General features: G+C 61.6%; 51 protein-coding genes (1 of these 51 running past the window's edge). 27 read left to right on the top strand and 24 right to left on the bottom strand.

What is annotated here, in order from left to right; all coding sequences use genetic code 11:
- Positions 1-1,007 carry the 5' portion of a carboxylesterase family protein gene (locus CH256_RS25265; RefSeq protein WP_231893773.1) on the bottom strand. 298 nt of this gene lie to the left of the window's left edge, so the window shows 1,007 of its 1,305 coding nt (coding positions 1-1,007); its start codon is at positions 1,005-1,007; its stop codon lies off the left edge, out of view.
- Between the two features lie 64 nt (positions 1,008-1,071).
- Here CH256_RS25265 and CH256_RS25260 point away from each other — a divergent pair, with 64 nt between their 5' ends.
- The 4 genes from CH256_RS25260 to CH256_RS25245 all read left to right on the top strand — a co-directional run bounded on the left by CH256_RS25260 (position 1,072) and on the right by CH256_RS25245 (position 4,364).
- The gene (locus tag CH256_RS25260; RefSeq protein WP_094671148.1) at positions 1,072-1,644 is read left to right on the top strand and encodes a TetR/AcrR family transcriptional regulator; all 573 of its coding nucleotides are present in this window, start codon (positions 1,072-1,074) and stop codon (positions 1,642-1,644) included.
- A gap of 78 nt (positions 1,645-1,722) precedes the next feature.
- Positions 1,723-3,306, top strand: coding sequence for a GMC oxidoreductase (locus tag CH256_RS25255; protein ID WP_094671146.1), 1,584 nt, complete (start codon positions 1,723-1,725; stop codon positions 3,304-3,306).
- A 19-nt stretch (positions 3,307-3,325) separates the two neighbouring features.
- Positions 3,326-3,631: a hypothetical protein gene (locus CH256_RS25250; RefSeq protein ID WP_094671144.1), complete on the top strand. Its 306-nt coding sequence runs from the start codon at positions 3,326-3,328 to the stop codon at positions 3,629-3,631.
- On the top strand, positions 3,618-4,364 hold the full coding sequence (locus CH256_RS25245) for an EAL domain-containing protein (protein WP_094671142.1): 747 nt from the start codon (positions 3,618-3,620) through the stop codon (positions 4,362-4,364). The genes CH256_RS25250 and CH256_RS25245 overlap by 14 nt, the downstream gene beginning before the upstream one ends.
- On the opposite strand, the gene CH256_RS25240 is transcribed toward CH256_RS25245, so the two are convergent.
- From CH256_RS25240 to CH256_RS25190, 11 genes are all read right to left on the bottom strand, one after another.
- Positions 4,354-6,237, bottom strand: coding sequence for a S9 family peptidase (locus CH256_RS25240; protein WP_094671140.1), 1,884 nt, complete (start codon positions 6,235-6,237; stop codon positions 4,354-4,356). The two genes, CH256_RS25245 and CH256_RS25240, sit on opposite strands and share 11 nt — an antisense overlap.
- Positions 6,238-6,259: 22 nt before the next feature.
- Positions 6,260-7,828: an alpha/beta hydrolase gene (locus CH256_RS25235; protein WP_068049353.1), complete on the bottom strand. Its 1,569-nt coding sequence runs from the start codon at positions 7,826-7,828 to the stop codon at positions 6,260-6,262.
- Positions 7,829-7,867: 39 nt separating this feature from the next.
- Complete coding sequence (locus CH256_RS25230; RefSeq protein ID WP_068049355.1) at positions 7,868-8,584, bottom strand: MerR family transcriptional regulator; 717 nt, start codon at positions 8,582-8,584, stop codon at positions 7,868-7,870.
- Between the two features lie 77 nt (positions 8,585-8,661).
- The gene (locus CH256_RS25225) at positions 8,662-9,348 is read right to left on the bottom strand and encodes a DUF3159 domain-containing protein (protein WP_094640642.1); all 687 of its coding nucleotides are present in this window, start codon (positions 9,346-9,348) and stop codon (positions 8,662-8,664) included.
- A gap of 258 nt (positions 9,349-9,606) precedes the next feature.
- Positions 9,607-10,038, bottom strand: a complete 432-nt coding sequence (locus tag CH256_RS25220) for a GNAT family N-acetyltransferase (protein WP_094671138.1) — start codon at positions 10,036-10,038, stop codon at positions 9,607-9,609.
- Positions 10,039-10,092: 54 nt separating this feature from the next.
- Positions 10,093-11,145 (bottom strand): YihY/virulence factor BrkB family protein, encoded by a 1,053-nt coding sequence (locus CH256_RS25215; protein WP_094671136.1) that lies wholly within the window; start codon positions 11,143-11,145, stop codon positions 10,093-10,095.
- A 42-nt stretch (positions 11,146-11,187) separates the two neighbouring features.
- Complete coding sequence (locus tag CH256_RS25210; RefSeq protein WP_094671134.1) at positions 11,188-12,603, bottom strand: phytoene desaturase family protein; 1,416 nt, start codon at positions 12,601-12,603, stop codon at positions 11,188-11,190.
- A 67-nt stretch (positions 12,604-12,670) separates the two neighbouring features.
- Complete coding sequence (locus CH256_RS25205; RefSeq protein WP_094640646.1) at positions 12,671-13,387, bottom strand: TetR family transcriptional regulator; 717 nt, start codon at positions 13,385-13,387, stop codon at positions 12,671-12,673.
- 57 nt (positions 13,388-13,444) lie between these two features.
- Positions 13,445-14,230, bottom strand: coding sequence for an SDR family NAD(P)-dependent oxidoreductase (locus CH256_RS25200; protein WP_094671132.1), 786 nt, complete (start codon positions 14,228-14,230; stop codon positions 13,445-13,447).
- Complete coding sequence (locus CH256_RS25195) at positions 14,227-15,219, bottom strand: SDR family oxidoreductase (RefSeq protein WP_094671130.1); 993 nt, start codon at positions 15,217-15,219, stop codon at positions 14,227-14,229. The genes CH256_RS25200 and CH256_RS25195 overlap by 4 nt, the downstream gene beginning before the upstream one ends.
- Positions 15,220-15,391: 172 nt before the next feature.
- Positions 15,392-16,363: a bile acid:sodium symporter family protein gene (locus tag CH256_RS25190; protein ID WP_094640649.1), complete on the bottom strand. Its 972-nt coding sequence runs from the start codon at positions 16,361-16,363 to the stop codon at positions 15,392-15,394.
- 165 nt (positions 16,364-16,528) lie between these two features.
- On the opposite strand from CH256_RS25190, the gene CH256_RS25185 reads away from it, so the two are divergent.
- Both CH256_RS25185 and CH256_RS25175 read left to right on the top strand, forming a co-directional pair.
- Positions 16,529-16,936, top strand: a complete 408-nt coding sequence (locus tag CH256_RS25185; RefSeq protein ID WP_094671128.1) for a hypothetical protein — start codon at positions 16,529-16,531, stop codon at positions 16,934-16,936.
- Positions 16,937-17,318: 382 nt separating this feature from the next.
- Positions 17,319-17,513, top strand: coding sequence for a CGNR zinc finger domain-containing protein (locus CH256_RS25175; protein WP_256989544.1), 195 nt, complete (start codon positions 17,319-17,321; stop codon positions 17,511-17,513).
- Here CH256_RS25175 and CH256_RS25170 read toward each other — a convergent pair whose 3' ends face one another.
- From CH256_RS25170 to CH256_RS25115, 12 genes are all read right to left on the bottom strand, one after another.
- Positions 17,514-18,647 carry an FAD-dependent oxidoreductase gene (locus CH256_RS25170; protein ID WP_094671126.1) on the bottom strand — a complete coding sequence of 378 codons (1,134 nt, stop codon included), beginning with the start codon at positions 18,645-18,647 and terminating at the stop codon, positions 17,514-17,516.
- Positions 18,648-18,750: 103 nt separating this feature from the next.
- Positions 18,751-19,413 carry a TetR/AcrR family transcriptional regulator gene (locus tag CH256_RS25165; RefSeq protein WP_094671124.1) on the bottom strand — a complete coding sequence of 221 codons (663 nt, stop codon included), beginning with the start codon at positions 19,411-19,413 and terminating at the stop codon, positions 18,751-18,753.
- A gap of 53 nt (positions 19,414-19,466) precedes the next feature.
- Positions 19,467-20,492, bottom strand: a complete 1,026-nt coding sequence (locus CH256_RS25160; protein ID WP_068049386.1) for a hypothetical protein — start codon at positions 20,490-20,492, stop codon at positions 19,467-19,469.
- Between the two features lie 5 nt (positions 20,493-20,497).
- Positions 20,498-21,613 carry a glycosyltransferase gene (locus CH256_RS25155; protein ID WP_094671122.1) on the bottom strand — a complete coding sequence of 372 codons (1,116 nt, stop codon included), beginning with the start codon at positions 21,611-21,613 and terminating at the stop codon, positions 20,498-20,500.
- Positions 21,610-22,755 (bottom strand): polysaccharide biosynthesis C-terminal domain-containing protein, encoded by a 1,146-nt coding sequence (locus CH256_RS25150; protein ID WP_094671120.1) that lies wholly within the window; start codon positions 22,753-22,755, stop codon positions 21,610-21,612. Before CH256_RS25150 ends, CH256_RS25155 begins: the two co-directional genes overlap by 4 nt.
- Complete coding sequence (locus tag CH256_RS25145) at positions 22,752-23,822, bottom strand: glycosyltransferase (protein WP_256989543.1); 1,071 nt, start codon at positions 23,820-23,822, stop codon at positions 22,752-22,754. The genes CH256_RS25150 and CH256_RS25145 overlap by 4 nt, the downstream gene beginning before the upstream one ends.
- Positions 23,822-24,427 carry an acyltransferase gene (locus CH256_RS25140; RefSeq protein WP_094671118.1) on the bottom strand — a complete coding sequence of 202 codons (606 nt, stop codon included), beginning with the start codon at positions 24,425-24,427 and terminating at the stop codon, positions 23,822-23,824. Before CH256_RS25140 ends, CH256_RS25145 begins: the two co-directional genes overlap by 1 nt.
- Positions 24,424-25,398, bottom strand: a complete 975-nt coding sequence (locus tag CH256_RS25135) for a GDP-mannose 4,6-dehydratase (RefSeq protein ID WP_179272223.1) — start codon at positions 25,396-25,398, stop codon at positions 24,424-24,426. Before CH256_RS25135 ends, CH256_RS25140 begins: the two co-directional genes overlap by 4 nt.
- Positions 25,395-26,390 (bottom strand): GDP-mannose 4,6-dehydratase, encoded by a 996-nt coding sequence (locus CH256_RS25130; protein ID WP_068049395.1) that lies wholly within the window; start codon positions 26,388-26,390, stop codon positions 25,395-25,397. The genes CH256_RS25135 and CH256_RS25130 overlap by 4 nt, the downstream gene beginning before the upstream one ends.
- The gene (locus CH256_RS25125) at positions 26,387-27,520 is read right to left on the bottom strand and encodes a glycosyltransferase (RefSeq protein WP_094671114.1); all 1,134 of its coding nucleotides are present in this window, start codon (positions 27,518-27,520) and stop codon (positions 26,387-26,389) included. The genes CH256_RS25130 and CH256_RS25125 overlap by 4 nt, the downstream gene beginning before the upstream one ends.
- A gap of 432 nt (positions 27,521-27,952) precedes the next feature.
- The gene (locus CH256_RS25120; RefSeq protein WP_256989542.1) at positions 27,953-29,443 is read right to left on the bottom strand and encodes a glycoside hydrolase family 5 protein; all 1,491 of its coding nucleotides are present in this window, start codon (positions 29,441-29,443) and stop codon (positions 27,953-27,955) included.
- Between the two features lie 141 nt (positions 29,444-29,584).
- Positions 29,585-31,006 (bottom strand): O-antigen ligase family protein, encoded by a 1,422-nt coding sequence (locus CH256_RS25115; RefSeq protein ID WP_256989541.1) that lies wholly within the window; start codon positions 31,004-31,006, stop codon positions 29,585-29,587.
- Between the two features lie 111 nt (positions 31,007-31,117).
- Between CH256_RS25115 and CH256_RS25110 the strand changes: the two genes are divergently transcribed.
- The 21 genes from CH256_RS25110 to CH256_RS25010 all read left to right on the top strand — a co-directional run bounded on the left by CH256_RS25110 (position 31,118) and on the right by CH256_RS25010 (position 56,626).
- Positions 31,118-32,587: a polysaccharide biosynthesis tyrosine autokinase gene (locus CH256_RS25110; protein WP_094671112.1), complete on the top strand. Its 1,470-nt coding sequence runs from the start codon at positions 31,118-31,120 to the stop codon at positions 32,585-32,587.
- Between the two features lie 5 nt (positions 32,588-32,592).
- Positions 32,593-33,837: an alpha/beta hydrolase family protein gene (locus tag CH256_RS25105; RefSeq protein ID WP_094671110.1), complete on the top strand. Its 1,245-nt coding sequence runs from the start codon at positions 32,593-32,595 to the stop codon at positions 33,835-33,837.
- Positions 33,834-34,535 (top strand): YveK family protein, encoded by a 702-nt coding sequence (locus CH256_RS25100; protein ID WP_094671108.1) that lies wholly within the window; start codon positions 33,834-33,836, stop codon positions 34,533-34,535. Before CH256_RS25105 ends, CH256_RS25100 begins: the two co-directional genes overlap by 4 nt.
- Positions 34,532-35,776 (top strand): lipase family protein, encoded by a 1,245-nt coding sequence (locus CH256_RS25095; protein ID WP_094671106.1) that lies wholly within the window; start codon positions 34,532-34,534, stop codon positions 35,774-35,776. The genes CH256_RS25100 and CH256_RS25095 overlap by 4 nt, the downstream gene beginning before the upstream one ends.
- A gap of 16 nt (positions 35,777-35,792) precedes the next feature.
- The gene (locus tag CH256_RS25090) at positions 35,793-37,058 is read left to right on the top strand and encodes an acyltransferase family protein (protein ID WP_094671180.1); all 1,266 of its coding nucleotides are present in this window, start codon (positions 35,793-35,795) and stop codon (positions 37,056-37,058) included.
- Positions 37,059-37,062: 4 nt separating this feature from the next.
- A complete protein-coding gene (locus tag CH256_RS25085; RefSeq protein WP_094671104.1) occupies positions 37,063-38,280 on the top strand; it encodes a lipase family protein in 1,218 nt (405 codons plus the stop codon).
- Positions 38,277-39,146, top strand: a complete 870-nt coding sequence (locus tag CH256_RS25080) for a sialate O-acetylesterase (RefSeq protein WP_256989540.1) — start codon at positions 38,277-38,279, stop codon at positions 39,144-39,146. Before CH256_RS25085 ends, CH256_RS25080 begins: the two co-directional genes overlap by 4 nt.
- A gap of 254 nt (positions 39,147-39,400) precedes the next feature.
- Entirely contained in the window at positions 39,401-40,906 is a 1,506-nt protein-coding gene (locus tag CH256_RS25075; protein WP_373454877.1) for a sugar transferase, read from the top strand.
- Positions 40,907-40,958: 52 nt separating this feature from the next.
- A complete protein-coding gene (locus CH256_RS25070) occupies positions 40,959-41,258 on the top strand; it encodes a hypothetical protein (RefSeq protein WP_143536677.1) in 300 nt (99 codons plus the stop codon).
- Positions 41,259-41,455: 197 nt separating this feature from the next.
- Positions 41,456-42,775 (top strand): UDP-glucose dehydrogenase family protein, encoded by a 1,320-nt coding sequence (locus tag CH256_RS25065; protein WP_094671098.1) that lies wholly within the window; start codon positions 41,456-41,458, stop codon positions 42,773-42,775.
- 551 nt (positions 42,776-43,326) lie between these two features.
- Entirely contained in the window at positions 43,327-44,778 is a 1,452-nt protein-coding gene (locus CH256_RS25060) for a sugar transferase (RefSeq protein WP_094671096.1), read from the top strand.
- 59 nt (positions 44,779-44,837) lie between these two features.
- Entirely contained in the window at positions 44,838-45,860 is a 1,023-nt protein-coding gene (gmd, locus tag CH256_RS25055) for a GDP-mannose 4,6-dehydratase (RefSeq protein ID WP_094671094.1), read from the top strand.
- The gene (locus CH256_RS25050) at positions 45,857-46,852 is read left to right on the top strand and encodes a GDP-L-fucose synthase family protein (RefSeq protein ID WP_094671092.1); all 996 of its coding nucleotides are present in this window, start codon (positions 45,857-45,859) and stop codon (positions 46,850-46,852) included. The genes gmd and CH256_RS25050 overlap by 4 nt, the downstream gene beginning before the upstream one ends.
- 108 nt (positions 46,853-46,960) lie before the next feature.
- Positions 46,961-48,403: an O-antigen polysaccharide polymerase Wzy gene (gene wzy / locus CH256_RS25045; RefSeq protein WP_094671090.1), complete on the top strand. Its 1,443-nt coding sequence runs from the start codon at positions 46,961-46,963 to the stop codon at positions 48,401-48,403.
- Positions 48,404-48,621: 218 nt separating this feature from the next.
- On the top strand, positions 48,622-49,116 hold the full coding sequence (locus CH256_RS28910; protein ID WP_306438727.1) for an acyltransferase: 495 nt from the start codon (positions 48,622-48,624) through the stop codon (positions 49,114-49,116).
- Positions 49,113-50,621 carry a hypothetical protein gene (locus tag CH256_RS27850; RefSeq protein ID WP_143536676.1) on the top strand — a complete coding sequence of 503 codons (1,509 nt, stop codon included), beginning with the start codon at positions 49,113-49,115 and terminating at the stop codon, positions 50,619-50,621. The genes CH256_RS28910 and CH256_RS27850 overlap by 4 nt, the downstream gene beginning before the upstream one ends.
- Positions 50,621-51,508, top strand: a complete 888-nt coding sequence (locus CH256_RS27845) for a glycosyltransferase family 2 protein (protein ID WP_143536675.1) — start codon at positions 50,621-50,623, stop codon at positions 51,506-51,508. The genes CH256_RS27850 and CH256_RS27845 overlap by 1 nt, the downstream gene beginning before the upstream one ends.
- Complete coding sequence (locus CH256_RS25030) at positions 51,508-52,782, top strand: glycosyltransferase (protein WP_094671086.1); 1,275 nt, start codon at positions 51,508-51,510, stop codon at positions 52,780-52,782. The genes CH256_RS27845 and CH256_RS25030 overlap by 1 nt, the downstream gene beginning before the upstream one ends.
- 640 nt (positions 52,783-53,422) lie before the next feature.
- Positions 53,423-54,511: a glycosyltransferase gene (locus tag CH256_RS25020; RefSeq protein ID WP_256989546.1), complete on the top strand. Its 1,089-nt coding sequence runs from the start codon at positions 53,423-53,425 to the stop codon at positions 54,509-54,511.
- Complete coding sequence (locus CH256_RS25015) at positions 54,508-55,623, top strand: glycosyltransferase (protein WP_143536673.1); 1,116 nt, start codon at positions 54,508-54,510, stop codon at positions 55,621-55,623. The genes CH256_RS25020 and CH256_RS25015 overlap by 4 nt, the downstream gene beginning before the upstream one ends.
- A gap of 160 nt (positions 55,624-55,783) precedes the next feature.
- Positions 55,784-56,626: an SGNH/GDSL hydrolase family protein gene (locus tag CH256_RS25010; RefSeq protein ID WP_143536672.1), complete on the top strand. Its 843-nt coding sequence runs from the start codon at positions 55,784-55,786 to the stop codon at positions 56,624-56,626.
- Positions 56,627-57,671 lie beyond the last annotated feature (1,045 nt).

Here is a 57,671-nt window from a genome sequence, read left to right as displayed (position 1 = left end):
GCGGTGAGTACCGAACTGACGACGCCGAACCTGTTGAGCCACAGCATGCTCGACACGATGTCCACGAACGGGGCGGCGTCGTCTCTGGTGTGGCCGATCAGCAGTTCGACGCGAGTGGCAGTGTCGCGTAGGGCGGCGTCGGGGTCATCGGAGAGGGGCTCGAGGTGAGCAACCGGCCCGAACGGCATTCCGCCCGCGGCACCGAACCTGCGCACAGCCTGTGTCACGGCACGCTCTGCATCCAGGACATCCGACGCAGGTGCGGTGGCCGGGTCCGTGGAGAAACGAGCTGCGAAAGCCTTTCTTGCGGTGTTGTAGAGAGCCGAACGGCCCGATCGCAATCCGAGTGGTGCGCTCTGCACGATTGCTCTGGTGAACAGCCCTGCGGCCGCCTCGCATGCCATCAGCGAGAGGATGGCATCGCCGCCCGCGGACTGACCGAACAGGGTCACGTTGGTGGGGTCACCGCCGAATCGAGCGATGTTGGTCGACACCCAGTGCAGTGCGGCAATCTGATCCTGAACACCGATGTTGCTGTCCCCCGTGTCTTTCGGAGTCAGGTAGCCGAAACCGCCGAGACGGAAGGTGACGCTGACGACCACCACGCCCTCCCGGACGAGGTGGTCTGCGTCGTACTTCTCGGCCTCTCCGCCGCCGGAGACGTAGCCGCCACCGTGCAGCCACACCATGACCGGAAGTCCCTCGGCCGCAACGGGAGCGGTCACCGACAGCACGAGGCAGTCCTCGCTCTGGTCGAGTGTGTCGACTATCGGACCGGTGACGTTGTCGAGCCGGGACGGAATCTGAATGCAGGCCGGGCCGCGGCGGGTGGCGTCGCGCTTCGTCCCCGGGGTGTTCACCGGTTGTGGCTTCCGAAAGCGCGTGGCGGTGGCGTAGGGAATTCCCCGTGCGTGGATCAAACCGTCGGCCTCGATCACGTCGAGGTCTCCGCTGGTCGTACCGGTGATCGTTTGCCGCGTCGACGCGGCCGTCATGTCGTCGTTCAAATCCAGAACCCCCTGTGTCGAACAGTGTGAGCATATCGTTCGCCCGTGGCGTCATAATCGGACCATGCGGTCCAAGCAGAAGATTCTCGACGCCACGCTCAGGTTGATCGCCGAGTCCGGCTTCGAGGGCGTCACGATCGCGGCGGTGGCTCGTGCTGCTGGTGTCACGCGTCAGACGGTGTACTCGATCGTCACCACCCGCGAGGACATGATCTCCGAGGCCATGATCGGACTGGTCGTCGATGTCATGGGTGGGATACGGGACAAGGCCGATCAGGCCGAGACTCCGACGCAGTTCATCGTCGAGACGATCGTCGCCGCACGCCATCTCATTCGGCGCGAACCGGTTCTGAATTCGTTGCTGCGCTCGGGCAATGCGAATCCGCTGTTCGACGCGGACATGATGGAGCGTGCGCTACCGGTGGTTCGTCAGTTCCTCGACGGATACGTCGAGCGCAATCCAGGATTCGATTCCGCGCAGTTCGACGGTATCGACGGAGTCCTCGTACGGGTCGCGCTGTCGGTCATCCTGTTCGACGACCCCGCCATTCACGAGGACGACGGTTTGCGTCGCTACCTGGAGCGGTGGTTGATTCCCGTTCTGCCGTTTGCTCAGCCTCCAAAACTTGACACCTGAGGACACATCTGTCTAGTTTTGCACGGCGCGCGTGTGACTTGAGTCTTGATGCGTGCTGTCCGCAACCCTGGGGGGAACGTGTCGAATCTGAATCGTCGGTCATTTCTGGGCGCAACTGCAGTTGCCGGCCTGGCCGCAGTCGCGGGTACCGGGGTGGCCCGGGCAGGGGTCAGAACTCGCATTCCGCTCACCCGGGAAGACCATCGGGTGGTCGTGATCGGCTCCGGATTCGGCGGTGGCGTCGCAGCGTTGCGGCTGGCCGAGGCCGGCATTCCCGTTTTGGTGCTCGAGCGCGGAAGACGTTGGCCCACAGGGCCGAATGCAGATACCTTCCCCAATGCGACCGCGCCGGACAAGAGGATGCTGTGGTACGGCTCCAGCCCCAACCTGTTCGGTAGGCCGGTTCCGTTCGATCCGTACGTCGGACTGCTCGAGGCCGTTCCCGGAGACAACATGACCGCGCTGTGCGCCGCGGGTGTGGGCGGTGGATCCCTGATCTATCAGGGGATGAGCTTGCAGCCGTCGCGGGCGGTGTTCGAGGCACACTTTCCGGCCGAGCTCGACTGGACGAGGTTGAACGCAGTCCACTACCCCCGCGTCGCGCGAATGCTGCAGCTCGCGCAGGCCCCCGATGAGTTGATCGACACTCCCAATTACCGAGCGGCGCGGGTGTTTGCGGACAATGCGCGTCGGGCGGGACTGCCGGTGTCGAAGATTCCGATGCCGATCGATTGGAACTACGCCCTCGACGAGACGCGCGGGGTGATGACGCCGTCGTACACCAACGGGACCGGTGCCTTTGGAGTGAACAACGGCGGCAAGCATTCTGTCGACGTCACCTACATCGCAGCCGCCGAGGCGACCGGCCTGGCCACCGTGGCGACGCAGCACCACGTCACGCATGTCGAGCGCGCCGCCGACGGCCGCTGGATCGTCCACGTGGACCGAATCGATTCCGACGGAACGGTGTTGGAGAACAAGATTCTCACCACCGGTGCGCTGATCATGGCCGCGGGAAGCCTGAACACCACCAAGATGCTCGTTCGCGCGAGCGCCACCGGGGCCGTTCCCGATCTGCCGGACCAGCTGGGTCAGGGCTGGGGCACCAACGCCGATCGCATCTACGTGTGGTCCAGCATCGAGCAGAATTTCGGTACGCCGCAGGGTGGTCCGGTGGTGTTCGGCAGCTTGAACTGGGACGACCCGCGCACTGCCCACACCGTCATCCAGGCATCGATACCGCCACTGTCCTTCGATGCCCGCAGCACCATGCTCGTCGGATACGGAGTCAGCGACGGGCGTGGCCACTTCGGCTACGACTCGGCGCGAGATCAGGCCCAGCTACATTGGCCGGCCAACGGCGACTCCGTCATTCAGGACGGGTCCATCGATCCGACGGTTCGCCGGATCGCCGGGACCGGCAGCATTCTCACCGACACCAATGCGCTGTTCCCGTCCACCTGGCATCCGTTGGGCGGGGCCAACATCGGCCCGGTGTGCGACCTCGACGGCCGCGTTCACGGCCAACGCGGACTGTACGTTCTCGACGGTGCGCTGATGCCCGGAAACACCGCGGCCTGCAACCCGTCCATGACCATCGCTGCGCTCGCTGAACGAGCTCTGGACAACATCGTCGCCCGCGACCTCGGCACCGTCATCTGACACCCGGAAGAAAGAGACCATGCACCCGTATCGCGCCATGCGCTTTCGACTGATCGCCGACCGCTGGCGATGGCGGGCGATGCGAGAGTTCCTTCGGCGCAACCGCATCGATGCCGCTCTGAGCGTCGAGCAACGGGTGAACGACTATCTCGCCGTTGCCGACGCCTTCGGCCTCACCTGGCCACGAGACGAGACGCGTCTGCACGCGCTCCTTCTCGGTTTCGGAGAGTCCGATCCCTCGGCGGTGAGCGGATCGATCAGAGAGAATGCAGCGTCGATGACGCTCTGCTCGGTCGTACCCTTGCGGGCCCGTGCTACCGATTAGGGACGCCTCTCACCGGCGACACGCGTCGCGTCGCATCCGGGCTGTCATCGACTCGGGTGGCCCGACGATCGTGTTTCAGCCGATCGTTCGCGCGCTCGACGGCGCGATCGAGGGATACGAGGCTCTGTCGCGTTTTCCGGACGGCGGAGGCACAACCGAGAGCTGGTTTGCCGAATCCGTGCACTGTGGACTCGGGGCAGCGCTCGACACGTCTGCTGTCATGAATGCGCTGAAGGAGTCCGCTCAGCTTCCGCGCGGATCGTTTCTCGCCGTCAATCTCTGTGCCGCAACACTAGTGGCCGACTTCGGGTTGGTGGGCCACCTCGTGGAATTCGGACAACGACGGCACCTGATCGTGGAGATCACCGAGCACGCCACCATCGACTACGAGGTGGGGGTGCTGGCGGCATTGGCGGAGCTCAGACGCGGCGGCGTCGACATCGCCGTCGACGATGTGGGCTCGGGCTATGCGGGTCTGCGGCGACTGGTGCTGCTCGAACCCGACGTCATCAAGCTCGACGCGTTCGTTGTGCACGAGATGGGCACCAACCCGACCAAAACAGCGGTGGCCGAACTCATCCTGGAGTTTGCACGAAAGACCCATGCTCGCTGTGTGTTCGAGGGTATCGAGACAGGCGACGATCTCCACGCCGCAACATCGATCGGAGCCGATCTGCTGCAGGGCTATCGGCTGGGTCGCCCTGCAGCGGTGGATCGGTTCACTACAGACTGAGGCCCCCGAGGTGCTCGGCAAGAAAGCTCTCCACCTCACGGTAGTAGCGAATACTGTTCTCCGGATTGACGAATCCGTGGCCCTCGTCGTCGAACACGAGGTAGTCGACGTCGACGCCACGCGACCTCAGGCGCTCGACGACATTGTCCGATTCTGCCTTGACGACCCGAGGATCGTTGGCACCCTGCGCAATCAGCAGAGGCGCGCGTATCGCGTCGAGCTTCGAGATCGGTGACCGTGCCAGCATGTCGGCCAGCTGATCGGAATCGGCGGGGTCGCCGACGAAGCGGTGCCAGCTGTTGATGATTCCCGGACCGATGAAGGCCGGTTGGGTCCGCATGAAGTTCGACAGGTCCGAGATGCCGACGCAGTCGATCGCCGCGGCAAACGTGTCGGGAGTGAACGACGCGCCCACCAGCGCCGCATAGCCGCCGTAGGAACCACCCATGATCGCCACTCGCTCGTGGTCGGCGTACCCAGCCTCGATCGCCCAGTCCACCGCATCGATCAGATCGTCGTGCATCGCGCCCGCAAATTCACCGACCCCGGCGTTCGTGTGCGCTGTGCCGTATCCAACCGATCCGCGAAAGTTGACCTGCAACACCGCATACCCGCGATTCGCCAACATCTGCGCGATGGGATCGAATTTCCACGAATCCCGATACCAGGGACCGCCGTGCACCACCAGAACCATCGGTAGACCCTTGGGTTCCACGCCCACCGGAAGCGTGAGATACGACGGCAGAGTCAGACCGTCACGCGCCCGAATGTTCACCGCCACCATCGGGGCCATGTTCTCGGGATCCAGATGTGGATAGGGGCGCAACAGTTGGCGACTCGATCCGGTGGCGTGATCGTAGTAGTAGGTGACGGACGGGTCGCGGTCGTGGACGAAGCTGACGATCCACTTCTGACCGGTGTCATCGGAGGACAGTGCTCCGATGTCACCGTCGGACAGTTGCTCGAGATTCTTCAGGATTTCCGCGAAACCCGGTTCCAGTGCATGGATCACCTGGCGTTCGCCGAGGTAGCGAACACCGATGAGCTCGCCGGTTGCACTGTCGCAGATCAGCGGTGGCGAGGTCTGCTCGACGGCTCGTCGCGCACCGTCGAGTTCGAGTGTCGGGTGACTGTCGACGACGGTCTCCTCGCCGGTTTCGAGGTCGAGGCGGATCAGATAGGCCAAGTCGCGCCCTCGGTTGGAACCGAGCCACATGCCGGTACCGTCCGCGGTGATCTGCATCGGACTGATGCCCAGCGGGTAGTCGGTGCCGTCGAACGACGCCACCGTGGTTTCTGCGCCGGATTCGTCCAACCGCGTGATGTCGATGGTGCCGGCCGTGGTCATCGCGGTGGCGAACACCTGGCCGTCGGTACCGAGCATCGGATACCGGCCGACGCCGGGGCTCTGCCGGATCATCGTCAGTTCACCTGTGGCGATCTCGATTTCGTACAGGTCGAACTCGGCGAGGGTCCTGGCGTTGATCAGGACGGTGTACACCCCGGCCCTGCCCCGCACGGGTTCGATGGCCACCGCGCGGGAACCGGGGAACGGCGTCAGATCGACTGCCGCGGCATCGGGATCCTCCAGGTCGACGCGGAACACGTGGTGGTTCTCGTCACCGCCGGTGTCCTGCAGATACAGCAGCCAGCGGGGGTCGTCCGTCCACTGAAAATCGTGCACACTGCGCGTCTCGTCCGCGGTGACGCAGCGTGGCTCGCTGCCGGGCGACAGGTCCTCGATCCACACGTTCAGACGGTTCTTCCACGGCGCGAGAAACGCCATCCTGCTGCCGTCCGGTGAAATCGTGGCACCGGAGCGAACAGGTGGGCCGAAGAAGTCCTCGACCGAGATCAGTGGGGGTGCAGTCATGATTCGTCCTTTCGTTCGGCTGCTACAGAGCGCAGCGGGCGTCGGCCGGTGGGGATTGGAGGTCGACGAGGTAGTTCGCGACGATGGCGTTGACGCAGGGGCTCGTTGCACCGAACGCCACGGTGTGTTGTTCGCCGTCGACGGTGAGCAGCGAGCCGCCCAAGGTATTCGCCAGGTTGACGCCTCCCTCGTACGGGGTGGACGGGTCGCCGGTCACCGAGATGGTCAGGGTGTCGGGGAGTCCGTCGACGTCGGTGGCGTACGGGATGTCGAGAGTCGGCTCTGCAGGCCAGAATTCGCAGGGGTCGCGTGCGCCCTCCGGTCCGAGGCCTGCGTCGGTGAACGGTGCTATCTCTTGGATCTGCCTCTTGAGGTCCACTTCTTGTTCTGCGGTGTTGCGCTGCTCGTCCATGCAGTTGATCGCGTACAGCGCCTCGGGGAAGTTCGGGAAGGTGCCGTCGGCGTCCCGTCCGCCGAAGATGTCGTTGACCTTCAGAAGCGTATCGGCCTGTCCTGCTTGCAGTTCGGCGATTCCCTCGGTGATGACGGGCCATGCCGTGGAGTCGTAGAGCCCAGCGATCACGGCACCGTACGCGGCGTCGAAGTCCATGATGCGGCCATCGCCGGTGACGATCGGTTTGTCGATCAGCGGTCTGACGATCTGCTGGAAATTCTCGACAGCCTGGCTCGGATCGGTGCCCAGCGGGCAGTCCGGGGCGCTCGCGCATGCCGCCGCCATGTCGTCGAATGCTTTCTGGAAGTTGGTGTATTGATAGATCCTGCGTTCTGCGGTGCCCTGCCCCGGATCTATTCCGCCGTCGAGAACCATCGCGCGTACGTTCTCGGGGAACATCTCCGCGTAGACCGCACCGAGGCGTGTCCCGTAGCTCTGACCGAGGTAGCTCAGGGTGTCATCGCCGAGCACGGCCCGGAGAATGTCCATGTCGCGGGCAGCGTCGCGGGTGCCGACGTGTTCGAGCACGTCGTCGCCCCCCGATCGTTCGGAGCACTGGCTCACCAGCTGCCGTGCACCGTCCTCGGTGAGGGTCCTCGAGCCGGTGAGGACCGTGGTGTAGGCCTGTCCTGCCTCGTACTCCTCATCGGTGAAGCAGTCGATGGCCGGGGTGGACGCACCGACGCCGCGGGGATCGAATCCGATCAGATCGAATTTTTCGGTCAGCGGGCTCTGCGCCCACGTCGCCGTCGCACCTGACGCCGCCATGCTCATTCCAGGCCCGCCCGGTCCGCCGGAGTTGAGCAGGAGCGAGCCCACTTTCTCGCCTCGGGCGGGTGCTTTCAGCAACGCGATCTGCGCCGTGCGCCCATCCGGGTTCTCGTAGTCGAGTGGCACGTCCACGCGGGCGCATTCGAAACTGGGATCGCTGGCGAACAGTTGCTCGTCGGTTGTGGTGGTGCCGTAGCCTTCACACGGCTCGAATGCCACGCTCTGGTCGTAGAACTGCTGCAGATCGGCCGACGGCTCGGAGTCTGCGTCCGGTTCCGGCGGCGACTGGCTGCAGGCACCGAGCAGCAGCATCGACGCTGACGCTGCAGCGAAGAGTTTCGCTCTCCTGTTGGCGAATAGGGGCATGGTCGGTCGACTCCTGTCGAATTGCGTTGTGATGACGTTCTATTCGGGATCGGTGGCGTTGAGTGCCGCCACCTGTCGCAGCACCTCGCGTTGGGCGGGGTTGTACAGGTCTTCCACGGCGACGGAGAGTGCGCGAGTCACCCGTTGTCTGTCGCCGTCGGTGTCGGCGAACAATGCCGGGAAACGAGCCGCCAGCTGACGAACATGCGGGGCCATTCGTTCCGCCAGATCCCTGGTGGTGGCGCTGTCGGCGTCGGCCGGGAGGTCGTCGAACTCCGGGTCTGTGGGCAGCTGCGGAGTGGACCGAAGTAGGTCGCAGTAGGCGTCGAGGGCCGTCGGGCTCAGTACCGTGCTGGCGAAGGTGATGAATTGTCGGTCTGCTGTTGTCAGATGTGCTGCAGCGGAGCCGAGTTCGGGTGGCAGATCGGTCGGAAGGGATTCATGGAGAAGCATCGCGATTTCCAACCGTGCTCGCTGCAGACGCTCGATCGTTGCGCCGAGTTCGGCATCCAGGGTGCGCAGCGCCTGTTCCGGATGGTCGCGCCCATCACCCTGAGCGGCGATGTCGGCCAACGAGAATCCCAGGTCGGTCAGGCGTTTGATCTGCATCAGCCGTACGAGATGTGTGACGCCGTACTGCTTGTAGCCGTTCGAGGCACGCTCGGGCTCATCGAGTAGTCCGACATCGTGGTAGTGCCGCACCGACTTCAGGGTGGTGCCGGCGAGATCGGCTATCTGCCGAGTGCTCCAGCCCATGTCGCTCTCCTCCGTTTCGATCAGGTCGGAATCAGTGTCGACTGTGACCTAACGGCATAGTCAAGGGCCATTTCTCTTTACGCGGGGTTCGAGTGAACCAATTGCGCTGTCGAGCGACGGAACGCCCAGACGGTGACGAGCACTGCCAGCGCGAGCAACGGGGTGCCCATTGCGATCCGGGCAAACGCGAGCCAACCCGTGGCGTCGGTGTCGTACAACCAGTCCTGAACGATGTAGCGGGCGCCGAACAACACGGCGAATGTCGACGTCGCGATGTAGTGGGCGCGGATGACCGAGTGATTGGATCGCCAGGCGTACTCGTTGCCGTGCAGCGCATTCCACAGCACTCCGGTCAACGGTCGTCGGGCGAGTATCGAGGCCAGCATCATCGCTGCTCCGGCCAGGCTCAGCCAGATGCCGATGAGGAAGTAGCCGCCTGCCGACCCTGTCCAGGCGGCGATACCGCCTGCGACGACGACGCCCAGTAGTCCGCCACTGGCCTGCGCGATCGGCTCGCCTCGCTTGACCCTGAGAACAGTGATCACGAGCGCGATGGCGATCGCGACGCCTACGGCGATAGGAAGGGACACCAGGGCATTGGCGGTGACGAATGCCACGACCGGAATGGCGGTGTAGATCATTCCACTGGTTCCGCCGAGGCTGTCGAGCAGAAGCTGTGTGGCATTGACCTTTTCAGTGGTCTTGCGACCGGGAACTGTCTGCGTCTCATTGTTGTCGTCCGATGTCGATTCCGGCGTGTTCATGGTGCCCTCCTCGTCGCTGCTTCGGTTCGCTCTTGCTTCCCCTACTGTCGTCTCGGCGACCGGGGCACAACAGTGCACACAAACATCGAATCGGATTACAACATCATCGGCCGGCCATGACGGATGTCATGTTCTGGCAGTGTGAAGACCAGGTGGGTGGCCCTCACGTTCGAGCACACCACGCTCCACTCGCCGCCCCGAACCGGGGGATTTCACGCTTCGGGCTTCTGCAGTGGAGCACCATTCGCACTACGCAGTTCAGACCTGGGTAACCATTTTCACGTGCGGGATTCCCGCTTCCAGGTATTGCTCTCCCACTCGAGTGAATCCGAAACGCCCGTACCAGTTTTCGAGGTGCGCTTGCGCGGAGATTTCGACCACCCCGGGGTATGCCGCCAGCGCGGCCTCGACGAGGGTGCCGGCATAACCGCGTCCACGACCCGCAGTCGCGGTGGCGACGCGGCCGATGTGGACCGTATCGTCGACGAGGACGCGGAGGGTGGCCAGCACCTCGCCGCTCTCGTCCTGGATCCAGAACAACTCCGTTGTCGGAAGTAGGTCCGCACCATCGAGTTCGGGCTCGTCGACGATCTTCTGTTCGTGGACGAAGACCGCGACCCGAAGCGCCATGATGCGGTACAGGGTGCTCGGGTCTACGCCCGTAAGCGGAGCATGGTGGAGGGCGAGCATGAGGTCCGTTTCGTCAGGGGAGTAGAACGATCCTCGCACGGTGAACACACTGGATCACTGTTGCGGGTTGTGTTCCTCGCGCAGTTTGCGTCCCTGCTCGACGGCCTGCGCATCCTTCTCGTCGTTCTTGTCCGATACCCGTGTGTCTCGCGGCGGCAGTTGGAGTCGCTTCTCGGCGACGATTCCCGCCTGGAGCTGACGACCACGTTCGAGTTCGGAATCGAGTTCGGCTCCGAACAGCAAGGCCAAGTTGGTGATCCAGAGCCAGAGCAGGAACACGATGGCACCGGCGAGTGAGCCGTAGGTCTTGTTGTAACTGGAGAAGTTCGCGACGTAGAAGCCGAATGCGACGGTCGCCAGTATCCACACGATGATGCCCACCGCGGCACCGGAACTGATCCACTTGAACTTGGGCTGCTGCACATTCGGCGTCGCGTAGTACAGAATCGCGACGGCGAGCACCACGACGATCAGGACCAGTGGCCAGCGAGCGATGTTCCAGATCGTCAGTGCGGTGTCGCCGAGTCCGACGGCGTCACCCACAGCCTTGGCCAGGGGCCCGCTGATCGCCAGCATGACGGCGGCCAGGGCAATGAGCACCAGAGCGATGAGCGTCACCAGGAGCATCACCGGGCGCAGCTTCCAGATGGGCCTGCCCTCGTCCACCTCGTACATGCGGTTCATCGCGCGGCCGAATGCGCCGACGTAGCCGGACGCGGACCACAGCGCACCGGCGATGCCGACGATCAATGCAAAGCCCGCGGTGGGTGCCTGCACCAGCTGTTCGATCGGTTCACGCAGGGTGTCGACCGCCGATTGGGGTCCGAGATCGCCGACGATCTGCAGTACGCCGTCGACCGTTGCCTGTCCCTGCCCGAACACACCCAACAACGAGACGATGGCCAGAATCGCGGGGAACAGGGACAGTACGGCGTAGTAGGTCAGCGCGGCTGCCAGGTCGGTGCACTGATCCCGAGAGAATTCACGAGCCGTCTTCTTCAGTACGTAGATCCACGAGGGTTTGGTCAGATCGGCAGGTGAGTCTGCCTTGCGGGGATCGTCGGGGTCGGCTTCGGTGGGTGCGGGATCGGTTGCTTGGTCGGCCATCAGGAGCGCATACCCGGCTACTGTCGATGAAAACAGAGTCGGCTACTTCGCGAGTCGACGCAGCGCCACCTGTGCTGCGTTGTAGCCGCCCATTCCGTGTACTCCTCCGCCCGGAGGTGTTGCCGCAGAACAGATGTAGACCCCGTCGATGCCGGTCCAGTACGGGTTGACGCTCACGCGCGGGCGCAAGGCCACCTGGCCCGGATCGTTGGATCCGGTGACGATGTCGCCGCCCACGTAGTTGGGGTTGTACTTGGGCATCTGAGTGGTCGAGCGGACTGCCCGCGCCACGATGCATTTCCGAACCCCCGGCGCGAATCGTTCGATCTGATCGATGATCGCCTCGCTGGCGTCGCCGGTGTATCCGTTGGGGACGTGGGCGTAGGTCCAGATCGGGTGGATGTTGCCCTGCGAGCGGGTGGGGTCGGCCAAGTATTGCTGGCCGAGCAGTACGAACGGCTTTCGTGGCATGACGCCTCGGTGCACATCACGCTCCGCGGCGGCGACCTCCTCGAAAGTTCCTCCGAGATGGACGGTTCCGGCGCGTCGGGCACTGTCGTTGGTCCAGGGAATGCCGTCCTCGACAGCGAGATCGAGCTTGAACGCTCCGGGTCCGTAGCGCCACCGACGGTAGGGTCGTACTACTCGCCGGGGGAGGGCGTCGCCTGCGATATCGGCGACTGCGGTGGGTGAGAGGTCGAGCATCACGATGTCGCTCGTCGGAATCTGTTGCAGTCGAGTCACTCTGACGCCGGTCTCGACCTTCCCGCCGTGTTCGGTGAGGATCGACACGAGCGCATCGCTGATTGCGCGTGAGCCACCTTCGGCCACCGGCCACCCGTACTTGTGACCGGCCGCGATCATCATGACTCCGACGGCGGAGGTGGTCGGCCGAGTCAGTGGATACAGCGCGTGGGCCGCGACACCGGAGAACAATGCGCGCGCCTCGGGTGTACGAAACCGGCGGGCGGTCAGCGTCGCCGGTGCCAGGGCGTTGAGGCCGAACTTGGTCAACGTGATCGGGTGCCGCGGAACATGCAGCAGGGGCCGGAAGAAGTCGGTCGTCAGGTCGTCGAAGCGATCCGACAGTGGCCCGAAGAACCGTTGCCAGGCTGCGCCGTCGACCCCGAGTCCGGCAGCGGTCTCGGTGATCGACCGAAACAGCACCCCGGCGCTGCCGTTGTCGAGGGGTTGCACCGCGTCGATCTCCGGATACTTCCATGTCAGTCCGTGGGGCTGGAGATCGAGGCTGTTGAAGAACGGTGACGCCGCGCCCACCGGGTGCACGGCCGAGCAGTCGTCGTGCAGCACTCCCGGCAGGGTCAGCTCGGAGGTTCGGGTGCCGCCGCCGACCGTGTCGGCCATCTCGAGGACCGTCACCTCGACGCCTGCCTTCGCCAGCGTCACCGCAGCCGCGAGACCGTTGGGACCCGATCCGACGACGGTCGCCGTGGTCACGGTCGATCCACCGCGTCGGTGACGGTGCGGTGGCTCTGAGTTCCTCGGTACATCGGCTGACCTTCGATCATCGGGGTGGGACCAAGAGGTGAACCCTCTCGACCAAGCTCAGTGCGGTGTCGGCATCCCCGCCTTCGAACACCGCAGTGTGTATTCCGCGCATGGCGCCCGTGAGCAAATGGGCGGCAGCGAGTACGTCTGTGTCGCTGTCGATTTGGTGTGCGTCTGCGGCGGCGCGGAGCAACTGGGAGATCGCGACGACGAAACTGTCGTGCCACCGTTCTGCCGAACCCTCGGATTTCGGTACTCCCAGATTCCGGAACAGGACGTGTGTTCGCGGGGAGTCGTAGATGCTCTCTGCCGCGATGCGAAGAAACGTCTGCAGCTGCTCGAGTGGGGTGCCCGGCCAGGTGGCGGCGACCGATTTCTCGTGGATGCGGTCTATCAACACTGTGGCGGCGTCGTCGACAGCGGCTTGGAAGAGCACGCGCTTGGTGGGGAAGTGGTGGAATGCGGTTCTCGGTGCGAGACCGCATCGGAGAGCGACACTTTCGATGGTGATGTCTGCGTAATCGGCGTCCCGCAGTAGGTCCTGGGTGGCCTCGATCAGTCGGGCCGCCGCGGGCCCGGGTTCGTCGGTGGTCGACGACCCGGCCCAGCGATAGAGCGTCGTGGTGTGGATGCCCAGCGAAGTCGCCACGGCGGCCGGGCTCTCGGAACCGCCGAAAGCCCGTGCGACCGCTTGCCGACGATCGGCGAGTGTGAATCTGGAGACCCTGGCCATGCTGGTGACACTACATTCCTCGTGAGGTGCCTGGACGGTGCTGAGTTCGGCCGGGATCTAGTGGAGCATCCGGGCGAGGACGGGCAGCAGAATTCGCGCGGGGACCAGACCGGCCGCGATTGCCTGAACGGTGTTCATCCGGCCCGAAACCACCTGCGGGCGAGACCGTCTGGCATCGAGCGTGCGCATGGCAGTGGCGACCACTTCGGTCGGTGTCTGGTAGCTGCCGGTTGCTGCGGCGGTGTCTCCGATGACATCGAAGAACTCGGTACGGGTGGGGCCCGGATTGAGTGCGAACACTCTGACTCCGTGCTGGGCCGACTCGAACCACAGCGACTGACTGAAACTGAGCACGAATGCTTTGGCGGCCGCATACACCGCCAGTGACGGGACGGGTTGGAACGCAGTGGTGCTGGCGACGTTGACGATGGTGCCGCTCGAGCGGGCGATCATGTCCGGCAGAAACGCCGAGCAGATGTCCACGACAGCCCGGATGTCGACGGCGATGAGGCGCTCGAAGTCGTCGGCGTCGCTGTCCACGAACGGTCCCTGCACGGCGAACCCTGCGTTGTTGACGACGAGATCGATCTGCTCGGGCACCACCTCACGGAGTCGGCGTCCGCTTGCTTCCTCGGACAGGTCCCAGGCCACTGTGCGGCAATGGATTTCGTGGTTCTGTTCGAGTTCCGTCGCCAGTGTGGTCAGCCGGTCCTCTCGTCGTGCGACGAGTACCAGATCGGAGCCGCGGGCGGCGAGCGCTCGGGCGAATTCTTCACCGATCCCCGAGCTTGCGCCGGTCACCAGCGAGCGGCCCGGCCGGTAGCGGGACCGTCGGAGATTCATCGGCTCGCCCCGAGGGGAATGCCCCCGAGCTCAGCGGCCGAACGCCGTGCGAACTGCTCGTACGACGTCGGTGTGTGTCCGAGCAGAGTCGGCAGAACCGTCAGGTCTCCGGCGGGGAGCCCGTAACCGTCGTAGTGGGTCATCATCGTGCGGTATGCCTGGCGTGCATCGGCCGGCCAGTTCTTCATGTCACGGGGGTTGGACGCAGCCTTGGCACCGCGAACGAGGTGGCCGATGGAGTTCAGCTTCGTCGATTGCACGGCATGCCCGACGACCGAGGCCAGTGCAGGCAGCACGTTCAACGAGTTCGTCAACGACGAGGGCGGGATCCGAATGGCGGTGACGCGGTGGCCGAGCACATCAGACCAGATCTCTGCCATCTCGTGTCGGGTGAGTTCCACCGTGGACAGGTCGTAGACGCGATCGGTATGCGGCGTGGGGTCGACGAGGATGTTCGCGGCTGCTTCGGCGACGTCGGCAACATCGACGACACCCATGACGCTGTCCGGTGAAACCGGATACGGCATGACTCCGGCCTGCAGAAACTCCCACACTTCCAGATAGTTCTGCATGTAGTGGGACGGCCTGAGCACCGTGGTGGGAATTCCGCTGCTCCGCAGAATTCCTTCGGCGATGTCCTTCTGGTGGTGGTGCGTCAGTTGATGCAGGTTCGGATGAATCACGGAATGGAAAACGATGTGCTGCAGCCCGTTTGCCGGTCCGATTGCGATCAGATGATCGATGATCGGCCTCTCGTCGATGATCTGCGTCGGTGCCGCGTGGTAGAGGACGTCCGCCCCGGTGAGGGCGTTACGCAGCGTTTCTTCGGACCTTAGATCGCCTACGACGACCTCGACGGCTCCGTCCTGGCGGGTGGTCGCAGCTTGCGCCGCGTTCTTGACGACTGCTCGAACCGGCACGTTCTGCGTGGCGAGCTGTCGAACGAGCAAGCGGCCGACACCACCCGCGGCACTGGTCACTGTGATCATGGGGCCTCCTCGATGGCGGGCTCGGCGGACGCTGAGCGTGATTGCAAATACTGCACAACGAATGCATATAACGCAAGGATCCCTCCGGCTGGAAACAAAAATCCGGTGCAGCCAGCCGCGCTCAGCGCGGTCAGCTGCACCGGATTCTGTTCGAAATCCAGCTGGTGTGGACCTACTCGATGGTGGTCGACTCCTGCGTGCGCTCGGCAGGCTTCGGTTCGATCGAGCGCCGCGACCAGTAGCTGGCGAGAAGTGAGCCCGAGACGTTGTGCCACACCGAGAAGATGGCCGCGGGCAGGGCCGCCGCTGGGCTGAAGTGCACCGATGCCAGAGCCGCGGCCAATCCGGAGTTCTGCATTCCAACTTCGATGCTGATCGCGCGTCGGCTGGCGACGTCGAGTCCGCACGCCTTGCCGATGCCGTATCCCACGGCCAGTCCCAGCGAGTTGTGCAGTACGACGGCCAGGACGATGAGGGCTCCGATGGACAGCAATGTCGGCGCACTGGCGGCAACCACGAACAGCACCACCGCGGTGATGCCGGCGACCGAGATCAACGGCAGAGCGTCGAGCATGCGGTCGATGATCTTGGGAAACAGCAGGCGCAGAACAACTCCCAGTACGACGGGAACCAGCACGATCTGCAGAATCGAGACGAACAGTCCGCCGGCGTCGACGGGTAGGAACTCACCGGCGAGCCAGAGCACGAGCAGTGGCGTGAGAATCGGTGCGAGCAGGGTGGACACCGACGTCATGGCCACCGACAGCGCGGTATCGCCCTTGGCGAGGTAGACCATCACGTTGGACGCTGTGCCGCCCGGAGCCGAACCGACCAGCACCATCCCGGCGGTCAGTGCCGCGGAGAGGCCGAGCGCGTTGGCGATTCCCAGACCGAGTAGTGGCATCGCGATGAACTGTGCGGCGACACCGAGCAGCAGCGCCCACGGCCGTCGGGCGACAACCGCGAAGTCGGAGAGCCGCAACGTCATTCCCATGCCGAGCATGATGATCGACAGCAGCCACGGAACGGCAGGAGTGCCGCCGCTGAACGTATCGGGAGTGATCAGGGCCAGTGCGCCCGCCGCCACGACGATCAAAGCGAACCACTTGCCGGTGAACTCGCTGACGGATTTCAGCTTGGGCATGCAGAGTCTCCAGAGGTGGTCGGGGCGCGGCCCCGGGCGGGCGCGCAACCCACCGAGCGTAACCGCAGCGTGGAACAAGACCAATTGGACTTGTTCTGGCAGTATCAACCCTTACGTGAACCGCTGCCGGCCATATGCGAAGGACGAGAAAGTAAGGACGTCACCGTGAACAAACTCTCGACGGTGGCACTGCTGATCCTGTTGGGCGCAGCCGGAACGTTCAACGGAGTGTCGCTGACCTCGGACCCCAGCGGGCGGTCACTGGGCTTGAACGTCGGAATGCTCCCGTCGTGGCATACCTGGGACTACCGCATATCCGGGTTGTTCGTGCTGTTCTTCCTCGGGCTGGGACCGTTGATCTGCGTGGCTGCCGTGCTCGTCGACGCCTCCGAAGCAGCGCTGTATGTCGCGTGCGCGGGGCTGGTGACCATCGGGTGGGTGGTGTGGCAGATCGTTGTACTGGACATCGACGCTCCGCGCGCTCAAATTCCCCTCACCGTGTTGGGGGCCGCGTTGATCGTCCTGGCAATCGGCCAATTCCGCACGCGTGCCCGCGATCGCAGCCGGCAATAGCCGAAGGCGAGCCGCTGCACGGGATGCTCCACTCGCGGCCCGGGTCTGAGGGAATCGCCTGATTTCGTCGAGCAGTGGAGCACCAGTTGCTCAGGAGTCGACGTCGGATCGCCGGCCGCGCCGGATTCTGGCAACAGTCACCCCGGCCAGGATCACCCCAGCGACCGTGAGGAAGTCGGATTCGGTCAACCCTCTGTCTGCGTCGACCACGTACAACACTGCGCCTTCGATAGGGGCGTTGAAGAACAGCCAGCACCGAGGCAACGCTCAGTGATATCGCTGCGGGCCACGAAGGCTTGGCCAGACACCATGCTGCTGAGGCGAACACTGCGTTCATCAGAACGAGTGCGTGGAACGGATCGGTAGTCGGCACCGGTACATCATGAACGAATGCGGTCAGTCAGGTCCCAGTCTGTCCGGGTCCACGACGAGGATCGGGGTGTCACCGACGTGCAACAGAGTGTTCGTCGATGTCAGTCGCGGCGGCCGACGACGCTATTGCATGCCGGATCTGTGCGGCAACCGAATCAATGCCGTCGATCATCGTCAACGCAGAAATGCACTCGGCGACAAGTGATCACACGCCGTTGGTGACGCCGGCGATCAGGTCGATCAGCCCATAGGGGGATTGTTCCCCGAGGCACAGTTCCAGCGTTGCATGTGCCTCGATTGCCACCGCCCCGCTTCGGGTGAACATCGCATCCTCGTAGGCCGACAGGGCTGCGTCCAGGTCGCCGCGGTGATCGGCGATTGCGCGACCGAGTTCGGCACCGTCGAACATCGCCAGATTCGCACCGTCTCCCGAAGGCGGCATCAGGTGCGCGGCGTCGCCCAGCAGCGTCACTCCCGAGTTGTGTTCCCAGCGGTGGTCGTTGGGCAGCGTGAAGATCCGCCGGGGAACCAGCGCGGTCTCTCCGTCGGTGATCAACGCCGTCAATTCCGGTGCCCACCCCTCGAACTCGGCTGCGACCGTTGCTTTGGCGGAAGCCGTATCGGTGAAGTCGATCGCGTCGATCCAGTCGGCGCTGCGGTTGAGCTGAACGTAGGTGTGCAGGATGCCGCCGACCTCACGGTGCACGGTGAGCCCCTTACCCGGGCTGAGGGCGAACATCGCACCACCACCGACTGCGCGGGCTGTGGCGGGGTGCCGATCGTCCACGTCGTGGAGGTAGGTTTCGATGAAGACGGTACCCACGTATTCGGGGACGGCAGCGGAGAGCAAGGGTCGGATTCGTGACCATGCGCCGTCGGCACCGACGAGCAGATCGCTGACGGTGGTGGTTCCGTTCTCGAACTCGATTTCGTGTTGCCCATTTCCCAGTGGGCGTACGGAGGTGAGCTTGTGCCCCCACTGAACGGTGTCGGCCGGCAGTGAGTCGAGCAGAATGCGTCGCAGGTCCCCGCGCAGCACCTCCGGTCGACCTCCGGTGCCGTCATCGGGTTCGTCGAACAGAGCCTCGCCGTTCGGGTTCAGTACGCGGGTCGCTTCGCCTCCCTCGTGAATGATGGCGCGGAACTGCGCGGTGAGCCCGGCCGCGGCAAGTGCGACCTGCCCGTCGCGCTCGTGGATGTCGAGCTGTCCGCCCTGTGTGCGAGCGTCGGCCGTGGCATCGGCCTCGTACACCGTGGCGGCGATTCCGTGAACGTGCAGTACGCGTGCCAGGACCAGGCCTCCGAGTCCTGCACCGATGATCGTGATGGATGTACTCATGGATGTCTCCGCCCGTCGTTGGAACACTGTTCCAAGTAAGAATGGAACAGTGTTCCAAAGATGTCAACAGGGGCAGAGACGGGCGTGGTGGATTTGGCTCGGCTCAGCCGCGGCCGATGCCGGCCAGGATTATGTCGAGACCGGCCTGAAACTGCTCTCTGTCGTCGTGGCCAGCGAATTGCGACGCAATCCGGGTAAGGAACGGATAGTCGCCGGTGTCCGTCACCGCTGCGCGTGTGGAGTCGAGGAATGCCGAGCGGTCCGTCACCGTGGCGGCCAGTTGCATGCCGGCATCGCGCTGACTTGCAACCCCGATCGCGTGGAAAAGAAGCACTGAAGCGGCGTCGAACTGCGCACTGTGCGGAACTCCGTGTGCGTCGAGCTCGGTGCCGATGCGGTCGAAGAGATGCAAAACGGCAGGCTGCCACTGAGCGGCGGAGAGTTGCGTGGCCACCCATGGTCGCGTGGTGATCAAGTCGAAGACCCTCATCATCAGGCCGCGAACACCAGGTTCTGCCGCACCGTTCTCCGGCGGTGATTCGAAGACCGATGCCATGACGGTTTCGGCCGATGCCGCGAGCAGATCATCCCTGTTTCCGACGTGGTGATACAGCGCTCCGGGGCCTGTCGACAGACGTGCGGCGAGGGTGCGAAACGTCAAAGCGTCGGTGCCACCCTCATCGAGCGTCTCGATCGCTGCCTGCACGATGCGTTGTTTCGACAGAGCATCGGAACGTCGAGCGGATGCAGGCTTCGTGTTCGTCATGCGCAGATCCTGCCACAGCTGGAACGGCGTTCCATGCCTGCACAGGATGACCGTTACGAACCCCGCACCACGTCGAATGCGGGCTTGGCGCTGAAGTCCGAGCGCAGTAGTCCGTAGTTCTGTTCGGAATCGGCGAGGTTGGTGCCCGAGTCACGCAGGGAGTGCACAAAGATCGGGCCCACGTACGGCAGCGACGACGCCTTGGCCAGGCTCGAGCCGATGATTGCGGCCTGCGCATCCTCGGTGACGGCCATCGGCCCGTTTCCGGTGGGTGCGCCCAGTTCGGTGATCCAGATCTTCTTGCCACCGTCGCCGTTGGCCACCATCGTGCCGTAGGCCTGATCCACCTGTGCCCATTGACCGTTGGGGTCGTTCTCGACGGTGAAGGGGAAGGTGTAGGGGTGCATGGCGACTGCGTCCATGAATCCGCCTGCTCCGGCGGCATACATTTGCTGCAAGAAGGTCACCGGCGCGACGGTCCATGCTCCCAAATCCACCGTTGTCGCCAACCCGGCGCTCAGCACAGTGGCTCCGGCGTCGGCGTTGTGGATCGCGGGGTACGCCGCGCGCAGCATGTTCGTGTAGCGGACCGCATCGACGGGTGCGAAGAAGGTCGGAATGTTGGGCTCGTTCCACACCTCGTAGTGGTCGACGCGCTCACCGAGGTGCGCTGCGGCCGCACCGGCGAATGCGCCGAAGGCATTGGGATCCAACGGAACTGCACCGGGCAGTGGTGAGGCGATACCGCCCTGCGCCCAGCCGGGGGTTCCGCCCAGCACGGCCAGAACCGAGTAACCTTGCGCTGTCGCGGCATTGATCACGCGATCGGTGTTGCCCCAGTCGAATACGCCCGGCGCCGTTTCGATTGCCGCCCAGTTCACGACCACCCGTACCCACGATGCACCGATGTCGCGTCCGGCACCGAGTTCGTTGTTCAGCGTGGCGTCGTCGAGCGTCAGAAACGGTGCGCCACCGGTGAAGCCCAGGTCGACCGGTGCTGCGTGTGCGACGGGTGTGGAGAGGCCGAGAGCGATCGCGGCGGCTGCGGCAACGGCGAGCAGTCGGGAGCGGAGGGTCATGGCGATCATCCTAAGGTGCTCGTCAGCGGGGCGCTGATCAGTGCTTCGACGGTGGAATGGGGTACGCGGTCGTTCCAGCGGGCGGTGTTCAGCTCGTATATTCGCTCACCGGCCTTGACGGCGGTGGTGCGGTCGAGCAGATAGCGACGGCATTCGGCGACGAACTGCTCTTTGTCGTCGAACGTGGGCAGCTCGAAGATCGAGTCGAGCGATCCGACGGCCGCCGAGGTCCCGACGACGGGCAATCCCTTGCTGGCGGCGTCGAGGATCTTGACGCGCACCCCGCCGCCGGTGGCAACCGGGGCGATCAGGGCTCGGCAGGTGCCGAGGAATTCCTGCAGATCGTCGACGAAGCCGAGATCACGGACTCCGGCAGGGTAGACGGGATCCTTGGCACCCGGGGCCTTCGCGCCGATGATGCACAGTTCGGCACCGTCGATGCCCGCGGAGATCGCCGGCCAGTACTCGAGCGCGATCTTGAAGGCTTCCTGGTTCGGCGGCCAATCACGAGTCCCCATGAACACCAGACGTTTCGCGGTCTCGGACAGGTCCAGCTGCGGCGCGGGTTCGAGAGTGAGGTCGATCCATCGGGCGTCGCGAACCCCTTTGCTGCGGTACATCTGCGCCTCGTCGGCATCGTAGGTCCCGACGGTATCTGCCGCACGAGCGACGCGAATCTCGTCCCGCAGGATGCGTGGTGCTTCGATGCGGCCGATCAGTCCGCGCGTCACCTTCCACACCTGCGACTCGGTGTTGACGGTGTTGATCGCGAACGGCGACCCCAGCTTGGACGAGCGGAGGAACGATTCCGCCATGTAACTGTGTTCGGCCACATACACATCGGAGGTGGAGGCGTCGATGGCGTCGCGGAAGGCGTCGACGTCGTAGCGTCCGTGCACCACCGAGCGCGTCGGTCGGACGGACTTCATCAGCAACCCCACGTCGACTGTCGGCTTGGGGACGCGTACGACGTCGGGGGCCACGTCGGTCTCCCTGGACAGGCAGATCGAACGCACCTCGAATGCCTCGCGGGCGAGCTGCATCATCAGGCGAGACAGTGCGATATCGCCGCCGTGCTCGGTGACGGGATCCTTGGACAGCAGGAAGGTCGCGCGTCTCATTGCGTCACTTCTTCTTTCACTGGAGCTCTGTACAGGGCGCGCATGAACCAGACGAGCAGTACGGCGTCGGTGACCACCGAGGCCACGGCCGCGCCGACGGCACCGAAGGGGAACAGGCACAGGACGAGAACCATTTTCAGCGGTGCCAGCGTCGCTGCCGCCAGCACTCGGGTGCGGTCGCGGTGCTGCAGGTAGAGCACCGTGGTGAACACGTGGTTCATCACTCGCATCACCACGAACAGCGACATCACCACCAGTGCACCCGCGATCTGCGGGGACGCCGGTGTGAAGAAGAGCAGGAGACCGGCCACCAGCAGCAGTGAGCCGGCGGCGCAGCCGAGAACGGCGGTGTGCTTCAGGGCCGGTCCGGCGCTGACGAGTCCGTCTGCTGCGCGCAGCTTTTCGTGGAAGGTGTTGCCGAAGGCCTGACCGATGAAGGCCACCGCCCAGGCCGTCACAGCTGCGACGGAGTAGTAGCCGGCGATGGTGGAGTCGGTGAGGAAGCCGAGCAGCAGCACGTCGCCCTGGATGTAGACCGCGTTGGCGAGGTTCTCCGAGAACAGCATCGAGATCTCGCGCCAGGATCCGGGGATGCGCGGCGCTGCGACGCGCGTTCGTATCGCGGCAAGCACGGCGATGACGAAATACGGTGCGGCATAGAGCAGGCTGGCAACGGTCAGCGTGGCGTCGGGCACGGCGAAGAGGTAGGCCGTCGCGAGCGCGATGGACGTGGCTTGACGGGTGGTGTCCCATCGCTGGGTGAGGTCGGGGCGACCGTCGCGCAGCGCTCTGCTCTTGTAGGCATTGAACACCAGCTCGCCGCCGCCGATCACCAGGGCGAACCAGGCGATGTAGTTCACCTGAACCAGGCACAGACCGCCGGCGATGAGTACGGCACCGACGAGCACGCGAGTGGTGCGCTCGCCCAGGAACTCTCGTTCGCTCACGCGGATAGAGCGCACGGTGAAGGGGTGATCGAGTGGTGCTGCGATGATCGCGGCGAGGGCGAAGGCCATCGCGTACTGGCCGTAGTCGGAGATCCCCAACTTGGCGATCAGCGCGATGGTCCACAACAGGCCGATGCCGCGGCCGCCGTAGGTCCACAGGGCAGCGACCCCGGCCTTGAGCAGATTGGCGTTCATTGCGCCGCCCACACGGAGACGAAGTCCTCCACCACAAGTTCTGCGGTGTGGGAGATGCGAAGTGCCTCGACCTCGCGTCGAAGTTTGCCCAGCGCAATGGGATCGGTGATGAGGTCTGCGGTGGCGTCGGCGAGCTCGGCGACACCTCCGTCGACCACCAGGGCTCCGCTGTCGGACTCGGCGAGAGCGCCGACCTTCAAGCAGGTCACCGGGGTCTGATAAGCGATCGCTCGCGTCACCACCGAGGATGCGGGGAATGCATCTCCGTAGATACTCCGTTTGCCGTAGGGCAGAACGAGTGCGCGGATGGACCCGAAGAAGGCGTCCTCGTCCGGTCCGTTCACCTCGCCGAGGATCTCCACGCCGTCGACGGGGTCGAGCAGTTCGGTTCCCCGTCCGGCGATGCGGATCGCGATGTCGCGGGGGAGACTGTCACGGAGTTGCTGGATCTGGTCGAAACCTTTGCCGCGATAGACCAATCCGAAGAGACCGACCGCCAGCGGCCGCTCCTCGGCAGGCTCTATATCAGGGCGCGCGGGAACGAAGAGGGCACTGGCCTTGGCTGTGGCGTCGGGATACGCACGCGCGAGGGAGTCGGCACCGGAGCGGGTCAGAGCGAACAGCGTTCGGGTACCGGCTATCCGGCGTTCGAGTGCCCGCCATGCCGACCGAAGCGGATAGTGCAGGCCGTGATTGAGCACCTTCTTGCCTGCGAGGAATTTGGTTCGCGCGGGCCACCAGACCAGTCCGGGCGGGTCGTGCACGGTCGCGGTCATCACCGGGTCGCCGGTGAGTCGGGCGGTCGCCCAGAACGGCATCACCGAGCCGCCGCTCAGTTCGCAGTGCACGATGACGCGGCCCGGGTCGGCGTCGACGAGTTCTTGAATCGCGTTGCGGTGGCGCAGAATATCGCGCGCCGAAAGCGATCCGGGCCCCTCGTGGCGATACTCGATCACCTCGGCGAAGTGTGGCCGCACGGCGTCGGCGAAGTCGTCGGCATAGTCGCCCACGCCGCCCACTCCGGATCGGGGGGCGACGTAGACGAGTCGGCAGTCACGCAGGATCATCAGTAGAACAGCGGCCGATACTTGGGGCGGTAGGCGAGTGCCTCGGGATCACGCATTGCTCGCACTTTCGCGGGCACACCGGCGACCACTTCGAGTTCGCCGACATCCGCGCGCACCATCGAGCAACCACCGACGACGGCACCGCGCCCGAGGGTCACGCCACTGAGAAGGGTGCTGCGACTGGCAATCCACACGTAGTCGCCGATGACGCAGGGTTCGAGAATCGGGGTGAACTCGGGAGAATTGTGATCGTGGTAGCCGCCGATGATGTGGGTGTCGCTGGCGATGACGACGTTGCTGCCGATGGTGATTCCGCCACGGGCGTCGAGCATGCACCGGAACCCGATGGCGCAGGCATCACCGATGGTGAGGCCCTCGGGATCGAGGATGGTGGTGCCGCGGAAGATCGAGGTGTCCTTGCCGATCGTGGCACCGAAGGCGCGCAGGAAGTTCTGCCGAATCCAGTGCGACGGAATGTAGGTGACGATCATGTTGAAGCCGAGTGTGCCGATGCGGTTGCGCAACTTTCGCTTGAACGTGATGTCCTGCATCTTGTAGTTCGAGACGTCGTAGATCTCGTTCTCGGTCTTCTCCACCGCTGTCATGCTGCAATCTCCTCCGTCATGTCGAACTCGATCATTGCCCGGACCACCTGATCGAAAGTCTTCGTCGGTTCCCAGCCCAGTAGGGTGCGGGCCTTGGAGGCGTCGCCGACCATTCTGGCCGAATCGGTCGGTCTGAGCATCTCGGAATCGCTGCGCACGTAGTCACGCCAATTGTCGATGCCCACTGCCTCGAAGGCGGTGGACACGAAGTCCGCGACGCTGTGGGCCTGTCCGGTGGCGATCACGAAGTCGTCACCCTTGCCGTACTCGGCCATGGCCGCCATCGCGTCCACGTAGTCCGGGGCCCAGCCCCAATCGCGCACCGCGGTGAGGTTTCCCAGTTCGAGCATGGTCTGGTTCCCTCGCGAGATGGCGACCGCGGCCTTGCTGATCTTCCGGGTGACGAAGGATTCCGGTCGCCGCGGTGATTCGTGGTTGTAGAGAATGGCATTGGTGGCCTCGAGCCCGCGTGATCGATAGACATCGACCATGTGATGACTGAGCGCCTTCGACGCACCGTAGGGCGATGTGGGGGCGATGCGCGTCGCCTCGCTCTGCAGCGAGACACCGGATCCGGCGAAGATCTCGGCACTCGAAGCGTTGACCATCACGATCCGCTTTCCCGACGCCTCCTGGTGGGTGAAGCAGGCATCGAGCAAGGCTGCTGCGGAGACGCCGTTGACCCTGGTGGTCAGTACCGGGTCGTTCCACGATCGCCAGACCGAGGAGATTCCGGCGAGGTGGAAGACGTAGTCGGGGTCGGTTTCGGTGATCAGTGCCGTGGCGGCTCGGTGGTCGCTCAGATTGGTCTCGTGCTGAACGACGTGTGGGGTCACCGAGTGGTGGGTCCCGCCGGGCTTGGCGACGCCGTGCACTGCCCAGCCGCGGCCGAGTAGAAGTTCGGCGAGGTAGCTGCCGTCCTGGCCCGCCACTCCGGTGATCAGAGCGGTGGGGTGGGGCCCGGTGTTCACGCGATCTTGACGGTGTCGGGGGACTGTTCGGCGAGGTCGTTGTGCACCATCATGGTCACGAGTTCGGGGAAGGCGACCTTGGGCTTCCAGCCAAGGGCAGCATGCGCTTTCGACGAATCGCCGACGAGCAGGTCGACCTCGGCGGGCCGCAGGAAGCGCGGGTCGATCTTGACGTAGGGCTCCCAGTCGTCGATGTCGACGGCGGCGAATGCGTGGTCGAGGAGTTCGCGAATCGAGTGGGTCTCACCGGTGGAGATGACGTAGTCGTCGGCCTGGTCCTGCTGCAGCATCAGGTACATGGCTTCGACGTAGTCGCCGGCGAATCCCCAGTCGCGCTTGGCGTCGAGGTTGCCCAGCGAGATCTCGCTCTGCAGCCCGAGGGCGATGCGTGCGACCGCCTGGGAGACCTTTCGCGTCACGAATTCCGGTCCACGGCGCGGTGATTCGTGGTTGAAGAGAATTCCGGAGCTGGCGTGCATGTCGTAGGACTCGCGGTAGTTGATGGTCATGTAGTGGCCGTAGACCTTGGCGACGCCGTAGGGCGAGCGTGGCCACAGCAGTGTTTCCTCACGCTGGGGCACCTGCTGCACCTTGCCGAACATCTCGGAGCTGGAGGCTTGGTAGAAGCGAACCTGCTTGCCCGCCACCTGCTCGTACAACCGGGTGGATTCGAGCATGTTCAGCACTCCGCCGCCGGTGACGTCGGTGGTGAGTCGGGCGTTCTCCCAGGAGTAGGCCACGAAGGAGACGGCTCCGAGGTTGTAGACCTCGTCGGGATCGGCCACGGCGAATGCGCGCATCAGCGCCGACAGGTCGAGTAGGTCCCCGTGCAGAATCTCGACCTGAGGTAGTACTCGCTCCAGCATCGGAGCTTTCGGATTGTTCTGTCCGCGAAGCAAACCGAACACCTTGTACCCCTTGCTCAGCAGCAACTCTGCGAGATAGAGGCCGTCCTGTCCGGTGATGCCGGTGATCAAAGCGCGCTTGTTCATCGCGACGCCGTCCTCTCGATTCGTTCTGCATTGATCTCGGATACTGCGGAAATGAGTTCGGCGGCAAAGCGTTCTTCACTGAACTGCTCCACGTGTGCCTGAATCTTCAGTGGTTCCCAGGCCGTCCGTTCGAGAGCGGTGACCGCGTCGCGAATCGAATCCGGTTGTGGCTGATCGAAGTACACCCCTGTGATGCCTTCCTCGACCGTGTCCAGGAAGCCGCCCCAGCGGAGCACGGCGCTGGGCTTGCCGTGGTAACCCGCTTCGATGGGGGTCAATCCGTAATCTTCATAGCTTGCGGCGATCAAACCGTTACAGCCTCGATAGAGCCAGGTCATCTGACCCGAAGTCAGATCGCTTAGCATGAGCACGTTGTCGGACTTGAGCTTTCGCAACCGGTCGGCCTCGGGGCCGCGGCCGACGACGATCAACTTGCGGTCGGTTCCGGCGAACGCGGCCATCACCTTGTCGACATTCTTGTACGGCAGCAGCCGCGAGATGCAGAGGTAGTAACCGCCGCCGTCGAGCCACGTCGCTGCCTCGGGGACGGCTTCCGCGGGGGCGGCCTCGACGGTGAACGGAGCAGGCACCACCGTGGATCGGATGCCGTATGCGTCGGTGATGCGCTGCTGTATCACGGTGGAGATGGCGAGGTAGCGATCCGCCGACAGTGCGGCTCGCAGGTCCCACTGGCGTAGCGGCCACGAGAGAGCCTTGAGCGCAACACGTTTGGTCGGGCTGCGGCTTTCACCCAGATACATCTGCGATTCGTACAGCCAACGCGCAGGTGAATAGCAGTAGACGAGCTTGCGGCCGGAGGTGTGGAAACCGTGTGCCCAGCCGCTGGTGCTGGTGAGGACCACATCGGCGTCGATCTCGATGGACGAGGAGGCGAAGGGCAGCAGCGGAAGTGCGGCCCGGTGATTCTTGCGCAGGAAACCGATCCGGTTCAACGTCGACGGGCGCACGTCGAGTTCGGAGAACTCGGGGAACGTCGTCGACGGTTCGAAGAGCGTGGTGTAGATGGGTGCCTCGGGAAAGGCGCGGGCCATGGCGAGGACGACCTTCTCGGCTCCGCCGCGTTGGGTGAGGTAGTCGTGCGCGATCGCGACGCGGAGGCCGTCGGTCATGCTGCCACCTGAATACCGATGGCCGAACTTGAATGTGACACAACACTATCCGTCTTCATGAGCTACCCATCGTGTCGGTCCGTACTCGAGTGGAGCTGGAGATTTCCCGAACGCCGAATGACGCTCTGTCGTGCGACGGTGCACGACAAGAGCGTCGAGTTTCAGGCGTCCCCCCGACGAGACGTGCGAACACTGGACATAATCCTGCCACGAAGAGTCATTCGTTCGCGCTATATGAATATCCGTTTACGGGGGAAATAGATAGCGTTAAGTGAGGTGGTTCACAACGCGAATTAATTGATCGGTGAACCGAAACCGCGCCTTTGCGCAGAGTTAACGTGGCCGCAATGAATGCACCGAGAAATGGGCGCGTCGAACCCAATCAAAAGGGGCGTGCGGTTTGCGAATTAACAATCGGTCGATCGAATTTATTCAGCGGGTGACGGTCGCTCCGACGTACGGTGTCCAGGTGATCGCGCCGTACTGGAACGTCACCCGTACGCCGCCGCCGTACTGCGGCATCTCGTCGCTCGTTGCGGGCCCCAGGGTGGGATCCCAGGCGCTGTAGATGCCCCCACCGATGTTGTGGGTACCGCCGATGGCGGTCGAGAACACACGGAGGCCGAAGGGGCTGTCGAAATCCTGGTAGGTGCCGTTGAACGGCGTCGTCGGGAGAAATCCGGTGGCCCGGATCGATTCGGCCACAGCGCGAGGAACGGCGATGAAGCCGTTGGGCATCTCGTAGAGAACCGCATCCTGGCGGTACTGCGCCCACGTATCGCGCACGGGGAACACCGGGCCCAGTACCGCTCCCGAGTTGTTGGGAGCGGCAGCGAATCGGTTGTACTCGGCCGTGCGTGGGATTCCCTGCTGCAGCAGTCCCATCAGGCCCCACAGGGCCGGTTTGGCACCCCAGTTGCTCTCGAGCAGGCCGAACGTGTCTTCCGGGTCGTTGCTGCCGGTTGCCTTGTCTCGCAGCGTGTACAGGAAGATCGGCCCGGTGTACGGCAACTCGCGCCACTTCTGGATGAAGTCGGTGATCATCGCGTTCTGCTGATCTCCCGACACCGCGGAGGTGGGAACGCCGTACTCGGTGGCCCAGATCTTCTTGCTGCCGTCGCCATTGGCGACCATGGCTGCGCGCATGTCCATGACCTGTCGGGCCGGTGAATGCTCGACGTACGGGCCCTCGGAAAACTTCAACGAGTACTGATACGGGTGGTAGGAGAGGGCGTCGAAACTGCCTGCCGCACCTGCCGCGTACATCTGATTGGTGAAGTCGACGGGGTTGACGATGCCCCATCCCTGTTCGGCTGCGCCGAGGACTCCGCCGACGACGGTTGCGGCCGAGTCGGCTGCCTTGATCTTGGGGTACGCCGCTTTGAGCAGGGCGGTGTAGCCGGCCGCGTCGGGTTGCGGGCCGTAGAACATCGACCCGTTGGGCTCGTTCCAAATCTCGTAATCGGCCACTTTGCCCTTGTAGCGGGCGGCGACCTTGCCGGCGAAATCACCGAACGCGGCAGGCGATGCCGGGCGGGTGTTGATGGGTTGGTTGACCGGGGAGGTGGCCCACGGCGGGGTGTACGCGATGATGCCCAGCATCGAGATGTTCGCTGCTCGAAGCTTGTTCACGACGCGGTCGACGGCCGTCCAGTCCAGCTTGTTCTGGGTGTATTCGACGGTGGACCACGGAATGGCGATGCGCATCGACGTGACGCCCATGCTCGTCATGAATTGCACGGTGGTGTCCAACTCCGCGTCGGAGGCCCACAGCAATCCGCCGCCGTCGGAAATGCCGACGCCGGGTGGATTGGGGGCTGCTTCGGCGCGGGACGGGCCGACGAGGTGGTCGGGTGAAGTGATGACCGACGTGACTCCGAAAGCGAGCCCGGCAGCGACGATCAGAACGGTTGTCGCTGACATTACTGTGCGAAAGCCACCGCGAAAGTGAACCATCTTCAATTCTCTCCACCAGGGGGTCCGTACCAACATTCGACGGGCCGGTGCGGGAATCATTGCACCTCGAGCACGCTTTTGTGCAAATCACAAAAAGCGGACCGATAATTATGAAACTGCTGGTCGAGTACCTCCGGCCGAAAGCAAGCTTTTCGTTTTCGTACTCTCGATGTTGTCGCCGTCGGGCTTGGTTTCCGTCGCTTTTTCCCACGCGTAGACGACGAATGCGAGCATCACGGAAAATGCCGTCGTGGTGGAGGGATTGCTGACGACGGGGAAGTCGAGTTGCAGCGCGACCACCGAGAAGCCGATGAATGTGCCGCCGTAGAAGCCCAGTTCCCATCGTCCCGATCGCAGCATTCGGTAGCCCACCACGGCACCGGCAACGAGAATTGCGGTGAAGGCGAGGCCGGTGAATATGCCGCCGCGGTAGACGGTGAGCAGGGGTGAGTTGGCGACGAAGTTCACCTCGAATGCGGTGGCCGGATCGACGAATTCCGGCCGGCCCCAACCGAGGCCGAAGAGCCAATGGCCTTGCATGTGGCCGGGAAATTCGGCGAGGGCATCGCCGCGTGCGCTCGAGCCTGCGTCTTCGTTGCCGAAGGACGAGAAGACGCGGCTGCGCACGCTGGGTACTGCGAGCGCTCCGATGAAGGCAGCGACGAATGCGCCGACGATGGCCAGGCGTTCCCTGGTCCGCAGTTGTTGGAACGCGAACATCAGTACTACGCCGAACACCACCGAGAACAGAGCCGCTCGCGACAGCGTCAGCACGATCGACAGGAACAGCAGGGCTGCGAGGGCGGTACGCAGGTAGCCACGCAGCAACAGGATGCACAGCATCAGCGCGAGGACGAAGCCGATTCCGGCGGCATTGGGGTCGATGTACGTCCCTGCCAGGCGAACCGAGGTGGCACCGGTGGGGCTGTAGACGAATCGAGTGCTCTCCTCCTCGGTGCCGTATCCGAGAATCGAGAGGTAGCGAATGAGTTTGCCGGCGGGATCGCCGACGAAGATCAGCAATGCAAAAGCGGCGGCCCCGGATGCCGCGTAGACGTAGATCCTGCCGAACACCGCCATTTCGTCCCGCGGCATTCGCAACAGGCACACCACCACGAGGGTCGAGATCAGCCATTTACCGAATTCGAAGAAGTCGCCGAGTCCGGTTGCCATGACGACGACCGACAGTGCGGACAGGACGATCAGCGTTATGACGGTGGTTTCGGGCCATGTGATGCGGCTCACTGCCGTGCGGTGAATCACAGTGGCGAAGATCGTCGCGACGGCGAACGTGAAGACCAACGGCACGGGTGTGCCCGGAACGTAACCGAAGGGGAGCGCGCCCAGCGAAAAGGCAAGAGCGCGAGTCAGATACAGCGGGTGACGTAGGCCGATGTACGCTCCCACCGTCAGCGCGACTAGGGCGAATGCCCCCAATTTCGCCGGAGTTCCGCCGACGATCATGGCGAATGTAACGGTTACGGGGATTGCCACGATGGCGACCCATCCGACCCGCTGCGCGATGCTCATGGGTTCTGATGTTGTCACGCTTTCATGTACTCGCAACATCTACGCCGTGCCGAATCCTTCGCTGCGCTTTATTGTTTCCCCTTGACCGACGGTTATTCGATAGGAGCACTCGTGGAGATTCGAGAGTATTGGCGGATCCTTCGGGCGGGTTGGTGGATCGTCGCGCTGGCGACGGTCATCGGCGTCGCCGGGGGTTTTGCCTACACGTTCTTCACGACGCCTCAGTACCAAGCGTGTGCTCGTTTGTTCGTCACCACCGAAGGCGGCAGTTCCGTCGGTGAGGCGTACCAGAACAATCTGTTCTCGCAGGAACGCGTGTCCTCCTACGCCGGGTTGGCCACCAGTACACAGGTTGCGCAGCGAGCCGTCGATCAGTTGCAGCTGCAGCAGTCCGCGGCGGAACTGCGGTCCAGGATCACCGCGACGCCGATCGAGAAGACGGTGTTGCTCGATCTGTGTGCCACCGACGCCGATCCCGCGGTCGCCCAGGCGTTGACCAATGCGGTCGCCGGGCAGCTGACGCAGGTGGTGCAGGAACTCGAAACATCCCAGCGCGGAGGCAACCCCGCGGCCGGTGCCACCATCGTCGATCAGGGTGACGTTCCGACGGCACCGATCGGCATGGGTCTGGTCACGGCTCTCGTTCTCGGCGGCGCTGTCGGCTTCGTGGTCGGCCTCGCCCTCGCGTTGCTCCGTGGTCTGATGGATCGCTCCATTCGCGATCGTCCACGCGCCGAGGATGTCTCGGGCCGCGTAGTACTCGGCGGCCTTCCGGTGGATGCGACGCGTCCCACGGTGCCGGTGGCGTCGATGGCGACGATGGGTGAACCACTGCGCGTTATGCGCACCAACATTCGCTTTCTCGGCGGCGGCTCCCCGCCGCGAGTCATCACCATCACGAGCGCGGCCGCGGGTGAGGGGCGTACCAGTACCGCCATCGATCTCGCCGCCGTTCTGGCCGAGGCCGGGCATTCGGTGCTGCTCGTCGGCGGCGACTTGCGTAGCTCGGCCCTGGGCACCCGCTTGGGCATCGACCAGTACAGCGGCCTGTCCACCGTTCTCTCCGGTGAGCACAGCGTGGAGGATGCCATCCAGGATGACGTGTTCGACGGTGTGTCGGTGCTCCCGGCAGGGCCGGTGCCGCCGAACCCGAGTGAGTTGCTCGGATCGGACCGCACTCAGGAACTGCTGACGGCACTGCGCGGTGACTACCGCTACGTCATCGTCGACACCCCGCCCTTGCTGGACGTCACCGACGGCGCAATCCTCACGGCATTGTCCGACGGCACAGTGCTTCTCGCTCGCACCGGCCGCACCACGCGTGACAAGCTCCGGCGTGCGATCAAGGCGCTCGACGGCGTCGGCGGCACCGTGCTGGGCGTGGTGACCACCTTCGAACCCGCGGCCCGACGCCTCCGCGGTGGCAGTTCCGCGGCAAGCGAGGGTTCCAGTGAAACAAGCACTGCTGCAGACACTTCCACTGTGCCGACCACGCACGCCCCGTCCGGACCCGCCCACGCCGCGGTCCGGCCGAGGCCGGCGAACAACGACTCTGCGACGTCCTCGGCGAGCAGAGGATAGCTTCGATGTCAGGGAGGTGGACGGTCCGAGTCGGTGCCCTGCTGTGTGCAGCAGGGGTGTCGATCTCCTGCTCGCAGCAGGCTCCGATCGTGCTGCCGCCCGGCGCGCAGACGGCTCCCGTCACGGCCGCTCCGGCGACGTCGGAGCCGCTGCCACCGTCCGATTTCGGTGGTACCGGCCCGGGTTCGTTGATCTCGGCCGAGCCGATCGAGGACATCGCAGCAGACATCACCGAGTTGGGTGCCACCGCGACGCGGGTGGTGTACCGATCGACGTCGGGAGTCACCGGGGAGCCGACGGAGGTCTCGGGCACCGTGGTGATCCCGGGTGGCACTGCGCCCGAGGGTGGTTGGCCGGTGGTGTCCTACGGGCACGGTACGACGGGTGTGCTCGAGGCGTGTGGGCCGTCGAGGTACGCCAACCTGCTCGGTAGTGCACCCATCGTGGCGGCACTGGTGCTCAACGGTTTCGCCGTGGCCATGACGGACTATCAGGGGCTCGGGCTCGGTGGGTCGTATCACCCGTACCTGGACTCGAAGACGTTCGGCTACAACATGATCGACGCAGTCCGTGCAGCCAGGAACTTCGTACCCACTCTCAGTTCGCGGTGGGCCGCCTACGGCGTTTCGCTCGGCGGCATGGCGGCTTGGGCGGCCAGCGACCGCAACGCCGAGTACGGGGGCGGGCTCGAGCTGGTGGGTACCGCGGCGATGGTGCCGGTCTCGGACATGTCCGGCTTGGCCGATGCCGCCGCGAATCAGACGTTGACGCGGGCCCAGTACCCGCTGCTGATGTATGCATTGCACACTCTGGCGATCAGCCATCCCGAGATGAACCTCGACGATTACCGATCCGGGTTGGCGCGGGAGCGGTGGGACGACTTCATGGAGTGCGTGCCACCGAAGTCCGACGACGTGCCGGGGCTGTTGGCAGGTCTGCAGGCTGCGGACCTGACGCCCGTCAGCGTCGAGGCGACCGATCGACTGCGCGGCTACCTGGCGGATATGGCTCTGCCGCAGCAGCGTTCGACGACACCACTGTTGGTGATGTACGGCAGCGAGGACGATCTGATTCTCGAACCGTGGACCGAGAAGGCGTTGCAACGGGCGTGCGCTTCCGGAGACCTCGTCGAGTACGAGCTGCATCAGGGCGAGGGACACGGAGATCTGGACAGCAGTCGGTCGGTTCCGTGGGTCAAGGGCATGTTCGCCGGCCAGCGTCCGGTGAACACGTGCGAGTTGAATCGATGATCGCCCCCACGGGTGTGCCGACCCTCAAGGACTACGGCCGTATTCTGTTGTCCGGCTGGGCATTGATCCTGGTCGCCGCGATACTGTCGGCGGGTGCTGGCTGGTTGGCGACGCAGTTGGTCGAGCCGACGTACACCGCAGCGTCGCGGGTGTTCGTCACCACTCCCGGTCCCACCTCGCCCAAGAATTCGCTCGATGGCAATCGCGGGTCGCTGGTTCGCGTCGAGACGTATGTTCAGTTGGCCACCGGCGAACAGGTGCTGCGACGCGTCATCGCCTCGCAGGGGTTGCCGCTCGAACCGGAGGCGCTGAAGAACGACATCACGGTGGTGCCCACTCCGGGCTCGGCGCTGATCGAGATCTCGGTGGTGAACTCCGACGCCGAACAGGCACGCGATATTGCCAATGAGGTTGCGGTGCAGCTCATCAAGCTGGTCGGTGAGATCGACCTGGGTGCCGACGGAGCGGTGTCGGAGGTGACGCTCGTCGATGCGGCCACCACACCTGATCAGGTCACCACACCGACGCCGATGAGCAACATGATGCTGGGGGGAGTGATGGGCACGATCCTGAGCAGTGTGCTGGTTCTGGCATTCGGAATTGCACGCGACTCGATCGACCATCGCGATCAAGTGGAGAACATCGTGAAGCAGGCGACCGCTGCCCAGCGGACGCCTGCTGCAGAGGGGGTCCGATGACACTGTCGAGAACGAGCCGAATAAACCGAGCGAGCGGTGCCTGCGCACTGGCCTTGATCCTGGTGACGGCGGGGTGTTCCTCCGACGAACCTCCCGCCGATCCTTACTCGGTATCGGAGTCCGCTGCGTTCGGTGCGACGCTCGACGCCGATTACGGTGAAGCCGGCCCGGGTTCGCTCGAGAGTGCGCAGCAACTGCTGACCATCGATCGTCGAGTCAGTGCTGTGTCTTCGGTCGCCGCGCGGGTGGTCTACTCGTCCACCTCCGGCGTCGACGGTTCGCCGCAGCGCGTCTCGGGCACGATCTTCGCACCGGAAGGCACACCGCCCGAGGACGGTTGGCCGATCATCGCGTACGGCCACGGCACCACCGGCGTGCTCGAGGACTGCGCACCGTCGACGGATCCCGAGTTGCTCGGCAGCTCGCAGATCGTCGCAGCGCTGGTGCGCGCCGGGAACGTCGTCACGGTGTCGGACTATCAGGGACTGGGCCTGGAGGGCTCGTATCATCCCTATCTCGACGCGCGTACCGTCGGCAACAACCTCATCGACTCGGTGCGCGCCGCCCGCAAGCTGATACCCGAGGCGTCCACCAAGTGGGCGGCGTTCGGCGGGTCTCAGGGCGGTCAAGCCTCCTGGGCTGCAAACGAACTCGCGGGCAGCTACGGCGAGGGCCTCGAACTGGTCGGCTCGGTCAGTTTGGTGCCGGCCGCCGATATGGTCGGTCTCGCGGACGCCGCCGCGAACGGCACCCTCACCGACGATCAGAAGCCGCTGCTGCAGTGGGTTCTGGTGGGTCTGGCCCAGTCTCATCCCGAGCTGGACCTGGACGACTATCGCAGGGGCATCGTCGCCGAGAAGTGGGACGAGCTCTCGGCATGCGGCGGTGTTCTCGCTGCCGACCGCACGTCGTTGGCGGCGCAGATCAGCGACGACGATCTGCGTCCGGCAACCCCCGAGGCCACGGCGAAGCTCGCGGAGTACCTGCGCGAGATGAGCTTGCCGATGTCTCCGGCCGCCGCACCGATGCTGGTTCTCTACGGCGGCAAGGACACGTTGATCTCACAGGCGTGGACCGAGACCGCCATCGCGGCCGGCTGCGCCGCCGGAGACACCATTCAATCTGTACTCCAACCGAATTCCGGTCACGCAGACATCGACGGTGCTGCTGCGTTCGGATGGCTCGAAGACCGGTTCGCCGGCACCGAGGCCATCAGCTTCTGCCCGCCTCCTGCGCCATGACCTCCAGAAGGTACCCATGACCGCCACTCCCGACAGCACCGCGACCGCCGCAACCGCGGTCACCACCGATACCGGTACCAAGCGCCCAGCCCGCCTCGTCGGGCTCGATGGCCCCCGAGGCTTCGCCTGCCTGTGCGTGCTCGCCGTGCACGTCGGGGGTCACTACTCGCCGCAGACCGTCCTGACCTACAAGCTCGGGGTGCTGGGGCAGGGGTTGATCTTCTTCTTCGCGCTCTCGGGTTTCCTGATCTTCCTCCCGATGGTCCGAAAGTTGTTCGCAGGCAAACCGATGCCGAACAACGTCAGCTACGCCATGCACCGGCTGCTGCGAGTGTTTCCCGCGTACCTGTTCATCTTCTTGTTCGCCAACTACGTGATGCGTGCGGTGTTCGTGGAAAACGCTGCGGTGGCCGAACAGCATTTCACCGACAACGGCCTGGGCATCCTCACCGATCCGCTGACGCTGGTGGCCAATCTGACGTTGGTGCACACCTACATTCCGAGCATGATCCAGACCGGCATCAACCCGTCGTGGTCGCTGTCGCTGGAATTCGCGTTCTACATCGCACTGCCGCTGCTCACGAGCATCGCGTTCTTCCTGCGCAAGCGCACGTCCATCTCGGCACCGGTGCTGGCGTTGATTCCGGTGGTGATCATGTTCGTCATCGGAATCACCGGAAAGCTCTACACCGCCTCGCGCGTGGGGCCGTCGGGCATCACCGATCCGAAACTGCTGGAATGGGGACCCAACGAGATCGCGGTGCTCAGCCGTAGCTTCTGGTCGCTGGCAGACAATTTCACCTACGGGATGCTGGCCGCGGTGGTGTTCGTCGCGATCGACAACGGAATGTTCAAGGGCACCATGGTCACCCGCATGCGGTGGTGGACGGGAATCGCGATGATTCCCACCGCGGTGATCTCACTGATGCTGATCGACAACAACTCGCGCTGGCAGACATCCACCGTGTCGTTCGGATCGGCCCTGCTCATTCTGTTCATCATCGTGCCGCTGGCACGCGGTGAGCAGTCGAAGCTCGCCGAACGGGCCGATTGGGCACCGCTGAGCTACGTGGGCATGATCTCGCTCAGCGTCTACCTGTGGCACTTTCCCATCCTGATCATGCTGGGGCGCTTCGGATGGATGGCAGGCGACAGCCCGTTGGGGCTACTGCGGAACTTCGTGTTGGTGAGCGCGGTGAGCATCGCATTCGGGGCGGTGACGTACCGCTTCATCGAGAAGCCGTCATTGACGTACGCGCGTAGATTCAAGGCGAGCAAATAGATTCATGCACACCGTGTTTAGGCTCGCGGCTCCGCTGATGCTCTTTCCTTTGCTCGCAGGATGCGCCGTGGTGGTGCCGCTCGGTGTGCAGGCGCAGGGGGCAGTGGCAGCGGCGGTGCGTGGTTCCGATCCGGAGCCGATGGACATCGCGAATCCCGGTGCCGGTAGCGGCTCCATCGTCAGTGCCGAGACGATGCCGAATCTGCCGCTACCGGTGCGGATGTCGGGTATCGAGGCGGCGAAGGTGGTGTACCGCTCGGTGCAACCGGGTGTGGGTGAGCGCGAGGTATCGGGCACGGTGATCACTCCGTCCGGTGATGCGCCCGAGGGTGGGTGGCCCGTCATCTCCTACGCCCACGGCACCACGGGTATCGAGCAGGCGTGCGCGCCGTCGAAGTCCGCGTCGCTGCTCGGCGCGTCGGCGCTCGTACAGGGTTACACCACAGCCGGATTCGCGGTCGCCATCACCGACTACGAGGGTCTCGGGCATCCGGGCAATCATGCCTACCTGGACAACATCACCGCCGGCTACGACGTCATCGATGCCGTCCGGGCATTGCGCACTGTCTTTCCCGACGTGGGTACCGACTGGGCTGCATTCGGGGGCTCGCAGGGCGGCGGTGCTGCCTGGGCCGCGAACGAACTCGCCGATTCCTATGCGCCGGAGCTGAATCTGGTCGGTGCCGTGGCTCTGGCACCCACCGCGAACATGGTGGGCCTGGTGGACAAGGCGGCGGCGGGCACGTTGACCGAGGACCAGGGGCCGGTGCTGCAGTGGATACTCGAATCGCTCGCTCGGCGTGACGAGAACGTCGATCTCGACGACTACCGCAGCGGCAACGCCGAGCAGGACTGGGACACCCTTACCCAGTGCACGCCGGACCAGGCGGGTGCGCGTACAGAGGCGGCACAGCGGCTCGGCGACAAAGACTTTGCGCCCAAGTCCCCGGCGGCCGCCGGAGCGCTGCGGGACGAACTGACGCGGATGGCCCTGCCGACGGGGCCGGCGTCGGCACCGATGTTGGTGGCCTACGGAGATGCCGACACCTACATCGACGTGGAGTGGACCGATGCGGCTCTGCAGTCGGCGTGCGGACTGGGCGATGTCATCACCATCGACCGGCAGGCCGGGCGTGGGCACGGGGATGTGAACGGCGACAACGTCAATCAGTGGATAGGGGATCGCTTCGCTGGGACACCGGCGCAGAACGACTGCACGTGAACAGGGGGAGCGTCATGGGGTTCGGTCGGAACGCGAAGGTACGGGCCAAGGACGTCGTGAAGAAGCGTCTCGGACGCGGCATCGCGGTGGAGGCGATCGACGAGCCGTATCTGGTGGTGGCGGTACTGGGGCAGTCCAATGCCCACGGTGCCGGACGTGGGTTGGATCGATCGGGTCTCGATGCGCCGCATCCACTGGTGCATCAGTGGGCGGCGTCGGGCCGGTCGAGGAACACCATCGTGGCGGGCAGCAACCCACTGTTTCATGAGGTGCCCTCCAAGGCAGTCGGATTCGGTCCCACGTTCGCCGCGCATCTGGCCGATGCGACGGGGCGGCCGGTGTTGCTGGTTCCGTATGCACGCGGCGATTCGGGCTTCGCGCGGATTCACGGTATCTCCTGGGATCCGGCCGATACCGGGGCACGAGTCAATTTGTTCTGGGATGCACTGCAGCGCATCCGATCGGGATTGGCGACCACGCCCGGCAACGAACTCGCGGCGGTGCTGTGGCATCAGGGGGAGAGCGATGTGCCGCTGCTGAGCGGGCCGGTGTACGCGGAGAAGCTCGACAGCCTCATCGATACCCTGCGCGGCGAATTCGGTGACGTTCCATTCGTCCTCGGTCAGATGGTGCCGGACGAAATCGAATCGGGGGATGCGAACTACGCCGTCATCGATGCGGTACACGCCGATACGCCCAGGCGTAAGGCCGGAGTCGCGTACGTGCCGGGTCCGCGGGGGCTCTACAACAGCGAGACCGAGAAGATTCACTACAACGGCGAGGGGCAACGGGAACTGGGACGCCGAATGTGGGAGGCCTTCACCCATATGTCTCCGAGCGTCCGACGTTCGACCGACAATGCTTGACACGGGGCATGGATGTCGCGCTAATTGGTGGTCGGTAAAGGCCGGGATGGGGGCCGCGGGGAGAAGTCGGCAACGCTGTGGATGCGTGCGATTAATCCAGTGGAAACATGTAACGACCTGCGGGTTCATGGCGATCAAACCATCGTCACCAAGTGACACGACAAGTACGACAAGATAATCTGCACGACGGGGTGGCACGGAGCTGTGTCGATCACGCAAGGGTTCGGCAATGCGTACGTACCGAGGGGAAATCAGTGTCAGTCAGCGATCTGGAAGCGCAGAGTTCGGTTGTCTCGCGGCGTGACGCTCGACGGTTGCGCAGGGTGACGTCGCGTCGTGAATGGGAAACGCATTACACCGAGGGCCTGCGTGTCACGGACACGGTGGTCGTTCTCGGTGCGGTGACGGTGGCGCAGATCATCCGCTTCGGCGACATCGACTTTCGTGAACCGTGGTCCATCGTCGGCTACTTCGGAATATCCGGGATACTCGCCATTCTGTGGCTGACGTTTCTCGCCATCTTCCGAACTCGTTCTCCGCGGGTGATCGGCAACGGCTCGGAGGAGTACCGCCGCATCGTGTCGGCCACGTTCCGGCTCTTCGGCACCATCGCGATTCTCTCCCTGTTGTTCCGTCTGGACATCGCCCGTCTGTATCTCGCGATCGCACTGCCCGTCGGGCTGGTGGGGCTTCTGCTGAGTCGATGGGTATGGCGAAAGGCAGTGTCGCGCAAACGCGCTCACGGCGGATACCAAACCTCGGTGCTCATCGTCGGCAGTCGTAGTTCGGCTCTGGCCATGGCCACGTCGTTCGAGCGTTCCCCCGAAGCCGGCTACAGCGTGGTCGGTATCTGCCTACCCAACTACGAGCCCGGCAACGACTCGTCGTTCACCATCGACGGCGTCGAGATTCCGGTACTCGGAGACGAGCACAGCGTTGTCGAGGCCATCGAGACCTCCGGCGCAGACACCGTGGCAGTGACGGCCACCGAACACATCGGCCATCACGGATTGCGAAAGATGGTGTGGGACCTCGAGAAGAAGAAGGTGGACCTCGTGGTGTCGCCGGGAGTGGTGGACGTGGCAGGTCCGCGTCTGGTGATGCGTCCGGTCGCGAACTTCCCGCTCATCCACGTCGAGAAGCCGCAGTACAACGGTGCGAAGCGATTCAGCAAGACTGCGTTCGACTTCCTGTTCGCCGCCTCGATCCTGTTGTTGATTTCGCCGGTTCTGATCGCTCTCGCCGTGATCATCAAGCTCACCAGCAAGGGCTCGATCTTCTACAAGTCCGAGCGAATGGGCATCGACGGCAAGCCTTTCCAAATGATCAAGTTCCGCAGCATGGTCCAGGACGCAGACAAGCGAGTGCAAGAACTGGCTGCCCTCAACGAAGGGGCCGGCGGCGTGCTGTTCAAGATGCGCGACGACCCACGGGTCACTCGGGTGGGCAAGGTGATGCGCAAGTTCAGCCTCGACGAGCTGCCGCAGTTCGTCAACGTGCTCAAGCGCGAGATGAGTGTGGTGGGTCCGCGGCCACCGCTGCGCAGCGAAGTGGAAACGTACGACGGTGAAGTCCGCCGGAGGCTGCTCGTCAAGCCGGGTATCACCGGGCTGTGGCAGGTGAGTGGCCGATCGGATCTGTCGTGGGAGGAGAGCGTGCGCCTCGATCTCTCGTACGTCGAGAACTGGTCCATGACAGGGGATCTGCTCATCATCGCCAAGACCGCGGTTGCCGTCCTCAAGAGCGACGGCGCGTACTAGTAGCGTTGACGCTCACCCTGCGGTCGGTCGGTTTTGTTCGTATCATTGCGCAATGACAACTGTGTCGCAGAACGGACGTGATGTTTCCATGGGGCAGAACACGTTTCACGATTTCCTTGCAGATCGCATCGACGTGATCGCGAAGGTTCATCTGAACCGGTCCACCTCGCTGCACGCGGTGATCGCCGACAGTGTCGACGCCTACACCTCGGCGTTCGCGGAGTATCACGGCACCGAGGCACCGTTGGATCTTCTCGCTCCGGAGGTCCGCGCCGAGCTGAGCGATTTCGTCCACCGCTGCGCCGAGGCCGTCGAGGAGCCGGAGAACCCGCAGTTTCCCGTTCGTCGCTGAGAAACCTTCGCTTTGCTGGTTGTTCAGCTCGTCCTGTGACTGCAGTCTCCTGGGTGACGGGCGTGATGGCCTGTGTTTACTATTCCCCTGTGTGCGCGTGATCTGAAGGCGTTGTCCTCCAGATACTTACTGTGACGCTTCGTCACGGGCTCTTGTCGAGTACGCCATTGCTCAGAACGACTGACGGGGAAGATCAGATGCGAATCACAGTGTTCGGTACCGGCTATCTCGGTGCCACTCACGCCGCGTGCATGGCCGAGCTCGGCCACGAGGTTCTGGGCGTGGACGTGGACCCGGCCAAGCTTGCGAAGCTAGAAGCCGGCGAGGTCCCGTTCTGGGAGCCCGGTCTCGAAGAGGTGCTGCAGCGCAACATCGCCGCCGGACGGCTGCGCTTCACCGCGTCGTATCAAGAAGCTGCCGACTTCGCAGAGGTGCACTTCCTCGGTGTCGGTACTCCCCAGAAAAAGGGTGAGTTCGCGGCCGACATGAAGTTCGTCGACTCGGTCATCGAGACACTCGCGCCGTTACTCACCAAGCCGGCCGTGATCTTCGGCAAGTCGACCGTCCCCGTAGGTACAGCCGAGCGTCTCGGCAAGATCGCCCGCGAACTCGCGCCTGCCGGCGACGACGTCGAGGTCGCGTGGAACCCCGAGTTCCTGCGTGAGGGCTTCGCCGTCAAGGACACTCTGCATCCCGACCGTCTGGTGCTGGGCGTGGACCGCGCCCGTCCGGGTCGCGCCGAGGAGCTGGCCCGTCAGGTCTACGCGCAGCTGCTCGAGGAGAAGATCCCGTTCCTGGTGACCGATCTGGCTACCGCTGAGCTGGTCAAGGCCTCCGCCAATGCGTTCCTGGCCACCAAGATCTCGTTCATCAACGCCATTGCGGAGGTGTGTGAAGCCGCGGGGGCAGATGTCACCGTGCTCGCCGATGCCATCGGCCACGACGAGCGTATCGGTCGCAAGTTCCTCAATGCAGGCATCGGCTTCGGCGGAGGCTGCTTGCCCAAGGACATCCGGGCCTTCATGGCGCGGGCCGGTGAACTGGGCGCTGACCAGGCACTGACGTTCCTGCGCGAGGTCGACAACATCAACATGCGACGCCGCACTCGTATGGTCGAGCTGGCACGCGAGGCCTGTGGATCGCTCCTCGGTGCCCGGGTCGCCGTACTCGGTGCCGCCTTCAAGCCTGATTCGGACGATGTTCGTGACTCACCGGCCCTGAACGTGGCCGGTCAGATCCAGCTGCAGGGTGCCGCGGTCAACGTGTACGACCCCAAGGCCATGGAGAACTCCCGGGCTCTGTTCCCCACTCTGACCTACAACAGCTCTGCGCTCGAAGCCTGCGAGGGCGCTGACGTGGTGCTGGTGCTGACGGAGTGGAAGGAGTTCAAGGCCCTCACTCCGCAGGATCTGGATGGCGTCGTGCGGAGCAAGAAGCTGATAGACGGCCGAAACTGCCTGAACCCGGAGCAGTGGCGTGCGGCCGGATGGAACTACCGAGGGCTTGGACGTCCCTGATCGCGTTCGACCGAACAAATGATTCATTCGATGGGATGAATTCGTGTGGCCGTTTTCTTTCATGTGACTTTTCGTTATTTGGGTTCCCATGAGCTTCGATGTCGGCGATAACCTTGTTTCACCCCAGGCTGATCGGTGTGAAGGTTTGTTCAGCGCGCTATTGGCAGGAGCGAGGCCATCGATCGCACGACAAACGGCGCTACATCCTGTGAAGTCTCACATTGCAATGCCGATTGCGCTCATGTGTAACGTTTTTGGGCCGCGGCACGGTTACACCCGGTGGGTTCCTGTCGCACATATCGCCTCGTCAGCGATGGTGTGGTAAACCGGATACCTGCTGTTATTCGTTTGTGATGTGTGCCGCTCGCGTGGTGCATCGGATACCGACGTGGGACTATTTCAATTCGATACCAGTTGCTCTCCGGATTGGTTCGAACCGAATTCGCGCTTTTACCTCAGGTGGGCGCAGAAGTGCAGAGGAGGGGAGCACGTTGGCATCTGTCGGGGCTGCGCAGCGCTCTCTGTGGGGATCCCCACGTCGGTCGGGTGCCATGCCGACGCGAAAGCTCACCTCACGTCACGTGTGGGAGCAGCAGTACGTCGCGCGCCTGCGGGTGACCGACGTTGCGGCCGTGGTTTTGTCGGTCGCCTTGGCCCAGATCGTTCGGTTCGGGGGTGTCGAGACCACTGGCGTGCTCTCGGCGATGACGTACACCGGTGTCTCCGTAACCTTGGCCGGTTTGTGGATCGCCTTCCTTGCCATCTTCCGAACGCGGTCTCCTCGCGTCATCGGCAACGGTGCCGAGGAATACCGACGCATCGTGTCCGCCACCTTCCGACTGTTCGGCGTGATCGCGATTGCGTCGCTGCTGTTCCGTATCGACATCGCTCGTCTGTATTTGGCGATTGCCTTCCCGGTCGGGCTGTTGGCGCTGCTGCTGAGCCGCTGGATCTGGCGCAAGGCTGTGACCAGACTCCGCGACAAGGGCGAGTACAAGACATCGGTCCTGATCGTCGGTAGTCGCTCGTCAGCGATTGCCATGGCGAGGTCTTTCGAGAAGGCACCGTCTTCCGGCTACGCGGTCGTGGGAATGTGCATGCCCGGCTATGGGATGCCGGGTGAGGGTGTCGTTCAGGTCGAGGGCACAGATATTCCGGTGTATGGCAGTGAGAACGATGTCGTCGCGGCGATTCAGGAGTGCGGTGCCGACACGGTTGCTGTGACGGCCACGGAGCACCTCGGCCATAAGGGCATCCGCAAGATGATCTGGGACCTGGAGAAGAAGGATGTCGACCTGGTGGTCGCGCCGGGTGTCGTCGATGTGGCCGGCCCTCGACTGGTGATGCGTCCCGTCGCGGGCTTCCCACTGATACATGTCGAGAAGCCTCAGTACAACGGTGCGACACGCTTCAGCAAGACGGCCTTCGACCTGACGTTCGCCGCCCTGGTGCTGGTCATGATCTCGCCCATCCTGTTGGCCGTCGCCATCGCCGTGAAGACCACGAGTCGTGGCCCTGTGTTCTACAGGTCGGAGCGGATGGGCATCGACGGCGAGCCGTTCTCGATGATCAAGTTCCGCAGCATGACTGCCGACGCGGACAAGCAGGTTGCGCACCTGCTCGATCAGAACGAGGGTGCCGGCGGGGTTCTGTTCAAGATGCGTGACGACCCACGGGTGACACCCGTGGGCAAGTTCTTGCGGCGCTTCAGTCTGGACGAGCTGCCGCAGTTCGTGAACGTTCTCAAGCGGGAGATGAGTGTGGTGGGGCCGAGGCCGCCTCTGCGACGCGAGGTCGAGACCTACAACGGTGAAGTTCGCCGGCGACTATTGGTCAAGCCAGGAGTCACGGGCCTCTGGCAGGTCAGCGGACGATCCGACCTGTCGTGGGAAGAGACTGTCCGGCTGGACCTTTCGTACGTCGAGAACTGGTCGATGGTGGGGGATCTATTGATCATTGCCAAGACCCTGAAGGCCGTGACTGGAAGCGACGGAGCTTACTGAGCGGCATGTCCAAATTCGTAACAAGCCAGATCTGTGCTGGGCACTAGAGGAGTGGAAAGATGAAACGCGCACTGATAACCGGCATCACCGGCCAGGATGGCTCGTACCTGGCGGAACTGCTGTTGAGCAAGGGCTACGAGGTGCACGGCCTGATTCGGCGGTCGTCCACATTCAATACCTCCCGTATCGATCACCTGTATCAGGATCCGCACGAAAAGGACGCCAAACTGTTTCTGCACTACGGCGACCTGAGTGACGGTGCACGGTTGGTCACTTTGCTCACCGAGATCCAGCCGGACGAGGTCTACAACCTGGGTGCCCAGTCGCACGTCCGCGTCAGCTTCGATGAACCCGAGCACACAGGCAACACCACCGGAGTCGGATCGATCCGCCTGCTCGAGGCAGTACGCCTCGCGGGCCTGCAGTGCCGCTTCTATCAGGCCTCGAGCTCCGAGATGTTCGGCGCGACGCCGCCCCCGCAGAACGAGGAGACTCCGTTCTACCCCCGCTCGCCGTACGGCGCAGCGAAGGTCTACGCCTACTGGGTCACCAAGAATTACCGCGAGGCGTACGGCATCTTCGCTGTCAACGGCATCCTGTTCAACCACGAATCTCCGCGTCGCGGTGAAACATTCGTGACCCGCAAGATCACCCGCGCGGTCGCACGCATCAAGGCCGGGCTGGAACAGAACGTCTACATGGGCAACCTCGACGCAATTCGCGACTGGGGTTACGCGCCGGAGTACGTCGAGGGCATGTGGCGGATGCTGCAAGCCGATGAGCCGGACGACTTCGTGTTGGCCACCGGTGGCAACTTCTCCGTGAAGGACTTCCTAGTCGTGGCATTCGAGCGCGCTGGACTGGACTGGGAGAAGCACGTCAAATTCGACGAGCGCTACCTGCGCCCCACCGAGGTGGACGCTCTCATCGGTGATGCGAGCAAGGCCGAAGCAAAGCTCGGATGGAAGGCCACGGTGCACACCCCTGAGCTTGCGAAAATCATGGTCGATGCCGATATCGCCGCTCTCGAGCACGAGGGTCGCCCCTGGATCGACCGGCCGGCACTGCCGGATTGGGCATGAGCACCGTGGCAACGAACGGGTCGGCGGTATCCGACTACACGCCAGGGCCCCTCGATCGGGACGCGCCGTTCTACGTTGCCGGGCACCGAGGCTTGGTCGGATCGGCCATCTGGCGGCAGCTCGAGGCATCCGGTTTCAGCGATCTGATCGGCCGCTCGTCATCCGAGTTGGATCTCAAGGACCGTGAGGCGGTGTTTGCGTTCTTCGAGGAAACCAAGCCGAAGACGGTGGTACTCGCCGCAGCCAAAGTAGGCGGCATCCTTGCGAACAGCACGTACCCGGTCGATTTCCTCTCGGACAACCTGCGAATCCAGGTGAACGTGTTGGACGCGGCCTTGGCGCAAAACGTCGAGCGCGTGTTATTCCTCGGGTCGTCGTGCATCTACCCGAAGTTGGCTCCGCAGCCGATCAAGGAGGAGTACCTCCTCACCGGGCACCTCGAGCCGACCAACGACGCGTACGCCATCGCGAAGATTGCGGGCATCTTGCAGATTCAATCGGTACGCAAGCAGTACGGCCTGCCGTGGATCTCGGCGATGCCGACCAATCTGTACGGCCCGGGTGACAATTTCTCACCGAAGGGTTCGCACGTCCTGCCGGCCCTGATCCGTCGTTACGACGAGGCTCGCCGCGACGGTATCGACACGGTGACGAATTGGGGTAGTGGTTCTCCGCGACGTGAGTTCTTGCATGTCGATGACATGGCAGCTGCGTGCATACACTTGCTCGAGCACTACGACGGACCGGAGCAAGTGAACGTAGGAACCGGCGAGGACGCGACGATCAAGGAGATTGCCGGTGTCGTCGCATCCGCGGTTGGATTCGAGGGTGAGACAGTGTGGGATACCACAAAGCCGGATGGCACACCGCAGAAGCTGCTGGACGTGAACAAGCTGAAGGATGCGGGATGGAAGCCGCAAATCGACCTGGAAGCGGGCATCGCGTCCACAGTCGAGTGGTTTCATGAGAACGCAGACTCACTCCGCACGTAGGCCCGTACGTTGGGCTTCCTCCTGGGCTCCTTGGGCGACATTGCTTATCTCCAAAATGCAATTTTGAGTCGGTCGCACCAGCCTCGCAAAACAAAGTTCAGGTGAAAAATGGTACTTGTCATTCTGCTCGCAGTGATAATAATGCTCGTATGCGGCGTAGCCCTCGCGCCGAGAGACGGAGCGGGTCACCGACCCCTAATAAGCGCTTACAACGTCACACTTGCGCTGTTCGCCATTTATGCAGTGCTGCCTGCAGGCTTGATTCTGGCGAACGACTACAAATATGTTTGGGCATCGGCATATGGCGGTGAGGAAAGATTTACTTCGACTTTGGTTATTATTAGCCTTGGACTCTTCTTCTACCTCCTAAGTTTCCATACTGTTTGGCACGGCAGGCGCAATGTGATCAACGAAGCTTCTTCAGCTGCAAGACCTCGTGACGTGAGCATCGCAGTGCTGCTCGCGTTCATTGCTGTGGGACTGCTTCTCAAGCTATATTTGGTCTACTCGACCGGAGGTATCGACGCCACGATCGCGCGCCTTTCTGGAGCTGTCCAGTCCTCAACGAGAGTGGAGGACCTCACCAGTGCGCAACTAGGCATAAGGACGCTGTCGGGCATTGCCGACGCCGGAGCGGTCTACTTGCTAATTCAAGCGCTGCGCGACAAAAAGCACGTCGCATTATCGACATTGGTATTCACCGCAGTGTTTATCCTCAGCTTTATGACGATGGGTAAGCGGCTGTCTCTGATCATACCGGCACTTGCCGTGTTACTCGCAATTCACTCATATTGGAGACCAATTACCACTAGGTTTGCGCCGTTCGCAATCCTTGGCGCGCTCGCGCTCGGAATGACGACTCTGCTCACACGTATATTGGTACCCGCGTCGCAAAGCGGAACAGTGGTGAATTTCGACAAGATTCCATATGCCGAAGGATCCATCTTCAGGTTCTATTTCTACTCTCTAGAGTTTTCAAGCGTGGAAATGATGACCGTAACCCAGGTATCGCGCGAAAATATCACGGCAATGTTTGGCGGTGCGTGGGAGACATTAGTACAGACAAACATAACGCCAATTCTGTTCACAATCCCGCGAGCAATTTGGCCAGGTAAGCCCACGGAGATCTACGATGTGTCCTACGCCGTCTCGTCGACGTTGGATGGGACCAAACTGGCCCCTAATGACGTCGGATACGCGTCAACATATATTGGAACGAGTTACATCTTCGCCGGAATAGTAGGTGTGGTTCTCGCATCTGCACTCCTTGGCTGGATATCGGCTAGAGTCGACATGGCCTTTACGAGACGCTTGACGTCACCGGTGTCCATAATATTCTACGCATTGATGATCACAATAACCTTCCATGCTTTCCGGCAGGGGACTGTCGGATGGACCTTCATTGTCTCAATTATTCAGCAGTATGGACTCGTCCTCGGTGTCCTAGCGATAACTCTATTTGGCCACGACCGGCCACATAGAGATACCAGTGAACCACAACTTCCAGAGATTTTGCAGTCCGATCTAAAAGCAAAGCGGAAGAATGTTTAGCCACCAGGCAAACGTCCATCAATGCCGTCAACTTTTGCAAAGCGTCGAATACCAAAAAAGTCCTGTAGACCCTGATCCAAAATCACCGATGCGATCCCGCCCTGTCTTCGCACGCGTCTTAGCATGTACTGGCTGCCCGGCCGACTCGGAAGCACGCTCAAGACGGTACAAGTCCCGTGGAAGTGAGACATCGATACAAGCTGGAAAAGGAGTAGAAGATGAACTTGCGTACACTCGGCATCGATGCGATAAATAAACTGATTATGCAGAGAAGGGTCTTACGTGCTAAAAATCTCTCCTTCCGCTTGCGGTCGATCGGAACTGGCTCATCGGTGTCGCAAACTGCAAAAATATACAACAAGTCATATGTATCAATAGGATCGAACACTTCATTAAATGACTATGTGCATATATGGGGAGGGGGAATTGTTGAAATAGGAGATGATTCTCTGATTGCTGCACACGTCGTGATTACGTCAGAAACACACGACATAGACGCGTTGGGTAAGGGCCTACTGTACCGTCAGACAAGGCAAACCAGCCCGGTGAGAATTGGCAACAACGTGTGGATTGGCTCAGGTGCAATCGTACTTCCGGGGGTTACGATCGGAGATAATTCGGTGGTGGCTGCTGGGGCTGTCGTAACCAAGAATATTGAGGCGAACTCCCTTGCGGTCGGTGTTCCAGCGAGAACAGTGCGATCGTTGTTATGAAGAAACATAGTGCCATCCCCGCACGACGGGGGGCATTGACGAGCGTCGCATCAGCGATCATATCGGCGCTGAGTCTGTTCGCAATCTTCCGTATCTCTATTGAGATCTACACGGCAGCACTTATCGGCTGCTGGGCTCTCATCCAGGGTCTATTCCTCGTGGCACGTGTGGCAGACACCGGTGCTGGATCAAACGTGACCAGGGTTCTGGCGTCCAAACGGCTGGAACAAAGGTTACTCCCGTTGTGGCCCTTAATCAGGGCGGCGTTGTCCATCACAACAGTCCCAGTCATGTTGATATCTGCAGCATTGGTCTTTCCAATCACGTGGTACGTTACATCGAGATTTGGCGAAGATATACCAGCTGAGCAAATACTCCAACTGGCAATCTTAAGTGCAACTTACTCTATCTTCTCATGTTCAGCCACTATTGTGCTTTCTATTGTGGAGGGTCTCGGCAGGCTCGATCTAAAAAACTATGTAAATATATGGGGTAATGCATTAATACTAATTATTGCATATCCAGCGCTGTCTAATTTCGGGCCCGCGGGTTTAGGTATCGTCTACTCGGTCATGAGTCTGACCCAGTTTTTGGCGGCCCTGTTTGTAGTGAACAAAGCTTATCGCCGCGCTAGGGACGCCGCGACAGACATGGAAAAAGTTGGGTATGTTGGGATCGTTCGGGCTCTCTGGAAAGAAAACTTAAAACTATCTTACATTGCTATTCTCAGGCTATCCTTCGAGCCGGTGACTAAGCTTCTGCTTTCCTTGGTTGCAGATTTGCAGTCCATAGCAGCATTCGAGCTGGCTATCCGTGTCACAACACAGGTGCGCACAGTTGTGCAGGCTGCCAGTCAGCCTCTTCTCGTAGCAGGCAGCGGTCACAAACCGTCGCACGATAGGGCGATTGTCGAGAACGTATTCTGGAAGTACAACGCGCTCATTGCCATAAGTACAGGAGTGCTGATCGAGTTACAGATACTCGGAGCACCTGTGCTCGCAATCCTAGGGTTGGGCTCAATCTCTGTAAACTTTATAATATTCTTCGCCATTCTTGTCGTAGCCAATGCGTTGAATAGTGTTGGATTACCGGGCTACTTCCTTCAAGTAAGCAGCGGAAAGCTCGAACCGCTTACACGAATTCACCTTGTCATGGCCATTTGTAATCTGTTACTCGGGGGGCTCGGTGCTGTCACCCTGGGCGCAGTTGGAGTAGTCCTTGGATATGGTGTGGCATTCTCTGTAGGGGGGATTCTGTGTCTCAAGCTGCTGACGAAAAATGCGCGCGGGAGCAATACCCTTCGTCTGCTCAACGAATTTTGGGGCTTAACATTTCTGGTGCGAGTGATAGCTTGGGTGGGCGTCGCGATTGTCATGGCCTACGCCTCGATGACCTGGTCATCCGACGCTATCCTGTACTTGGTGATCGCTGCTCAAACACTGTTACTGCTGCCGGTTCTAGTTTCACGAAAACGCAGGATAATGACAATTATTGGGAGCGGATAATGCACATTGCAGTATTGATGGCTTGTTATAATCGTGTGGCCCTTACCACTAGATTCCTGGAACAATTAGACGAGGTCCGAAACTCGTTGAATTGCGCAATCACAACATTCTTGCTCGATGACGGTTCTCAGGACGGTACGTCAGAGGCTGTCGCTGCCAGGTTCCCGGACGTTATATTAGTGCAGGGCAATGGAAGCCTCTTTTGGAACGGCGGTATGTGCGCCGCGTATCAAAAGGCGAAACAAATTGGCACGTTCGACGCATACCTTCTGGCAAATGACGATGTTGATCTTTTCGTCGGGAAAGCAATTGACTTTTTTAGAAGATATGATAGTTACAGGCTCGCGGATCGTCACGTGTGTTTGGTCGGTGAAACGATATCGGCGGCCTCTAGAGAGGTAACGTACGGTGGATTCAATAGAGGCAGCCGATGGAAGGCGACCGAATTTCGGCGGAGCCACGTCCCTGGGGCAGAAATCGACTTCCCTTGCGAAACGTTCAACGCCAATTTTGTATTGATACCGGGTCGCGGCTTTGAGCAAGTTGGAGGTTTGGATCCGAATTATAAACACGGGTTTGGCGATCTAGACCTCGGTCTGGCGCTGGGAGCGATTGGATACAAGTCGATGGTTTACAAGGAACCGATTGGCGTATGCGAGAAGGGGCCATCATTATCCGATCGTTTATCAGTGCTAAGTCGACGTAAGCGCGCCGCGGCGCTGTTCACGGGACCTCACGGACTCGGCCCGTACGCGCACTTCCTAAAAAAGAACAGCCCTCGTGTCGGGATACCGATCTTCTTGATGCAGTCTATTGTCAAGCGCCTCGTAAAAACGATTGCTGCCCCTAAAGACCCATCATCTGTCGGAAAACAAGGTGCGAATTAATGATGACGTGGAAGAATTGCGACCAAAGGAAACATGTCGCGCCGATCAGGGTCCTTGTTGTAGGGATTAATTTCTCACCGGAAATGACTGGAATCGCGCCGTACACAACAGCGATTTCAGAGCATTTAGCTGAGCAAGGTCACACCGTGACGGTGATAACTTCGTACCCCCACTACCCGCAATGGGTCAAGCAAAAGCCGATCGAACAAGTAAGTCCCATATTTCCGGCGGGCAGACTTTCGATTAAGCGTGTCAATCATTACGTCCCACGTAGACCCACCATGATCAAACGAATCGCTATGGAGCTTACCTTCGGGCTACGCGTGATGGTATCCAGGTGGAACAGGCCTGATGTCGTCGTGTCAGTCAGTCCTTCCCTCATTGGCACAGGAATGGTGTCACTTAGAAATTGTCTCAGATCACCGGGCAATCGCAGACCGTTGGGGGTTTGGGTTCAAGATTTATATTCTTCAGGAATGACCGAGACCGGGATGTCGGGCTCGACCGGTAGTTCCGTTGCTAAGCTGCTTGAGTCGGCCATTTTACGATCTGCGACTAAAATTCTCGTAATTCATGAGCGATTTTCGGACATTTTGGTAAATGATCTAGCATGTTCGCGGGACAGGATTGCCGTCGTCAGAAACTGGACTCACGTGCGAAATTCTGGCGGCTCTGACATTACTGAATACCGCAAGGAGCTTGGCTGGGAGCCTACGGATCTTATTGTCCTGCATGCAGGTAACATGGGAATGAAGCAGGGCCTCGAGAACCTCGTTCGCGCAGCGTCTGTTTCCCTCGATCGGAAGTTGGACAAAGTAAAATTTGTTTTAGTCGGTGATGGCGGCGAACGTGAGAAGTTAGAGCTTATGGCAGCAGGTCTAACGAACATCGCATTTGTCAACCCCGTCTCTGACGCCAAATTCATGACCATGTTGAGGTCTGCCGACATGCTTGTTGTGAACGAGCGTGAAGGAGTACGTGAGATGGCTGTGCCGAGCAAACTGACAAGCTATTTTAGTAGCGGCCGTCCTGTAATCTGTGCCTCTGATCCAGAGAGCGTGACGACCCGCGAAGTTTCTATATCGGGTGGTGGTATCTGCGTACCCGCAGGTGCACCAGAGTTACTTGTTGATGGAGTCATGCGCCTTCAAGGCGATAGAGACTTGGCGGAGAATTTGGGAACCGCTGGGCTAGCGTATTCAGTCAGGGTGCTCAGTGCTGAGCGCGCGATCTCGGACATTCAGACTTGGGTCGAGTCGCTTTCAAGGGGCTAGTATTTCAGCGTTTCACTGTGATGAGATTGAGGAGGACTCCGGTGTCAGCTGACAGCAGCCAGCCGATTATTAGGACGCAGATGTTTGAGCTTAGCAATTTTACCGGTGACGGATACAACAAGGGCAGAAGCCGGCTGGTGTGCGCTCTGTGGATGACGGTGTCCTCAACGGTGTTTCGGGCCTGGTGGTGTCCTTCGCGGGTTCGTGTTTTGATCTTGCGGGCTTTTGGTGCGCGTATTGGAACTGAAGTGTTGATTCGGCACAGGGTCCGAATTCACTGGCCGTGGAAGCTATCAGTTGGCTCGAACGTTTGGATTGGTGAAGGTGTATGGATACTCAACCTTGAGCCTGTCGAAATCGGGTCGAACGTTTGTGTATCGCAGGATGTTATGTTGTGTACTGGAAGTCATGACTTTTACTCCCACGACTTCCACTTCGACAACGGCAGTATTGTCATCGAAGACTCGACTTGGCTCGCATTGAAAGTAGTTGTTCTACGCGGCGTAACAATAGGCAAGGGGTCATTAGTGGGTGCCTGCGCGTTGGTTGCCAAGAGCCTTCCCCCAGCTTCTCGGGTCGCGGCGGCCGCGTCCGTTACTGCGAAAGGGTCAGTCAATTGAAGGTCCTACAGGTGCTCTCGATGTACGTTGGTGATGGTTCGTACGGGGGACCGGCCTCTGTGGCTGTTTCTCAAACGTTTGGTCTACGTGAAGTTGGCCTGGATGCGACTCTAATTGCGGGTAAGTGGAGACAGGATATCTGGCCCAAGAGCCTACCGATCAGGGGGTTCCGAGCGATCCGTATTTGGCCTCGATCAGGGTGGGCGGGGTTGGCAAGCCCAGGTATGGTTTCCTGGTTGCTGAGACGAGTGCGTGATTATGATGTGGTCCATATTCACCTGTCGCGCGACGTAACTACTGTGGTCGCGGCGTTGATCTGCATTGTATTACGTCGGCCTTTTGTCGTCCAGTCCCACGGAATGATTCTGCAAAAGAGCAGCGCAATCTTTCGGTCGTTTGATTGGTTTTTCATTCGGCCGATTCTTCGTCGTGCATATATTGTCTTATTCCTGACTTCAGATGAGCGTGACTCTCTGGATTTAGTGGCGGGCTGCAAACTCAACAGCCGTGCTCTGTACAACGGAATTTCGTCTTTTCCATTTATGGACGAACCTGTCGGCGGTGTGAAGAACGTACTCTACGTATCTAGGCTTCATTCTCGAAAACGGCCTGAATTATTCATAGAAATGGCGAGTATCTTGATCTCTCGTGGATTGTCCCCGCGGTTTTCAATGATAGGACCCGACGAGGGAATGGGCTCGATTGTTGAGTCGGCCGCGACTGCTATGGAGCAACTTAAATGGCTCGGCGCGAAGGCACCAGGTGATATCACGTATCTTATGCAGCAATGTCACGTGTATGTTCTTACCGCGGTAGATGAGCCATTCGGCATGACTGTTCTTGAGGCCATGTCGGCTGGTAGGCCGGTCGTGATACCTGAATCCTGCGGGTTATCTGACGCGGTACGTGAGCACCGGGCCGGCTTTGTCGTTGGTGAAACCGCTTCTCAATTTGCTGATGCGGTGTCCATGCTGTTGACAGACGGAACGCTGAGGCGTGAAATGGGGATGAACGGGCTTCGTGCTGCGAGGAGCGTCTTCAGCTCAGCGGCTGTCGTGGAGCAGCTGGGTTCAATTTATGATTCTGCGGCCTCTTGGGAGAATCGATGAAGTCCTTAATTATCATTCAGCCATATGTCGCCGCATATCGGATTCCTTTTTACGAACGGCTTATTCCTGCTCTCAAACAGGTTGGCGTTTCATGCGTGGTTAGCGGTGCCGCGCCGCTGGGTAATCAGGCGGCACGCGGCGATAATGTTGTCGGATTGCCATGGCAAGTTGAGTCTTTGAATAGGTCTCGTAGACTGCTGGGTATTGAGTTTCAGAACACGATTCGCCTTAGCGATCTTGGCTCGTATGACGGCGCAATAAGTGGTTTGGCTGGATCATCTGTCGATACTTACAGGGCCTTTTTTGAGCAGAGTCGGCGCGGTTTCAAGGTGGGCGTGTGGGGCCATGTGGATGCCTACACCAAGCGAGGTAATCCAATCGATACGGTTTTAGAGCAGATCCAGCTGCGTAGGGCGGATCAGGTTTTCTCATACACAGAAAATGGTGCGGATGTCGCTGTATCCAGGGGCGCAAAAGCGGATAAGGTTGTCGCGGTAAATAATACTGTTTCGCTCGACACTTTTGTAAATCTTCGTGGAAGGCTCAGTCGTACGACGATCCAGAATTTTGAAAATAGGTACGGGCTAAAAAGCGGGAAGGTGCTCTGTTTTATCGGCGGTATCGATGCATCGAAACGTATCGACTACTTGGCGAGCTTTCTTGATGGTTTGTGGTCAATTGACCAGGAGATTAAGGTGCTAGTCGGAGGAATGGGGGTAGATGAGTGGCGGCTAGCGCCTGCAATTCAACGTAAGCAATGTGTGTATTTTGGGCGGGTAGATGACGAGATGAAGTCCATTATAACGACCGTGTCCTCAGCGATGCTGATGCCGGGAAGGGTCGGACTTGTCGCAGTCGAAGCGTTAGCGGCGGGTCTGCCGATTCTCACTTTGGAGCATGAGCCACATGCCCCCGAGTTTGAATACTTGACACCGGGTTCGACTGTTTTCTTTATGGACCGGGATCCGTTTGTTGCCTCAGCGTCGCTAGCAAAGTCGTTGGCGGAGGAGTTTTTTGGAACTAAACGTGAGTTCCGGTTGGGATGGTACCCGACAATGCAAGATATGGTGGACCGTTTTAGAGTGGGCGTCGAACGGATGTTTGAACTCTGAAGTCTTCTTCCAGTGAAGCGTTCTTGTTGACATTTTGTAGTCTACGGTGATCTTGATTAGATTATCTTCGATGTCCGGTGGAGGAACGGACGGCCTCATTCAGTTGGATATGGTCGTTAGAGAGGATGGTGGGCGAGTGGTTTTAGTACCTTAGTAGTCTGTGACGGTGATCAAATCGTTTGCGGTGACGTGTGGCTCGGAGAATTATGTGCCTTTGATTGCGGGGCGCGGCACTGTCTTTAATACGGTGAGGCTGGGTGTAGTGAACAGAAAGATTAGACAGTGGATGAGATGGCGGATTACATCGACAGTGTTGGTCGGTCTGGTTTGCGTTTTTTTCTTGTACGCGGTCTTGGTTGCGGTTTTTCGGCCGGAGGATGATCGTCCGGATGCTGGCATACGTAGCCCATTGGCTGTTGCTGAGACTATCTATGTAGTCGGCGACTCGTATACGGGTGGCTCTACAGAGGGAGGCCGTGGGCCGAAGGGTTGGCCAAGATTGCTGAACGCGGCTCTCAATCGAAATGACCAGAATGTCCGTTATCTGATTGAAGAGGTCGGTGTGGCTGGAGCGGGCTATGTGAATGCTGGCCCGGGTGACACAACGTTTCGGGAAATTGCCCAAGACCTTGTTACGGCTTCGGGGCGCGTGGTCGTCGTGTTTGGTTCTCGAAACGATGTTGGGCTCGATATTCGTACCGCGGCGAGACAGACTTATCAATCGATTCGTGAGCTCGACCCCGCCGCGCAACTCGTTGTAATAGGCCCGACTTGGAAAAATCCGGATGTGCCAGTCGAGATATTAACGCTTCGCGACGTGCTAAGTTCCGAGACTTTGCAAGCAGGTGGGACGTTTGTAGACCCAATAGCGGGTCAATGGTTCTTTGGTGATAGTTCGGAGTATCTGGCAGCCGATGGAGTCGAGCCGACTGACGAAGGGCACCGATATTTGTCTAAAATGATCGAGCCGCATATTCGTCTTGCGTTGGATGGTTCGAGATAGGGTGTTGGGTTTATTAGGTTGGCTACTGACCAGCATCGAGTGGTTGTAGTCCGGCGGAGTCAATTGAATAAGGCCGGACCCCGGTTGGTGTCCCGGGCGAATTTAATTTTGTTCGTAATGCTTGCTGTGCATCAGGTGCCTCGGCGTCGATTGCTCTGACCAACGACCACGCGACGACCCCGATGGTGTCTGCGGTGCGTACCTTGCCCTCAGGACTCCATAACGATATTCTTTAACGCTGTGGAAAATACGTCCAATTCTTAGCGTTTGATTTTTCGAATCGAGTTGGGTCGTGTCGGGCCATTCCGCCAGACGCGAGATTAGCTACGTCAACCCAATCGCCGCGAACACGAGCATCATCTGTCGCTTCCCTGTTTGTGGACGCACTGATGCTCCTACTTTGTGCGTCCCGCAGTAGCGTAACCACTGGGTTCGAGTCTGGGACGAACCGGGAGGTTGTGTTTTCTGCGCAGGCTTTGACCATGAGTCGAGGTGCCACCTCGGCAATCTCACTGAATGCCACGAGCAGCACGAAGACCGCGAGAGAGGCGAGCACCGTCTGCAAAGGTGCCATTGTATTGGCACGTTCACGAGCGTGATCAGTGCATCGGTGACGGGGGCCGACCATAGGTGGCACCCCTCGGTCGTGAGACGCCACCCGCGCCTTCGTTCGTTAGCGCTGTGTGGTCGACCGTTGTCGTCGCGACGGTGATCTGTAAGTCTTTGTAGCGTGCGGAACCTTGAGGTCATGATCATCGGCCTGCACCTGCTGTGCCTGGTTATTCTGCGCTTCTTCGATGTTGATCTGCGTTCGACCGAGTCTCCCTATCGTCGAAGTATGGGTTTTTAGGGAGGTTAGTGCGGCATGATCGTCACATGAGTGTAGTCAGGCGGGAGATTTGGAAGCTCTTGCTGTTGCTTTCTACCGCCATAACTGTGATGGGCGTATCGGTGGACGACCTCACGTGTCGGTCTGTGTACGACCTGACGTGTCGGTGTCCGGCAGGTTCATGATGCCGGTGCCTCCACTGGTGTGACAAGCCCT

It is taken from the genome of Rhodococcus sp. 05-2254-6 (genome assembly GCF_002258565.1).
Classification (GTDB): Bacteria; Actinomycetota; Actinomycetes; order Mycobacteriales; family Mycobacteriaceae; genus Rhodococcoides.
Note: the sequence above shows the minus strand (reverse complement) of the source record. Positions and strands in the feature narration are given on the sequence as shown.

What these genes read in the sequence shown, in the direction of transcription:
- CH256_RS25260 (WP_094671148.1), top strand. Translation starts at nt 1,072, where the DNA reads ATGCGGTCCAAGCAGAAGATTCTCGACGCCACGCTCAGGTTGATCGCC.
- CH256_RS25250 (WP_094671144.1), top strand. Translation starts at nt 3,326, where the DNA reads ATGCACCCGTATCGCGCCATGCGCTTTCGACTGATCGCCGACCGCTGG.
- CH256_RS25240 (WP_094671140.1), bottom strand. Translation starts at nt 6,237, where the DNA reads ATGACTGCACCCCCACTGATCTCGGTCGAGGACTTCTTCGGCCCACCT.
- CH256_RS25235 (WP_068049353.1), bottom strand. Translation starts at nt 7,828, where the DNA reads ATGCCCCTATTCGCCAACAGGAGAGCGAAACTCTTCGCTGCAGCGTCA.
- CH256_RS25230 (WP_068049355.1), bottom strand. Translation starts at nt 8,584, where the DNA reads ATGGGCTGGAGCACTCGGCAGATAGCCGATCTCGCCGGCACCACCCTG.
- CH256_RS25225 (WP_094640642.1), bottom strand. Translation starts at nt 9,348, where the DNA reads ATGAACACGCCGGAATCGACATCGGACGACAACAATGAGACGCAGACA.
- CH256_RS25220 (WP_094671138.1), bottom strand. Translation starts at nt 10,038, where the DNA reads ATGCTCGCCCTCCACCATGCTCCGCTTACGGGCGTAGACCCGAGCACC.
- CH256_RS25215 (WP_094671136.1), bottom strand. Translation starts at nt 11,145, where the DNA reads ATGGCCGACCAAGCAACCGATCCCGCACCCACCGAAGCCGACCCCGAC.
- CH256_RS25205 (WP_094640646.1), bottom strand. Translation starts at nt 13,387, where the DNA reads ATGGCCAGGGTCTCCAGATTCACACTCGCCGATCGTCGGCAAGCGGTC.
- CH256_RS25200 (WP_094671132.1), bottom strand. Translation starts at nt 14,230, where the DNA reads ATGAATCTCCGACGGTCCCGCTACCGGCCGGGCCGCTCGCTGGTGACC.
- CH256_RS25195 (WP_094671130.1), bottom strand. Translation starts at nt 15,219, where the DNA reads ATGATCACAGTGACCAGTGCCGCGGGTGGTGTCGGCCGCTTGCTCGTT.
- CH256_RS25190 (WP_094640649.1), bottom strand. Translation starts at nt 16,363, where the DNA reads ATGCCCAAGCTGAAATCCGTCAGCGAGTTCACCGGCAAGTGGTTCGCT.
- CH256_RS25175 (WP_256989544.1), top strand. Translation starts at nt 17,319, where the DNA reads ATGAACGAATGCGGTCAGTCAGGTCCCAGTCTGTCCGGGTCCACGACG.
- CH256_RS25170 (WP_094671126.1), bottom strand. Translation starts at nt 18,647, where the DNA reads ATGAGTACATCCATCACGATCATCGGTGCAGGACTCGGAGGCCTGGTC.
- CH256_RS25165 (WP_094671124.1), bottom strand. Translation starts at nt 19,413, where the DNA reads ATGACGAACACGAAGCCTGCATCCGCTCGACGTTCCGATGCTCTGTCG.
- CH256_RS25160 (WP_068049386.1), bottom strand. Translation starts at nt 20,492, where the DNA reads ATGACCCTCCGCTCCCGACTGCTCGCCGTTGCCGCAGCCGCCGCGATC.
- CH256_RS25155 (WP_094671122.1), bottom strand. Translation starts at nt 21,613, where the DNA reads ATGAGACGCGCGACCTTCCTGCTGTCCAAGGATCCCGTCACCGAGCAC.
- CH256_RS25150 (WP_094671120.1), bottom strand. Translation starts at nt 22,755, where the DNA reads ATGAACGCCAATCTGCTCAAGGCCGGGGTCGCTGCCCTGTGGACCTAC.
- CH256_RS25145 (WP_256989543.1), bottom strand. Translation starts at nt 23,822, where the DNA reads ATGATCCTGCGTGACTGCCGACTCGTCTACGTCGCCCCCCGATCCGGA.
- CH256_RS25140 (WP_094671118.1), bottom strand. Translation starts at nt 24,427, where the DNA reads ATGACAGCGGTGGAGAAGACCGAGAACGAGATCTACGACGTCTCGAAC.
- CH256_RS25130 (WP_068049395.1), bottom strand. Translation starts at nt 26,390, where the DNA reads ATGAACAAGCGCGCTTTGATCACCGGCATCACCGGACAGGACGGCCTC.
- CH256_RS25125 (WP_094671114.1), bottom strand. Translation starts at nt 27,520, where the DNA reads ATGACCGACGGCCTCCGCGTCGCGATCGCGCACGACTACCTCACCCAA.
- CH256_RS25120 (WP_256989542.1), bottom strand. Translation starts at nt 29,443, where the DNA reads ATGTCAGCGACAACCGTTCTGATCGTCGCTGCCGGGCTCGCTTTCGGA.
- CH256_RS25115 (WP_256989541.1), bottom strand. Translation starts at nt 31,006, where the DNA reads ATGAGCATCGCGCAGCGGGTCGGATGGGTCGCCATCGTGGCAATCCCC.
- CH256_RS25105 (WP_094671110.1), top strand. Translation starts at nt 32,593, where the DNA reads ATGTCAGGGAGGTGGACGGTCCGAGTCGGTGCCCTGCTGTGTGCAGCA.
- CH256_RS25100 (WP_094671108.1), top strand. Translation starts at nt 33,834, where the DNA reads ATGATCGCCCCCACGGGTGTGCCGACCCTCAAGGACTACGGCCGTATT.
- CH256_RS25095 (WP_094671106.1), top strand. Translation starts at nt 34,532, where the DNA reads ATGACACTGTCGAGAACGAGCCGAATAAACCGAGCGAGCGGTGCCTGC.
- CH256_RS25090 (WP_094671180.1), top strand. Translation starts at nt 35,793, where the DNA reads ATGACCGCCACTCCCGACAGCACCGCGACCGCCGCAACCGCGGTCACC.
- CH256_RS25085 (WP_094671104.1), top strand. Translation starts at nt 37,063, where the DNA reads ATGCACACCGTGTTTAGGCTCGCGGCTCCGCTGATGCTCTTTCCTTTG.
- CH256_RS25070 (WP_143536677.1), top strand. Translation starts at nt 40,959, where the DNA reads ATGACAACTGTGTCGCAGAACGGACGTGATGTTTCCATGGGGCAGAAC.
- CH256_RS25065 (WP_094671098.1), top strand. Translation starts at nt 41,456, where the DNA reads ATGCGAATCACAGTGTTCGGTACCGGCTATCTCGGTGCCACTCACGCC.
- CH256_RS25060 (WP_094671096.1), top strand. Translation starts at nt 43,327, where the DNA reads ATGCCGACGCGAAAGCTCACCTCACGTCACGTGTGGGAGCAGCAGTAC.
- gmd (WP_094671094.1), top strand. Translation starts at nt 44,838, where the DNA reads ATGAAACGCGCACTGATAACCGGCATCACCGGCCAGGATGGCTCGTAC.
- CH256_RS25050 (WP_094671092.1), top strand. Translation starts at nt 45,857, where the DNA reads ATGAGCACCGTGGCAACGAACGGGTCGGCGGTATCCGACTACACGCCA.
- wzy (WP_094671090.1), top strand. Translation starts at nt 46,961, where the DNA reads ATGGTACTTGTCATTCTGCTCGCAGTGATAATAATGCTCGTATGCGGC.
- CH256_RS28910 (WP_306438727.1), top strand. Translation starts at nt 48,622, where the DNA reads ATGAACTTGCGTACACTCGGCATCGATGCGATAAATAAACTGATTATG.
- CH256_RS27850 (WP_143536676.1), top strand. Translation starts at nt 49,113, where the DNA reads ATGAAGAAACATAGTGCCATCCCCGCACGACGGGGGGCATTGACGAGC.
- CH256_RS27845 (WP_143536675.1), top strand. Translation starts at nt 50,621, where the DNA reads ATGCACATTGCAGTATTGATGGCTTGTTATAATCGTGTGGCCCTTACC.
- CH256_RS25030 (WP_094671086.1), top strand. Translation starts at nt 51,508, where the DNA reads ATGATGACGTGGAAGAATTGCGACCAAAGGAAACATGTCGCGCCGATC.
- CH256_RS25020 (WP_256989546.1), top strand. Translation starts at nt 53,423, where the DNA reads ATGTACGTTGGTGATGGTTCGTACGGGGGACCGGCCTCTGTGGCTGTT.
- CH256_RS25015 (WP_143536673.1), top strand. Translation starts at nt 54,508, where the DNA reads ATGAAGTCCTTAATTATCATTCAGCCATATGTCGCCGCATATCGGATT.